The organism is Acidovorax sp. Root275, assembly GCF_001428965.1.
Taxonomy (GTDB): Bacteria; Pseudomonadota; Gammaproteobacteria; order Burkholderiales; family Burkholderiaceae_C; genus Acidovorax; species Acidovorax radicis.
In genome coordinates, this window is the sequence record NZ_LMJH01000005.1 from 173 (window position 1) to 51,671 (window position 51,499).

Genomic DNA, 51,499 nt, shown 5'->3' on the forward strand with positions numbered 1-51,499 from the left:
TGGGTGTGAGGGGTTTCAGGGGTTTCTTTTTGGCCGACCGGTGCCTATCGATGTGTTTGCGCGCGAGCACCAGCTGGGCCTGTTCGCACAGCCTGCGGTGGCCCTTCCTGAAGGGCGCAAGCCATGACCGGCCCCGGCATTCTCTGGGTCGACGGCGATACGCAGCATGCGGCGTCGGCGCGGCACCTTATCTCAGCGCGCTACCCGGACTGGCGTGTGGTGAACAGCCCCACGCCCGAGGCGGCCCGGGCGCCGCTTGCGTCGCAGGCTTGGGATGCCGTGGTGCTGTGCCTCAAGCCTTCGGTGCAGGACTTGCCCGGCGTGCTGGAGCTGTGCGCGGGCCGCCCGGTGCTGATGTGCGTCGATGCCCACCAGGAGGCGCTGGCTGCACGCGCGTTCCGTTGTGGGCTGGGGGACTACATGGTGCGCGAGGCCGACGGGGTGGCCCACCTGGTCGAGCTGCTGCACCGGCTGGCCGTGCTGCTGCAAGGCGCACAGGGGCGGGGCCAGCCCGGGCGCATGGTGGACGCCCGCGTCTGGCAAGAGGCGCTGACCCTGCTGCAGGAGCAGCGCACGGCCCTGCAGGCCACTTTGGCCAGCATGAGCCAGGGCATCTTCAAGACAGCGGCGGACGGCAGCATCACCGTCTACAACCAGCGCGTGCTGGAGCTGCTCAACCTGCCCGAATCGTTGATGGCCACGCGGCCCACACTGGCCGACCTGACGCGCATCCAGGCGGAGCGTGGAGATTTTGGCGAAGGCCATCGCCTGGTAGACCGGCGCGGGCACGACTACGTGGCGGGCGGCGCCGTGGCCCCCGCACCGACTGTGTACTGGCGCACCACGCGCGATGGCCGCACGTTCGAAGTGCGTACCACCGACCTGCCCGATGGAGGCCTGGTGCGCACCTTTGCCGACGTGAGCGACTATGTGCGTGTGGAGAATGAGCTGCGCGAAAGCGAGGCGCGCTTTCGCTCGCTGAGCGATCTGTCGTCCGACTGGTACTGGGAGCATGATGCAGAAGGCCGGTTCGTGCAGCTTGCGGGCGATCTGAGCGTCAACGGCATCCCGCTGTCGACCGTGATGGGCCGCACGCGCTGGGAGATCGGCGCGCTCAACATGACCGAGGCCGACTGGGCGGCACACCGTGCGGTGTTGCAGACCCATCAGCCGTTTCGCGACCTGGAACTGCAGCGCCAGCGGCCGGATGGCAGCATGCACTGGATCTCGGTCAGTGGCGTACCCGTGTTTGACGCGCAGGGCGCCCTGTGGGGCTACCGGGGCGTAGGCCGCGACATCACCGAACGCAAGCGGGTGGAAAGCCAGATTGAGCAGCTGGCGTTCTACGATGTACTCACCGGCTTGCCCAACCGCCGCCTGCTGGTGGACCGGTTGCAGCGCGCCACGGCTGCTGTGGTGCGTTCAGGAGCGCAAGGGGCCTTGTTGTTCATCGATCTCGACAATTTCAAGGACCTCAACGACACTCTGGGCCACGATACCGGCGACCAGCTTCTGGTGCAGGTGGCCCAGCGCCTGAAGGCCTGCGTGCGTGAGGCCGACACCGTGGCCCGCTTCGGCGGGGATGAATTCGTGGTGCTGGTGGAAGGCCTGAGTGCGGATGGCCCCCACGCCAGCGCCGAGGCCGCGCTGGTGGCCAGCCACATCGCTACCACGCTGGGCAAGCCCTATGCGCTGGGTGAGACGGGACACCACAGCACGCCGAGCATTGGCATTGCGCTGTTTGGCCAGCAGACCGTCAGCGTGGACGAACTGCTCAAACATGCCGACCTGGCCATGTACCAGGCCAAGGCTGCGGGCCGCAACACCCAGCGTTTTTTCGATCCCGACATGCAGGCCGCCGTCAGCAACCGATCGGCCCTCGAGGCCGACCTGCGCCGGGGCTTGCAGGACAAGGAGCTGGCGCTGTACTACCAGCCCATCGTGGACGGCAAGGGCCGCCTGCTGGGGGCCGAGGCGCTGGTGCGCTGGAAGCACCCACGGCGTGGCTTGGTGTCGCCGGCCGAATTCATCCCGCTGGCCGAGCAGACGGGTCTCATCCTGCCGCTGGGGCAGTGGGTGCTGGAGGCCGCCTGCGATCAACTGGTGGTGTGGTCCCGCAGCTCGCTCACAAGGCAGTTTTTCCTGTCGGTGAATGTGAGTGTGCGGCAGTTTCGCCAGCCCGATTTTGTGGAACAGGTGCTGGGTGCCCTGCAAGCCAGCGGGGCCAACCCCGAGCGCCTGAAGCTGGAACTGACCGAAAGCCTGTTGCTGGCCGATGTGGAGGATGTGATCTCGCGCATGGAATACCTGCGGCGCTATGGCGTGGGCTTCTCGCTGGACGACTTTGGCACCGGCTATTCGTCGCTGAGCTACTTGAAGCGCTTGCCGCTGGACCAGCTCAAGATCGACCAGAGTTTCGTGCGCGACCTGCAGACCGACCCCAACGACGCGGCCATCGTGCGCACCATCCTTGCGCTGGCGCACAGCCTGGACCTGGCCGTGGTGGCCGAAGGCGTGGAGACGACGGGGCAGCTTGAATTCCTGCAGCGCCACGGCTGCCAGGCGTTCCAGGGCTACCTGTTCGGCCGACCCATGCCACCGGAGATTCTGGAGCGAGCGCTGCGGCCTGCGTTGTGACAAAGCCGCTACGCCACGCAGGCGCGACAATGGGCGCATGAAGAAACAGGTTCTGGTGGCAGGGGGTGGCATCGGCGGGCTGGCGGCGGCGTTGGGCGCATCGCGCGCGGGATGGGATGTGCGGCTGTACGAGCGCGCGGCAGCGTTCAGCGAAGTGGGCGCTGGCGTGCAGATCGGGCCGAACGTGGTGCGCCGCCTGCAGGCCTGGGGCCTGCAGCAGCCGTTGCAGGCTGTGGCCGCGTTCCCCAGCCGCTTGCAGGTGCGCAACGCCGTCAGTGGCAAGGAACTGGCCGTGCTGCCGCTGGGCCCCACGGCGGTGCAGCGCTATGGCGCGGCCTACGCCACCATCCACCGCGCCGACCTGCATGGACTGCTGCTGGCCGCTGTTACCAAATACACCGACACGCAATTGAATCTGGAGCACGCCATTGACGGCTTTGTTGACGGCGATGGGGTTGTTACCGTGCGCACCAGCCGGGGCAAAGAGGTGGAAGGGGATGCGCTCATTGGCGCCGATGGCCTGTGGAGCCGCACCCGCAACCAGCTGCTGGGCGCCGTGCCGCCCCGCGTGACTGGGCACCTGGCCTACCGCGCGCTGGTGCCACAGCATGCGCTCCCCGATGCGCTGCGCACTGGCCAGGTTACCGCCTGGCTCGGCCCGCGCCTGCATGCCGTGCAGTACCCTGTGCGCCGGGGCGAGCTGCAGAACATCGTTGTCATCGTGCAGGGCCCCGCGCCGCAGGATCTGGAAAGCTGGGACCATGCAGCCAACGCGGCAGGCCTCGACCACGCCCTGCAGGGAACCTGCACCGCGCTGCAGGATGTGGTGCGCAGCGTCAGCACCGCGGGTGGCCCCGGCTGGCGGCTGTGGCCGCTGTGTGACCGCCCGCCGGTGCAACATGCGGGCGAGATGGCCCAAGGCCTGGTGGGGCTGCTGGGCGATGCCGCCCACCCCATGCGCCCTTATCTGGCCCAGGGTGCGGGCATGGCCATTGAAGACGCTGCCGAGCTGCAACGTGCGCTCGCCATGCACGACCTCGACGTGCCCCTGCGCCTCACCCGTTACGCCCTCAACCGCTGGCAGCGCAATGCGCGTGTGCAGGCCCGCTCCACCCGCAACGGCCGCATCTTTCATGCCACGGGTCCCATGCGCTGGGGGCGAGACCTTTCGCTGCGGCTGCTGGGTGAAAGGGTGCTTGATGTGCCCTGGCTGTACCGGGGCGACGGGTCGAGCGCCAGTTCGCTGTGATGCTCTTTATTTGGTAGCTCCTCACGCTGGATGGCCGGGCTCTCGCGTCCAGCGGGCTGTTGTGCCAGGGCCTCATTGGCAAGGTGCCTTGGAAACCCGGTGTGTGGTGAACTTTGCGCCGTGTGCCGTGCTCTATCCTTGTGCGTGCATGCTGCGAAAAAGCGTTGTTTGCATGGACAAATACCCTGTTCAATGGCGGGCCGTGGTGCTACAAAGGGCTAAGCCGGTAGCGATTCCCACTGCAACACCGTGGCACCACCCGAGCCCGCCGGGGGTGCCGCCACAGGAGGTCGTATGGATGCCATCAGCAGTTTCACCGCGCGCTATGCCCGCAGCCGCGAAGAGGAAATGTCGATTGACGAGTACCTCGCCGAGTGCAAGCGTGATCCCATGGTCTACGCCACGGCAGCCCAGCGCATGCTGGCCGCCATCGGCGAGCCCGAGATGGTGGATACGCGCAACGACCCCCACCTTTCGCGCCTCTTTGCCAACAAGGTGATCAAGCGCTACCCCACGTTCACCGAGTTCTACGGCATGGAAGATTCCATCGAGCAGGTGGTGAGCTTTTTCCGCCATGCCGCGCAGGGTCTGGAGGAGCGCAAGCAGATCCTTTACCTGCTGGGCCCCGTGGGCGGGGGCAAGAGTTCGGTGGCCGAGCGGCTCAAGTACCTGATGCAGAAGGTGCCGTTCTATGCGCTCAAGGGCTCGCCGGTGAACGAGTCGCCGCTGGGCCTGTTTGATGCGGTGGAGGATAGCCCGGTGCTCGAAGAGCAGTTCGGCATTCCCCGGCGCTACCTGCAGCATGTGCTTTCGCCCTGGGCGGTCAAGCGGCTGGAGGAGTTCGGCGGCGACATCCGCCAGTTCCGGGTGGTCAAGCGCTACCCCAGCATCTTGAAGCAGGTGGGCATCGCCAAGACCGAGCCGGGCGATGAGAACAACCAGGACATCTCCAGCCTGGTGGGCAAGGTGGACATCCGCAAGCTGGAGACCTTTGCGCAGGACGACACCGACGCCTACAGCTACAGCGGCGGCCTGTGCCTGGCCAACCAGGGCCTGCTGGAATTCGTCGAGATGTTCAAGGCGCCCATCAAGGTGCTGCATCCGCTGCTCACTGCCACGCAGGAAGGCAATTACAAGGGCACGGAGGGTTTTGGTGCCATCCCGTTTGACGGCGTGGTGCTGGCCCACAGCAACGAGAGTGAGTGGAAGGCGTTTCGCAACAACAAGAACAACGAGGCTTTCCTCGACCGCATCTACATCGTCAAGGTGCCGTACTGCCTGCGCGTGAGCGAGGAGACCCGCATCTACGAGAAGCTGATCCGCGAATCCTCGCTGGGTGCCGCCAAGTGCGCCCCCGGCACGCTGAAGATGATGGCCCAGTTCTCGGTGCTCACGCGCCTGAAGGAACCCGAGAACTCCAGCATCTTCAGCAAGATGCAGGTGTACGACGGCGAGAGCTTGAAGGACACCGACCCGCGCGCCAAGAGCTACCAGGAATACCGCGATTACGGCGGCGTGGACGAGGGCATGAACGGCATCTCCACGCGCTTTGCGTTCAAGATACTGTCCAAGGTGTTCAACTTTGACAGCGCCGAGGTGGCGGCCAATCCGGTGCACCTGATGTATGTGCTGGAGCAGCAGATCGAGCGTGAGCAGTTCCCGGCTGAGCTGGAAACCAAGTACACCAGCTACATCAAGGAGTTCCTCTCGCCGCGTTATGCCGAGTTCATCGGCAAGGAGATCCAGACGGCGTACCTGGAGAGCTACAGCGAATACGGGCAGAACATCTTCGACCGCTACGTCACCTACGCCGACTACTGGATCCAGGACAACGAATACCGCGACACCGACACCGGCGAGGTGTTCGACCGTGGCGCGCTCAACGCCGAGCTGGAGAAGATCGAGAAGCCCGCAGGCATTGCCAACCCCAAGGATTTCCGCAACGAGATCGTCAACTTCGTGCTGCGCGCGCGTGCCAACAACCAGGGCAAGAACCCCAGCTGGACCAGCTACGAGAAGCTGCGCCTGGTGATCGAGAAAAAGATGTTCTCGAACACCGAAGAGCTGCTGCCCGTGGTCAGCTTCAATGCCAAAGCCAGCGCCGAGGAGGCGCGTAAGCACGAAGATTTCGTCACCCGCATGGTGAACAAGGGCTACACCCCGAAACAGGTGCGGTTGCTGTGTGAGTGGTATTTGCGCGTTCGCAAGAGCAGCTAGCGCAGCGGCCAAAAAAGCTCTTGAAGGTTTTTGCCAGTGCATCCCACCGGGGCACTGGTCCACGCAGGGGAGCAAGGGGATGGCACTGCAAATCATCGACCGCAGGCTCGCAGGCAAGAACAAATCTGTGGGCAACCGCGAACGTTTTGTCCGCCGCTTCAAGGAGCAGATTGCGGACAGCGTGCGCCGTGCGGTGTCGCAGCGCGGCATCCGCGACATCGAGCAGGCCGAGAGCATCACCATTCCCAGGAAGGACATCGGCGAGCCGGTGTTCCACCATGGGCAGGGCGGCATCCGCGACGTGGTGCACCCGGGCAATGCGGACCATGTGCGCGGCGACCGCATCGAGCGGCCCAAGGGGGGCAGCGGGCGCGGCTCGCAGGCCAGCGACAGCGGGGAGGGCGAAGACGATTTCACCTTCACGCTGACCAAGGAAGAGTTCATGCAGATCTTCTTCGAGGACCTCGCGCTGCCGCGCCTGCTGCGCACGCACATAGGCGAGAACCCGCAATGGAAGTCGCGCCGCGCCGGCTATAGCCAGGACGGAATTCCCAACAACCTGGCAGTGCTGCGCACCATGCGCGGGGCCCTGGGGCGGCGCATCGCCCTGGGCAAGGCGTCGCACCGCGAGCTGATAGAGCTGCAGCTGCAGCTCGACGCCCTGCTGGCACAGGACGACGGCACCAGCGAGGCGGTGGCCGAGCTGCAGCGCCGCATCGACGGGCTTGCGGCGCGCATCGGCCGGATCCCGTACCTGGACCCCATCGATTTGCGCTTTCGGGCCCGTGTCCAGGTGCCCGTGCCCAACAGCCAGGCGGTGATGTTCTGCGTGATGGATGTCTCGGGCTCCATGGACGAGGGGCGCAAGGAGCTGGCCAAGCGCTTCTTCATCCTGCTCTACCTGTTCCTCACGCGGCACTACGAAAAGATCGACATCGTCTTCATCCGCCACCACACCCAGGCGGCCGAGGTGAGCGAGGATCAGTTCTTCCACTCCACCGAAAGTGGCGGCACGGTGGTCAGCAGCGCGCTGGTGCTGCTCGACCAGATCATTCGCGCGCGCTACCCGCAAGGTGACTGGAACGTCTATGTCGCCCAGGCCAGCGATGGCGACAATTTCCCCAATGACAGCGGCAATTGCCGCAACCTGCTGGTAGACCGGATCCTGCCGCTGGTGCGCTACTTTGCCTATGTGCAGGTGACCGAGGTAGAGCAGAACCTGTGGGAGGAATACAGCCAGTTGCTGCCGCTGTTTTCCCACTTCGCCATGCGCAAGGTGTCCGAGCCGGGCGACATCTACCCCGTGTTCCGCGACCTCTTCAAGAAAGAGGGGGTGCAGGTATGAACATGACCCAGTATCCGGTGCTGGAGCGCCGCTTGCGCGACAACCCGTGGAAGGCCGCCGCCGTGGGCGAGCGCCGCCACCGTGCCGCGCCAGAGCAGCTTCTGCCTGCCGGGGAGCGGCCCGCACAGCCGCTGCCCGATCCGAGCGACTGGACGTTCGAGCTGATCGACCGCTACCACGCCGCGATCGCCGCCACCGCCGAGCGTTTTGGCCTCGATACCTACCCCAACCAGCTGGAGGTCATCACCGCCGAGCAGATGATGGATGCCTATTCCAGCGTGGGCATGCCGGTGAACTACCGCCACTGGAGCTACGGCAAGGAGTTTCTGGCCACCGAGCGGCGCTACCGGCGCGGGCACATGGGGCTGGCCTACGAGATCGTCATCAACTCCAACCCCTGCATCAGCTACCTGATGGAGGAGAACACCACGGCCATGCAGGCACTGGTGATTGCCCATGCCGCCTATGGGCACAACAGCTTCTTCAAGGGCAACTACCTGTTCCGCATGTGGACAGATGCTTCCTCCATCATCGACTACCTTGTGTACGCCAAGGACTACGTCGCCCAGTGCGAAGAACGCTACGGCTTTGACGAAGTGGAGCAACTCGTGGATTCCTGCCACGCGCTGGCCAACTTTGGCGTGGACCGCTATCGCCGTCCCTCCAAGAAGAACCTGACGCGCGAGCGCCTGGAGCGCGAGCAGCGCGAGGCCTACGCCCAGCAGCAGGTGAACGAACTCTGGCGCACCCTGCCCACGCGCCCCGGCAAGGATGGCACGGCGCAGGAGCACAACCGCTTTCCGAAGGAGCCGCAGGAAAACATCCTGTACTTCATCGAGAAGAACGCGCCACTGCTGGAGCCCTGGCAGCGCGAGATCGTGCGCATCGTGCGCAAGATCGCGCAGTATTTCTACCCGCAGCGTCAAAGCCAGGTCATGAACGAGGGCTGGGCCACCTTCTGGCACTACACCTTGCTCACCACGCTGTACGACGAGGGCCACCTCAGCGACGGCCTGATGATCGAGTGGCTGGGCTCACACACCAACGTCATCTTCCAGCCCCCCGTGGGCCACCGCGCCTACAGCGGCATCAACCCCTATGCGCTGGGTTTTGCCATGTACCGCGACATCCAGCGCGTCTGCCAGAACCCCACCCCGGAGGACCGGCGCTGGTTCCCCGACATCGCGGGCACGCCCTGGCTGCCCGCACTCGACCATGCCATGCGCAACTTCAAGGACGAGAGCTTCATCGGCCAGTACCTCAGCCCGCACCTGATGCGCGAGATGCGCCTGTTTGCCCTGCACGACGACACCAGCCAGAGCGAGCTGGTGGTCAGCGAGATCCACGACGAGAACGGCTACCGCAGCCTGCGCCAGATCCTGTCGCAGCAATATGACCTGGGCACGCGCGAGCCCAACATCCAGGTCTGGAACGTGAACCTGCGCGGCGACCGCAGCCTGACCCTGCGCCACACCCAGTACCAGGGCCGCCCGCTGGCCGACGACACGCAGGAGGTGCTGCGGCATGTGGCCCGCCTGTGGGGCTTTGGCGTGCAGATCGAGAGCGTGGACGCCTACGGCAACAACCCCGTGCTACTGCACTCGGTGGCCGCATCTGCCGCGTGAGCCGGTATGGAAGGTGATGGCAGCGCCATGCGTGGGTGCAGGCCTGCTGGACGCCCAGGGGCCAAGTTCCAGTTCATTGCAAGGACCGATTGCTATTAAAAATATAGCTATTAGCGCTTGATGGATGAGCGCCAGGGCCTGTTTTTTGTCAAATTTTGGTGACAACCACGGGTGACGGAGCTGCTGCGCCCTTCAGGCGACCGTGGCCCCACGCAGCGGGCAATCGGTAGCCACACGCTCGGCCAGTGTCTGGCGCAGGGCTTGCAGCGCGGCGATGCGTGTGTCGATCTCCTGCAATTTGACCGCCAGCACCTGGGCCAGCGCAGGGCCTGGGTCGGCGGCGTCCCAGATGGCGGGCAGCCGGTCGCCAATTTCCGCCAGCGTAAAGCCCAGCTGCTGTGCGGTGCGGATGTACTGCACCAGCATCGCCGTTTCGGCCGGGTAGTCACGGTAGCCGTTGGCCAGGCGCCGTGAACGGATGAGGCCCTGCTGCTCATAAAAGCGCAGGGCCTCGCGGCTCAGGCCGGAGGTGGAGGCGAGTTCACCAATCAGCATGGGGATGTCCTTGTGGCGTGAAAACAAATGCCACCCCTGAAAGTGGCTTGACCCTGAAGCGTACTTCAGGGCTGAACCTCGGGGCTTCTTTCATCCCAACGTTGATCCCCATGTCCCTTTCTTCCATTTCTACTCCGCGCTACCTGCGCATCGTGCGCGCCAGCGGCTGGTACGACCTGCTGGTGACCTGGCCGTTTGCGCTGCCGTGGACCTTTGCCTGGCTGTATGCCCAGCTGGGCCTGTTGGCCGCCCAGCTGGGCCTGCCAGGCACCTTGTATCCGCTGGATACCACCCACATGCTGCTGGCCAATCTGCTGGGCTCGGTGGTCGTGGTGTGGTCTATCGCACGCATCGCTGCGCCCACCGTGTTGTTGGGGCGGCTGGATGGCGTGGCCCGGGTTCTGTTTTCGGCCTGGCAGATCTACGCCGTGGCCCACGGCGCCAATGCCATCGTGCTGGGGTTCACGCTGTTTGAGCTGCTGTTTGGCGTGCTGCAGTGGTGGCGTGTGGCGGATGCCCCGCAGGCTCCCAAGATCAGCGCGCAGGCGCTGGCAGGCACCTGAACGCCAGGGCGCCCGCCGCCAGCATGGCGGCAATGGTCAGCATCACCGCCACATACGGGTCGGCACCCTGCGCGGCGGCGATGGAGGCGGCCACGCCGGTCATCCACTGCATCAGCGCCACCCCGAGGAACAGGGCCATGGTGAACACCGCCATGGCACGCCCTGTGACGGCGGGGGCATAGGCCGAGCGCACGTCCGAATACTGCAGCACCATGTAGCCCGACAGCAGGCCCACGGCGATGGCGCCGCCCACGTCCAGCCACTCGCGGTGCAAGAAACCGATGGCCGCAAACAGCGCGGCCAGCAGCACCGTAAAGCCGGTGATCCAGCGCCTGCGCCGTGTGGCCCCCGGGTCCAGGCGGCCGAAGAAGGCTGGGCTGAACAGTGACACCAGCGATGACAGCATGGCCACGTTGCCGCTGGCCACCAGCGAATAGCCGTGCCGCTCGATCAACAGCGGCCCCAGCCACAGCCCGCGCAGTGTGAGAAAGGAGGCATACGTCGTCAGCGCCAGCAGCATGATGCCGGCGGTGTGCGGCAGCAAAAACAGCGCGCCAAACCCCCGTACCGCCTGCAGCACCGATTCGCGCGGAGGTGCATCGTGCGTCGGTTGCGGGGGCTCGTGCACCTTCCAGAAGATCAGCAGCCACGCCAGCGCGGCCAGGCCAGCCAGCACGGCAAAACCCATGCGCCAGGACGATAGCTGCACCAGCCAGGCCAGCGGCGTGCCCGTGAACAGCATGCCGAGCCCGCCCACGCCCATGGCCACCCCCGACACCATCGCAAACCGGCTGGCGGGAAAGTAGCGCGCGATGAACACCGTGCACACCAAAAATGCGGGCGCGCAGCCCACGCCGATCAACACCTGCCCCAGCAGCACCCCGCCATAGCCGGGCGCCAGCGCCGACAGCACCGAGCCCGCAATCGCCAGCGGAAACGCCGCCAGCAGCGTGCGCCGCACGCCGTACAGGTCGATGCCGATGCCCATGAACAGCTGCATGGTGCCGAAGGCAAACGCAAACGCGCCTGCAAACACGCCCAGCGCCTGCGCCGACAGGCCGAACTCCGCCTGCAACCCGGTCGCCATGATCGCCGTGATGGTGCGAAACGCCTGGCTCAGGCCAAAGCCGGAGACCAGCGCGAGCAGCATGACCCACGCGGTGCGCGCAGGCAGAAGCGGTGGTGCGAAAGGGGAAGGGGGCGCTGGCAAGTGGGGGCTCCAGAAACAGCGGCTCCCGGGCCATGTGCCGGGGACGCTCTCTCCAGCGAGGGTACCTGCAGATCGGGACGGGCGCTGTCGCCGGTGCGGGTGGCGTTTGAACGCGCGGCTTCACATCCGGCGCCCGGGTCATCTCCAACCCGTGTTCGAGGCCGTTTATGGGTCCCCGCAGCCACTTCCTAGGGTATGTCCTGATCCATTGCGGGCCGCGCACCACGCCCCCCTGCGGGGGTGCTTTCTTTGCAACAACTGCTTGCAATCTAGCAGTTGTGCGGCGGATTGTGCTGGCCTGTATTCCCAATAGGCGCAGGTCAAAAGGCTTTTTGCACCGTCATGGAGGCGCCACAGGCCGGGGGCAGACTTTAGAGGAGGCTCTCGACGTGGGGATCACCCCAATGACGGGGCAGGGGCCCTGGGGCACTCTTGTGGACACGCCTCGCCGGGTGTTGGGAAAGTTCTGAAGTCGGTGGTTTCGGTCTCTCGCAAGCAGTCTGGACAGATGCGCACAGCTCGGTGTTTTCACAAAGGCGGCGCAGGCAGGTGGTAGTGGCAAGGTTTGTGCTTGGTGGCAACCAGGGGCCTGTGTGGCCGGTGGCCCCAAGGTGTTGGATGTTGCAAGGTTTTCGGGTGTGCCGCCAAGGCCACCGCGATGTCAGGAGTGACCGATGAAGAAGATGGTTTCGCTGGGTTCGGGTGCGCTGGTGACCCTCATGCTGACGGGATGTGCAAGCCAACCCCCTGCACTGCAGGCTTTCTCCGAGCCGACAGACCGCAGCAGCATGCAGTTTGCCTGTGGCAATGGCGAAAAGGTGGAAATGCAGTTCTACCCGGATCAGGGGCGCAGCGTGCTGCGGCGCAGCGGCTGGACGGTAGACCTGCCCAAGCAGGCCGCTGAAACGGGCTATGCCTTCAGCAACGGCCCAACGACGGTGCTGGGCAAGGGCAACGAGCTGACCATCCAGATTGGTCATCTGGCACCGATCTGGTGCCGCAGCAACCGCCCCATGATGGTGGCGGGCGTGCAGTAATCCCCAATTCCTTCGCCGGTGGGCGAGCCCTGTATTTGGCAGGGCGCTGTAAAAATAATAGCTGCCAACGCTGATACATAAAGCGCTGGCGGCTATTTTTATGCCCAATGCCTCCGTTGTGCGGGCATGTGCAAGAGGCGTTCAAACCCTTAGAGGTCTGTGCGCAGCTTCCAGATCTCGGGGAACAGCACCACGTCCAGCATCTTGCGCAGGTAGCTCACGCCCCCGGTGCCGCCCGTGCCGCGCTTGAAGCCGATCACGCGCTCCACCGTCGTCACGTGCCGAAAGCGCCACAGGCGGAACGCGTCTTCCAGGTCGGTGAGTTCCTCGCCCAGCTGGTACAGGTCCCAGTGCTCCTTGGGGTTGCGGTACACCACCAGCCAGGCCTGCTCCACGCCATCGCTTTCCGCATAGGGCTGCGTCCAGTCCCGCTCCAGGTGGCTGGCGGGCACGGGGATGCCGCGGCGGGCCAGCAGGCGCAGGGCCTCGTCGTACAGCGAGGGGGCCTCGTACGCGGCCTGCACCTGGGCCAGCAGGTCGGCGCGGTGCTCGTGGGGCTTGAGCATGGCGCGGTTCTTGTTGCCCAGGGCAAACTCGATGCTGCGGTACTGGTAGCTTTGAAACCCGCTGGACTGGCCCAGGTACGGGCGCATGGCGGTGTACTCGGGCGGTGTCATGGTGGCCAGCACATCCCAGGCGTGCACCAGCTGCTCCATGATCTTGCTGACGCGTGCCAGCATCTTGAAGGCCATCTGCAGTTCGTCGTTGGCAATGTGCGCAATGGCCGCGCGCAGCTCGTGCAGCATGAGCTTCATCCACAGCTCGCTGGTCTGGTGCTGCACGATGAACAGCATCTCGTCGTGTGCGGGCGACAGCGGTTTTTGCGCGGTGAGGATGGCATCGAGCTGCAGGTAGTCGCCGTAGCTCATGGACTTGCTGAAGTCGAGCTGGGCGCGCTCCTCGTGCACGATGGATTCGGGCAGGGCGGAGGTCGGTGTTTGGCCGGTTGGGACGGTCGTTTGAGAAAAAGGGCACATCGTTGGGTCTCCGTTGCTTAGAAGGTGTGAAGGGGCCCGGCGTGTCCGAGCAGGCCGCACAAACGTGCTCCGTCTAGGCGCAAAGTGCAGCCATAGCTCAGGCTATGGCGAGTATTTGCAACGACGATGGTGTGCGTTTTTGCGGAATGAGCGGGCATGGCGGGTTCGTTCGCACCTTCTTAGGTCACTGCGTGCGTCTGGTTGAACTCGGGGCGTTGCCACTCGGCCGCCTCCAGCACCTGGCGCAGATGCTCCACCGCATTCCACACGTCTTCAAAACCGATGTACAGCGGCGTGAAGCCAAAGCGCAGGATGTCCTTGTGCGGGCCTTTGCCCCCGTCACCCTTGCGGAAGTCACCAATCACACCGCGCGCAATCAGCGCCTGCACGATGGCGTAGGCACCGCTGCCCTGGCCATTGACGCCCGCGCCTTCGTCGCGCGTCAGGCACACCTGCGAGCCACGCTGTGCATGGTCACGCGGTGTGGCCAGGCCCAGGCCGTAGCCTGCGCAGCGCTCTTCCACGAGCTTTATGAACAGGTCGGTGAGTGCCAGCGACTTGGTGCGCAGCGCGGCCATGCCGCCCAGGTTTTCTGCGGCGGTGAACACATCCAGCCCGCACTGCAATGCCGACAGGCTGATGATGGGCTGGGTGCCGCACAGGTAGCGCGTGATGCCTGGTGCGGGTGTGTAGTCGGGGGTGAAGGCAAACGGAGCCGCGTGGCCCCACCAGCCCGACAGCGGTTGCCAGAAGCGATTGGCGTGGCGTGGATTCACCCACACAAAGGCCGGAGCGCCTGGCCCGCCGTTCAGGTATTTGTAGCCACAGCCAATCGAAAAATCAGCGCCTGCGCCGTTCAAGTCCACGGGCACGGCGCCCGCGCTGTGCGCCAAATCCCACACGCACAGGATGCCCTGGGCGTGCGCGGCAGCGGTGATGGCCGCCATGTCGTGCATGGCGCCGGTGCGGTAGTTCACGTGGGTGAGCATCAACACGGCGACGTCGCTCGTCAGTGCGGCGGCGATCTCCTCGGGTTCCACCAGCACCAGCTCCAGCCCACGCTCCTTGCACAGGCCTTCGGCGATGTAGAGGTCGGTGGGGAAGTTGCTGCGCTCGCTCACGATGCGCTTGCGCGCGGGGTTGTCCTCGCGGGCGATGTTCAGCGCGGCGCTCAGCACCTTGTAGAGGTTGATGGACGTGCTATCGGTGCACACCACTTCGTCCTGGCCCGCGCCAATCAGCGGGGCCAGCTGGTTGCCCAGGCGCTGGGGCAGGTCAAACCAGCTTGCGGTGTTCCAGGATTTGATGAGGTCGGTGCCCCATTCGCGCGCCACCACATCGGCCACGCGCGCCGCAGCAGCCTTGGGCAACACGCCCAGCGAATTGCCGTCCAGGTAGATCACGCCTGCAGGCAGGCTGAAGTGGCCGCGCAGCGGGGCGAGCGGGTCTTGCGCATCGAGGGCGCGGCAGTCTTGGAGGGTTGTGGTCATGGCGGTCCAGGTCAGTTACTTCTGTTTTGATAGCTGCTTGCGCTTGTCTGGTAAGCGCTAGAGGCAAAAAATGCTTGAAATCAATGCGTCACAACGCTCTGAGCACGGCGCGCACGGGCGACGCATCCGCCGTGGTCAGCTTGAGCGGCAGGGCGATCAGCTCGTAGTCGCCCTCGGGCACGTGGTCGAGCACCAGGTTCTCCAGCACCCGCAGGCCCCGGCGGCGGATGACCTGGTGGCTGTCCAGCGTCTTGCTGTCGGCAGGGTCGATGCTGGCGGTGTCGATGCCCACCAGCAACACGCCCCGGTCGGCCAGGCGCTCGATGGTGTCGGGGGCGTAGGCGGTGAGCTGGCCGTCCCATTGCGCGGGGGCCTGGGCGTAGGTGCGGACCAGCACGCGGGCGGGCAGGGCGCCATCGACAGCGTGGGCAATGTGATCCCAGGTGATCAGCGCGCCGCAGCCGATGGCGTGAATCACGCGGCACGGGCCGAGGAAGGCATCGAGCGATACATCGCCAATGGTGGCGCCCTGTGCGTCGTAGTGCAGCGGTGCATCGGCATGGGCGCCCACATGGGGCGACAGCGTGATGGCGCTGACGTTGACCGGACAACCTGGGCCAATGGTGGCGCACCACGCCTGGCTGTAGGCCGTGTCACCCGGAAACACGGGGCTGCCGGCGTGCACGGGCGGCGAGATGTCCCACAGAGGGCGGGCGTTGGAAGGGTGGCTTGCTGGCATGGGACAAAGTTTGCATGTCCCGGAAAAACCGTGGTGTCGGTTATTTCCAACAGCTCAGCAGTTTTTGTTGAGGCTTAAACGATCTCTGGGGTCGCAGATCCGGAGATGAGACCGTCCATTTCTTCCACCACAAAGCCCACACGAAAGCGGGCGCAGCAGGTCAGGCAAGGGTGAACTTAGTCGGGCCTACAAGCGAGAAGAAACGACAGGGGAAAACGGGGTGTGCTGTGCAGGCGGAATCAGGCGCTGTGGGGGAGGGGAATGCTCACGAAAAATCCCACGCCCTGGCCGTTCAAACCTTCGCCTATCTGCACCTTCCCCCCCATGCGCAGGGCCGCCTGCCGCACGATGGCCAGGCCCAGGCCGGACCCATTGGCCGCATGGCCAAGGCCCCGGTAAAAGCGTTCGAACACCCGGCTGCGTTCGGTGAAAGGGATGCCAGGCCCATCGTCCTGCACCACCAGGTGCAGCAGGGCACCGTCTTGCCGCAGGCCCACGGCCACATTGCCGCCGGCCGTGGTGTAGCGCACAGCGTTGTCGATGAGGTTGTGCACGATGGATTCGAGCGCGGGCAGGTCCAGCCGTGTGGGCAGGGTGTCGGGTGCGTCCAGCGACAGCTCGATCTGCCGCGCCATGGCCTGGGGCACCGCCTGCGCCAGGGCGGCGCGCAGCCACTGGGCCACATCAAGGTCACGCGGCGCTGGGCGCTGGGCTTCGTCCAGCGCGGCCAGGTCCAGCAGCTGCTGCGCCAGGTGCGAGGTGCGGGCGATGGCCTGCTCCATGTGCGCCTGGGCCTGTGTACGTTCCTCTTCGATCTGCGAGCGCGCCATGACATGGGCCTGGGCCGTGATCACGGCCAGCGGTGTGCGGATCTCGTGTGCGGCGTCCTGCACAAAGGCACGTTCGCGCTCGACCTTCTGGCGCATGCGGGCCAGCAGGGTATCCAGCGACTGCTCCAGGGGTTTGAGCTCCCGGTGGCGCGCGTTGAAGCCCACGGGCTGCAGGTCGTCGGTGTTGCGGCGGGCAATGCGGCTGGCCAACTGTTGCAAGGGCTTGAGGCCGTTGCGCACCGACAGCCACACGGGCACCAGCACAAAAGGCATGGCCAGCAACAGGTAGGGCAGGATGAAGCGCCCGTTGTAGGCCAGAAAGGCGGAGTCCGTGCGTTTGGGCTCAAACACCTGCAAGGCCCAGCGGGCGTTGTGGCCGGTGTAGATGCGGTACACGGAGCCCTGTGCGCTGGCTTCGGTGATCACGCCCACCGCCTGAGGCTGCCTGGGGGGCAGATTCAGGGTCTTCAACTCGGGCGATGCAAACACCGGGTTGCCGGCTGCATCACTGAGTGCATGCAGTGTCTTGCCAGGAAAAATGCCGCTCTGGCGACGGCGGATGTAGGTCCAGGTTTCGGTAGAGGCGATGGCCGCTGCGGCGTGTGCGGGGTCGGTCAAGTCCTGCAGAGATACCAGCAGGGCGTCGCCATACTTTTGCAGGCCGGGGTCATTGGTGATGGTGTGTTTGTACGTGATGAAGATGTAGCCCAGCAGCACTGCCCACACCAGCACAAAGGCCAGCACCACCGACACCACACTGCGGCGTACCAGCGTGGGTTCGGTCAGCCTTGTCCAGGCGGTGCGCGGCGTGCGTGGGTCAGTCATGGTGCGGGTCATGCCTGCAGCAGGTAGCCCACACCACGCACGGTGCGGATCAGCTCCGCCCCGATCTTGCGGCGCAGGTTGGACACATGCACTTCGATGGCGCCAAAGTCCACGGGCTCGCCCAGTGGGTCCAGCCGCTGCGACAGCAGGCTTTTGGACACCACCACGCCAGGCTCGCGTGCCAGTTCCAGCAGCAGCTGAAATTCGCGTGGCGAAAGGTCGAGCGCCGCGCCGCCACGCTGCGCAGCGTGGCGGCGCGGCTCGATCACCAGCTCGCCCAGCACCCAGCGCTCGCTGGCCTGGCGTGCGCTGCGGCGCAGCACGGCGCGGATGCGCGACATCAGCTCGGCCGTGGCGAAGGGCTTGATCACAAAGTCATCCGCCCCGCCATCCAGCCCCGCCAGCCGGTCTTCCACGGCCGAGCGCGCAGTGATCACGATGATGGGCACCTGCCCGCCGTGCCCGCCCTGGTTGCGCCAGCGCGCGAGCAGGTCAAAACCACTGCCGTCGGGCAGCGTCAGGTCGAGCAGCACGCAGTCCACGGTGGTCGCATCCACCGTGGCGGACGCATCCATCGCACGGCGCAGCCATTCGCTGGTCAGGCCCTCCACCTTCAGCGCGGACTGCAGCGCGCGGCCCAGGTCCAGGTCGTCTTCGATGAGCAGGATGTGCATGGCGAGATTGTGGCGGGTGCGGTGCCTGCTGGGCGGGGCCAGAAGGTCCGCCTTTGGCTGGCGTTAAGGCAGCAGTTTGCACAATGGCAGCGCGCGCAGCGCAACGCGGCTTGCTCGCCGACGTTTGAGAGAGAAGAATGAATGAAAGAAACTGGGGAGGATGCCCTTGTGGGTGATGACAAATCGATGATGGGTCTATCGGCACCTTCACGGCTGGTGCTGCGGCCCTTTCTCGGCCCCTCGGACTTCCCGGGCATGGCCGAGGTGGCCAACGCCAGCTTTGATGCCGACGGGGTGCTCGCACGGCGTACACCCGAAAACCTGGCGCGCGACTACGCCGCGTTCACCCAGTGCGATCCGTATCAGGATGCGGTGATGGCCGAGCTGGACGGTGAACTGGTGGGCTATGGCCGTTGCTGGCGATTCACACAGGCCGACGGGTTGACGCTTCACTCCCAAATCGGCTTTGTGCCAGGGCGTTGGCGCGGACGCGGCATTGGCCGTCTGCTGCAGGGCTGGATCGAGCAGCGGCACCACACCGTGGCAGCGCTGCAGCCGGGCGGCCCGCATGTGCACCATGCCTATGTGCAGCAAGGCGAAGATGCGCGCGCCAGGCTGCTGCAGGCCCGCGGCTATGCGCCGATGCGGTATTTCTTCGAAATGCTGCAGACGCAGCTGCATGCTGTGCCCGAATTTCCCATGCCCGAAGGGCTGGAACTGCGGCCCGTGTTGCCCGAGCACTACCGCGCCATCTGGGATGCGCACCACACCGCGTTTGAGGACCATTGGGGGATGGTGCCGCCATTGCCACGCGACTACGACACGTGGCTGGAGAGCCTGATTTTCCAGCCCGCGCGCTGGCAGGTGGCATGGAACGGCGAAGAGGTCGCAGGCCAGGTCCGCACGTATATCAACGAGGACGAAAACCGCCATCTGTCCAGGCGACGGGGCTACACCGAGTTCATCAGCGTGGGTCGCCGCTGGCGTGGCCGTGGCCTTGCCAGAGCGCTGATTGCCCGCAGCCTGCGCCTGCTGGCGCAGGAGGGCATGTCGGAGTCTGCGTTGGTGGTGGACGGCGAAAACCTGACGGGCGCCAACCGGGTGTATGAGGACTGTGGGTTCCACACGGTCAAGCGCCACACGATCTACCGAAAACCGCTAGTGGTACCCGAGGTATAGGCGCAACGTGCGCTGGCGCCGCAATTTGCCTGTCGCAGGAATACAGCAGCTCCGCGACGCCATGGGGCCGAACGTGCTGGTCTTAGGCTGCGCTTAAGCCTTGTCCCCAGACAATCCTTGGCAGAGAGGATGTCTATGAGAAAAACACACACCCACCGCGTCGTCGTCTGGGCGGCGTGCCTGGCAGGTGGCGCCGCATGGGCCCAAGCGTCGCCCGAGGGAGCGGGGGCCGGGGCATCAACGCCGCAGCTCGATGGCGTCACGGTGACTGCGCGCCGCTCGCTGGAGCAGCGTTTTTTTGCCGCCGGTTCGCTGGTCGTGGTGGACCGCGCCGACATCGAGCAAATGGGTGCGTTCTCGGTGGCCGATGTGCTGCGCCAGTTGCCAGGCGTGCAGGTAGTGCCATCTGCCGATGGCAGTGTCGAGATCCGCATGCGCGGCATGGAGCGCGGCGCCACGCAGTTGCTGATCGACGGCCAGCGCGTGGGCAGCAAGCGTACCCAGTTGCCCATTGACCAATTGCCGCCTGAACTGATCGAACGCATCGAGGTGGTGAGAGCGCCGAGCGCAGAGTTTTCGGGTGCCACCGGGGGCACGCTCAATATCGTGCTGCGCCAGGCCACGGTGAAGCGCGAGACGGTGCTGCGCCTCACCGATAACCACGTGTGGGGGCGCAATGCGGGCCAGGCGTTCTTTTCGCGCACGGGGCCTTTGGGCGGCGCTGTGAAGCCTGCCAAGGGCGCCCAAGGCTCCGATGGCGCCGAGGAGGTGCTCGAGGCGGAGAACAGGGAGCCGTGGTCCTATTTCGTCGCGGCCTCTGCGACGGGTTTGTTGCTGGGCTCGGACACCCACCGCAGCACGCAGGTCGGCGGTGCGGAGGTCGCACAGTCCGATACCAGTGCCCGCTACAAGCGCACCGACTACGCGCTGGTGCCGCGTGTCAGCGGAAAGATCGGTGCTGCGGATCAGCTGACGCTGCGTGCCACGCTCAGCAAGGCCGATTTTGGCGGTACCGCGGACAGCGTGGGCAGCGGCGATGGTACGTATGCGGCGCGTTCGCATGAAGCGCACAACTACGACCGGCGCTATCTGCAGGCCGCAGCCGACTGGACGCACCGCTTTGCGGCCAGCAAGCTCGAAACGACGTTGTCAGCGAGCCGTGCCAGCGACACCGTGGACCGCAGGGGCGACTTGCTGCGCAACATCGGCGTTGGCGGTGCTGCAGTCACGGACAGCTATAGCTTTGTGGACGACCGGCGTGAAGACGTCTGGAACCTCAGCACCAAGCTCACGGGTACGGCCGCCGCACTGCTGTGGAGCGCCGGGGCGCAGCTGGAAGACCGCAAACTTTTTGTCAACACGACGGCGAGTGGCGACCTGCCGGTGAACTCGGGTCTGGATGCCGGCATCCGCCGGTGGGTGGCCTGGGGGCAGAACGAATGGGAGCTGCCCGCGACCACCACGCTCACGCTGGGCCTGCGCGGCGAGCGCGTGGAGCTGAGCGGCGGAAGCTCTGCCGTGACGGGCAGCAAGCAATGGAACATCCTGCAGCCATCGCTGCATACACGCACGCCCTTGTCCGAGGACCTGCAGTGGCGCGTGAATCTCGCGCGCGTCACCCAGTTGCCGCGCGTGTGGGATCTGGTGGACCGCGCCATCCCCAGCCAGGGCAGCAACAGCCTGAACAATCCTGACACCATTGGCAATCCGAACTTGCGTCCCCAGGTGGCCTGGACACTGGACACCGGTTTTGAGCGGCGTCTTGCCACTGGCCACGCGGGCGTGAACCTGTTCGTGCGCCGGATGAGCGACGTTCTTGCGCCCACAATGCAGTTGATCGGTGCACGCTGGGTGGAGCAACGTGGGAATGTGGGAGACGCCATCGTGTGGGGCCTGGAGGCCGATGCCCGCACGGGGTTGGGCTGGGTGGGCCTGGGGAGCGAATGGACGCTGTCGGCCAATGCCAGTGCGCTGCAGTCACGCATGACCAGCGGGCCCAACGAAGGACGGCGCATTCCGGGGCAGGCACGCTATGTGGCCACGCTGACAGCGGCAAAACCCATGCCGCGCAATGGCGGCTGGTATGGCGGCGCCACGCTGTCGATGACTGGGCCGGCCGACCAGGACATCAATGGGACGCTGACCGGGAAGAATCGCGCAAGCGCCATGCTGGATCTGTATGTGGGTCAGCTGGTACGCGGGCTGGGTTACTGGCGGTTGGGGGTCTACAACGTGGGTGATGCCCATTTCCGCCGGGATCGCGTCGACGCGTCGGGCGTGGTACCGGTCGTGAGCACCAGCAGCATGCAGTGGACGCCGCGCGCGTACCTCACGGTGGGGACGCAGTTTTGAAGGCGGCAGGACGCCTGGGCTGGGGCTCACGGGCTCGGTGCGTGGTCTTCATCGCATGGTCCTCGCTGGCCTCTTTGGCTTTGCCGGCGGGCGCAACCCCGATGGCACCTGCAACAGCATCCGGAGCAAGCGCTCCCGCTGAACCGGTGTTCACCCGGGCACGCCTGGTTTCGGTTCAGAAAGAGGATGGGAATCGGCTGTATGTGCGCCTGAAGCTGCTGCCAAGCTCGAAGCTCCCTTTCACGACGCAGAGGTTCAAGGTGAGCGATCGGGCGCTGCTGACGGGTATCCCGGAGGGCTCATGGGTCAAGTTCACGGCGCGCCACATGGACGGCGAGAACACCCTGACCTCAATCCAATTGACCCCGGAGTGCAAACGCTTTCAGCCCTGCGACTAACGTGGAGCGTGAATGTGGGGGTGGCGGGTGCGAGGTCTGTGCCGCCGCTGCACCCCTCAGGCGTACAGACGGCCGTCCTTCAAGGCGTGCAGCGCATGGGCCAGGTTGCTGCGGGCCTGCACCTCATAGCGTGTTTGGAACCATTTGGTGCCGTAAATGCGCGGCCGGTCGAGAAACCCCTGCAGCACCGCGCTGCGCCCCGCTACATAGCGTGGCCAGCGCACAAAGAAGTATTCGCGCCGCACATGGCGCTCGAACTGGCGGTACACCGCATCGCTTTGTCCGAGGATGGCCAGGTCGATATCCACCACCCACTGCGCATCGCCCGCGAGAGGGCCGGGGGTGTGGCAGGTATCCAGAATGTGCTGGTGCACAGTCTCTGCCAGCGTAGCTGGTAGCTTTTGGTTCAGAACGAATCGATGTGCCCAGTCGGCGCTGCGTTGTTCGTTGTGTTTGGCCCACGGCCAGTAAATGGCGTCGTGGTACCACAGGGCCAGAGCGACGGCATGGGGGTCTTGCAGTGTGCCGGGCTGCTGGTCCTGCACGGCCTGCCAATGCCGCAGGCAGGCCCACAGGTGCGTGGTGTCGTGGTACGCGCGGGGCCAGTGGGCCCAGCTCAGGATGAGGCGGCGGCCTTCGGTGCGCCACGCCGGAGAACCCCGGCCCAGCGCCTGGCCCAGGGCCTGCCAATGCGCAAGCAGTTCGGTGGCGTGGGTAGGCTGGCGGCGCCAGGGCATTGGGGGCGAGGCGCTACGCAACGCGGCCGAGCGGAAGGTACTCCATGAGTGCCTTCTGCACGTGCATGCGGTTTTGGCTGCGGCACGCAGTCTGCGACTGCTTCACGTCCGCGCTGCGGACATGAGCCTGCGCCGAAACAGTCTGCTGGCGCTGTCGCGCCCCCGCATTGCATTTCATGCAACGCGGCCGAGCAGAAGATACTCCATGAGTGCCTTCTGCACGTGCATCCTGTTTTCAGCCTCATCCCACACCACGGACTGCGGTCCGTCGATCACATCGGCCTCGACTTCCTCGCCACGGTGTGCAGGCAGGCAGTGCATGAACAATGCGTCGGGTTGGGCGGCGGCCATCATTTCGGCGTCCACACACCAGTCGGCAAACGCCTTCTTGCGCTCTTCGTTCTCGGCCTCGTAGCCCATGCTGGTCCACACGTCGGTGGTGACGAGGTCGGCGCCTTGGCAGGCTTCGAGCGGGTTGCTAAAAAATTGATAGCTGCTTGCGCTTATCCCGCCTGCGCCAACGGCCAATTTCTCATCAATTTCGTAGCCACGGGGCGTGCTCACATGCACCTTGAAGCCCAGCAGCGCAGCCGCCTGCAACCAGGTGTTGGCCATGTTGTTGCCGTCGCCCACCCATGCCACCGTCTTGCCCTGGATGGAGCCCCGGTGCTCGATGAAGGTGAAGATGTCTGCCAGGATCTGGCAGGGATGGAACTCGTTGGTCAGTCCGTTGATGACGGGCACGCGCGAGTGTTCGGCAAAGCGCACGATCTTGGTCTGCTCATAGGTGCGGATCATCACCAGATCCACCATGCGGCTGATGACCTTGGCGCTGTCTTCAATCGGTTCGGCGCGGCCCAGCTGGCTGTCGCCCGTGGTCAGGTGCACGACCGAGCCGCCCAACTGGTACATGCCGGCTTCGAAGCTCACGCGCGTGCGGGTGCTGGCTTTCTCGAAGATCATGGCCAGCGTGCGGTCCACCAGGGGGTGGTGCTTTTCGTAGGCCTTGAACTTCTTCTTGATGAGCGCGGCGCGCTCGAACAGGTAGGTGTATTCGTCGGCGGTGAGGTCGTTGAACTGCAGGTAATGTTTCAGCGTCGTCATGGCGGTGTTGCTTTGCTCTTCATTCAGCCAGTATGGCTTTGACCAGCGGGGTCAGTTTGGCGACGATCTCGTCGGCTTCGGCAGTGGTCAGGATCAGCGGGGGCACCAGGCGGATCACGCTGTCGGCTGTCACGGACAATAGCAGGCCCACTTCGGCAGCACGGCCAATCAGTGCGCCGCAGGGCTTGTTCAGCTCAATGCCGAGCATCAGGCCCTGGCCCCGGATCTCCTTCAGGCCGGGAAGGCTGCCCAGTTCGCGCTGCAGCGCGGCCCGCAGGTGGTCGCCCACCTTGGCCGCATTTTGCAGCAGGCCTTCTTCTTCCATGATGCGGATCGTCTCGACCCCTGCACGCATGGCCAGCGGGTTGCCGCCAAAGGTGGTGCCGTGGTTGCCGGGCTGCAGCACATTGGCGGCCTTGGGGCCGGCCACCACGGCGCCAATCGGCACGCCCGAGCCCAGGCCCTTGGCCAGTGGCATCACGTCGGGAACGATGCCTGCCCACTGGTGGGCAAACCACTTGCCGGTGCGGCCCACGCCACACTGCACTTCGTCGATCATCATGAGCCAGCCGCGCTCGTCGCACAGCTTGCGCAGCTGCTGCAGGTATTCGACCCGCATGGGGTTGATGCCGCCTTCGCCCTGGATCGTTTCGAAGAACACGGCCACCACATTGGGGTTGCCTTCGGTGGCCTTCTTGATCGCCTCGATATCGTTGAGCGGCACGCGCACAAAGCCTTCGACCAGTGGGCCGAAGCCGCTGTAGATCTTGGGGTTGCCGGTGGCTGACATGGTGGCAATCGACCGGCCGTGGAAGGCCTTCTCATACACCACGATCTCGGGCTTGGCGATGCCCTTGTCCACACCGAACTTGCGTGCGATCTTCAGGGCGGCCTCGTTGGCCTCCAGGCCCGAGTTGCAGAAAAACACGTTGCTCATGCCCGACAGCTCCACCAGCTTGGCCGCCAGTTGTTCCTGCAGCGGCACGTGGTAGTAGTTGGAGGTGTGGATCAGCTTGGTGATCTGGTCTTGCAGTGCGGGCACCAGCTTCGGGTGGTTGTGCCCCAGCGTGTTCACGGCGATGCCACCCAGGCCATCGAGGTATTCCTTGCCGTTCACGTCCCAGACTCGGCAGCCTTGCCCACGGGCCAGCGCAATGGGTACGCGGCCATAGGTGTTCATCACGTGGGGCGAAGCTGCCGGGGTGGTAGCGGTCATGCAGAAATCTCCAGACGGTGCGGTGATGGGTTGGCTGGTGGCCATAAACCCGGAAAAACGAAGCACGATTCTAGGGGGAGCACGGTGAACGGCTGTTGACGATTGCGCATTACTGCAATGCGGGCCAAACCCTGAATTTCGGTGCCTATCTATGGCCTGGCACGGGGATTAGGGAGCTAGCTCTTATATAAGAGTTAGAATGTCGCGCTGCGGTGCAGCATGCAGTGATCCTGTGTCTGGCGCGCTCATTACCACTCCACTCCCCGATGGTTTCCCCCTCCTCCAAAGAAGTCTTCATTCAGGGCATCACCCACGACGGGAAAACCTTTCGGCCCAGCGACTGGGCCGAGCGTCTGGCCGGGGTGATGAGCAGTTTCCGCCCGGGTGGCGCGCGCCCTGGCAGCCATCTGAGCTATTCGCCCTGGTGCATTCCCACCACGCTCAATGGCGTGAAATGTGTGGTGGTGCACCGCGACCTGCAGGGCCACGAGCCCATGGCCTGGGACTTCGTCATCAACTTCGCGCGCGACAACAACCTGCAGGTGGCCGAAGCTTGCCTTCTGCCCGATCTCCCGTCCGTCAAGCCCTGATCTGGCCTGTGACCTGGCAGCTTGTGGCTGAAGGGCGTCTTTTTCGGCCCGCGCGCTCTCTATCCTTTCTCGGATTTCAATATTGGGTGGCCTGAAGCCGTGCCCTCATATGCCCACCCCCTGCTGGCTTGGCGCTTCTTTCCCGTCCAGAAACGAAAAAACCGCCCGAAGGCGGTTTAATTCGTTTTTTGCTGGCAGCGCACCCGTTACAAACGGCGAACGGCACATACCGTTCGGGCTGTTTGCCTGCCGGGGCAGGCGGTGGGTTGGTTAGGCGGCTGCCAGTGCCAGGGCTTTCACCTTGGCAGACAGGCGGCTCTTGTCGCGAGCAGCCTTGTTCTTGTGGAAGATGCCCTTGTCAGCCACGGTGTCCACCACGGCTTGCATCTTGGCGAACAGTTCGGTCGCCTTGGTCTTGTCGCCGGACAGAACAGCCTTTTCGACGTTCTTGACAGCGGTACGGTATTTGGAGCGCAGCGAGGTGTTCGCAGCGTTGAGCTTGATGTCCTGACGGACGCGCTTGCGGCCCGACGCCAGGCGCGGGTTCTTCTTCTTTGGTTTAGCGGATGCCATGATTTAGTTCCTTGGGTCTGTGGATGATGCCAGCAAAGCCCGCGATTATAGCCCAAGGCAGTTTGTTCATCGCCGCGGTGTTCACAACCGGCGCAGCGCCATCGCGAGCGCACCCGTCGGACTGGCCCTGCCTGGCCGCTGGGCGCGTCCTCCTCCGGGGGAAGACGCGAAGCGACTCAGGGGGAATACACTCCCTGCGGTGTCACTGTTCAAAGCCGCCTCTACCGTTTCCCTTCTGACCTTTGTCTCCCGCATCACCGGGCTGGTGCGAGAGCTGCTTATGGCCTCGGTTTTCGGGGTCAGTGCGATGACGGATGCGTTCAACGTAGCGTTCCGCATCCCCAATCTGTTCCGCCGAGTCCTGGGCGAAGGCGCCTTCAGCCAGGCCTTTGTCCCGGTGCTGTCTGCCACCCGCGCCCAGGAGGGCGACGAGGGGGCCCGTGCACTGATCAACCATGTAGGCACCTTGCTCGCGTGGACGCTGGTGCTGCTGTGTATTGCCGGTGTGCTGGGCGCTCCCTGGATGGTGTGGGGCATGGCCAGCGGGCTCAAGCAGTCGCCCCAGGGCTTTGACGCTGCCGTGACCATGACGCGCTGGATGTTCCCCTACATCGGCTTCATGTCGCTGGTGGCGCTGGCGGGGGGCATTCTCAATACCTGGAAGAAGTTTGCCGTGCCGGCGGCGTCGCCCGTGCTGCTCAACATCGCGCTGATCCTGTCCATCACGGTGGGCGCACCCTGGTTTTCCCGCCATGGCATCGAGCCCATCTACGCCCAGGCGGCGGGGGTGATGCTGGGTGGCTTGCTGCAACTGGCCATCCAGGTGCCTGCGCTGGTGCGCCTGGGGCTGCTGCCGCGCATTGGGGTGCGCTGGGCGGCCATTCGTGCCGCCTGGTCGGACCCCACCACGCGCAAGGTGGCGCGCCTGATGCTGCCCGCGCTGCTGGGGGTGAGCGTGGCGCAGATATCGCTGCTGATCAATACCCAGATTGCCTCGCACCTCGCCACCGGCAGCGTGAGTTGGATCACCTACGCAGACCGTCTGATGGAGCTGCCGACCGCGCTGCTGGGCGTCGCACTGGGGGTGGTGCTGATGCCGCAGCTGGCCAGCGCCCGCGCCAGGCAGGACGACGAAAGGTACTCGGCCATGCTTGACTGGGGGCTGCGCCTGGTGGTGCTGTTGTCAGTGCCCTGCATGGTGGCCTTGCTGGTCTTTTCAGAGCCGCTGGTGGCGGTGCTGTACCACTATGGCGCGTTTGGTGACGAAGACGTGCGGAAGACCACCCTGGCCCTGACGGGTTATGGCGTGGGCCTGGTGGGCATTGTGGCCATCAAGGTGCTGGCGCCCGGTTTCTATGCCAAACATGACATGCGCACCCCCATGCTCATTGCGGTGGCGGTGCTGGTGTTGACCCAGTTGATGAACCTGGTGCTGGTGCGTTATCTGCAGCATGCCGCCCTGACATTGACCATCGGCATTGGCGCACTTATCAATGCCGGTTGGCTGTTGATCGGTCTGCTGCGGCGCGGCAGCTACCGGCCTCTGCCAGGCTGGGGCAAGTTCGCCCTGCAGGTGATCGCTGCGAGCGCCTTGCTGGCGGTGCTGCTGGTATGGGGTGCGCAGCACTTCGATTGGGTGGAAATGAAGGGGCAAACCCTTCGGCGAATAGGGTTGCTGGCGGCGCTCATGGCTGCTGCTGCCGTGGTGTACTTTGGCGCGCTGTGGGCAGCCGGGCTCAAGCTGCGCCAGCTGTTGCGGCGCTGATTCCAGCGAAGGCCGAAAGTGCCCTGTCAAGAGGGGCTTTCTGTCGCTTGACGCCATCCGGCGGGGCACTTACAACTCCACCATGTCCCTGAGCTATTCCGTACCCACCTCGCTGGAGTACTTTGCATCGCTGGTGCAAAGCGATGACCACTTCCCGCTGCTGGAGGCTGCAGCCAGCCTGGCGCAAGACGAATACCCCGAGCTCGACATGCAGCAATTGCTGGGTGATATGGACCAGCTGCTCGCGCGCATCAAGCGCCGCCTGCCTGCCGATGCCCCGGCGCTGCAGCGCTTGCGCACGCTCAACCAGTTCTTCTTCGCCGACCTGGGCTTTGGCGGCAACATCAACAATTACTACGACCCCGAAAACAGCTACCTCAACGCTGTGCTGCGCACGCGCCGGGGCATTCCGATTTCGCTGGCCGTGTTGTGGATGGAGCTGGCCCAGGGACTGGGCCTGCATGCGCGGGGCATTGCATTCCCTGGGCACTTCATGGTCAAGGTGCTGCTGCCCAAAGGACAGGTGGTGCTGGACCCGATCTCAGGCCAATCCCTCAGCCGTGAAGAGCTGGCCGAGCGGCTGGAACCCTACAAGCGCCGCAACGGCCTGGTGGACGACTACGATGTGCCGCTGGGCCTGTACCTGCAGGCCGCCACGCCGCGCGACATCATCGCGCGCATGCTGCGCAACCTGAAAGAGGTGCATCGCACGCAGCAGGACTGGCAGCGCCTGATCACCGTGCTCGACCGGCTCATCGTGCTGCTGCCTGACGCCTGGGGCGAGCGGCGTGACCGGGGACTGGCCCATGCCGAGCGCGGCAACACCCTCGAAGCGATGGCCGACCTAGAAGTCTATCTGGCCCATGCGGAAGACGGGCTGGACATCGATCTGATTGCCGACCGCCTCAACGCACTGCGCAGCTAGAACGGCGCACTGCTCGCCGGCTGGTCGGCTTGTAGCTGCGCCAGTTGCCGGCGCAGTTCGGTGTTTTCGGCGGTGAGTTCTGCCACGCGGTGGCGCAGGGCCTGCAACTCGTCGGTAGTTCCCTCGGCGCTGGTGCCCGCCTCTGCTGCGGGGCTTTCTTCGGAAGGTGCTTCGTCGCGCGGCTTGCGCTTGTTGAGTTCGCGCACGCGCTTGGCAGCCTGCTTGAGTTCGTCCTTGCCCGCAACGACGGCCGCCACCTGCTCTTCGGCGGGCAGCGTGGCCACCGCGGCGGCGGCGTTGATGGAGATGGTGCCGGACTTCACGGCCGCCACCAGTTCGGGGGCGGCCTGCTTCTGGATTTTTTCGATCATCACCACCTGGCTGCTGCTCAGGCGTGCGGCCTTGGCAATGGCCTCGCGGCTGTTCAGTGGATCGGGTGCGGGCAGGGCGGCGGTTGCCTCGGGAGCGTCAGGGGCTGCGGTGGCTGCTTCGGCCTCTGGGGACGTCGCTGCGCGGGCCTTGCGGTCGGCCATGATCTCGCGCTTGCGCAGGGCCAGTACGCCGCGCTGGAAGTCCGACACACTGCGGCGCCCCAGATGCTGGTCGATCATCCACAGGTGCACGTCTTCCATGGACTGAAAGCGCGGGTTTTGTACGGTCTGGAAGGGCAGGCTGTGCTTTTGGCAGATGCCATAGCGGTTGTGCCCATCCACCAGCACGTCGCCCCACAGCACCAGCGCGTCGCGGCAGCCTTCGGCCAGGATGCTGCGCTCCAGCGCCTCATGCTCGTCGGGGGTCAGGGGTTCGATGTAGGCTTTGAGTTCTTCGTTGACGACGATGTTCATGGCAGAGGAGGCAATCGGGAGCGGGCAAGGGGCGCGATTGTAGAGGGCTCCGTCAGCGCCCGGAGCCAGGCTCCTATGAGTCCCCCGTGCCCCGCAGCGCCAGCCAGCCCGCCACGGCCGTGAAGGCCGCCACCACGGCCACGATGATCCAGAAGCCGTGCCCGTTGTCGGCCAGCGGCACGCCGCCCACGTTCATGCCGAACAGGCCCGCCAGGATGTTGATGGGGAGGGCCAGCACGGTCACCACCGTCAGCACAAACAGGCTGCGGCTGTTGGCCTCCTGCACGCTGGCGGCGATTTCTTCCTGCAGCAGCTTGATGCGCTCCTGCAGGCCCTGCATATCGCGCAGTACCACCGAGAACTCTTCGGTCGAATCGCGCAGCTCTTGCGCATCGTCTGCGCCCATCCAAGCAGGCGGGTGCTGCAGCAGGCGGAACAGCGCCGCTGGCTCGGGCGCCAGCAGCCGCTGCAGGCGCACCAGCAGGCGCCGCAGCACGCCGAGCCGCGCGCGTTTGTGGTCCAGCCGGCCAGCCAGCAGCGCGTCCTCCACATCGTCGATGCGCTGGGTCACGCCGCGTACGATGTCCACCAAGCCCGAGGCCTGCGTGCGCATCAGCTCGGCCAGCAGGGCCACGCTGGAGCAGGGCGCGTTGCCGCTGCGCACCGCCGTGCGCAGTGCGTCCACCGAGCGCAGCGGGCGGGTGCGCCCCGTCACCATCAGGTGCGGCGCCACGCTGGTCCACAGGGTGGCGATGTCCGAAGGCTCGAACGCAAAGTCAAAGTGTGCGTCGTTGAGCACGGCGATCAGCGTGTCGTCGTCACGCTCGATGCGGGTGGACACCGATCGGTCCTTGAGCGCATCAAAAAAGGCTTCGGGCAGGTCTGCATGCCGCTCCATCCAGCGCACGGCCTGGGCGTGGCTCAGGTTGAAGTGCAGCCACAGGAAGGTGCCTTGTGGTGGCAGCGTACGGTGGCTGCTGGCCGTGCCATGGGGGTGTAGGCCCGCCAACCACTGTGCGGCCTGCACGGTATCGACTTCGTGGGGCGCAGTGCCTGCGCCCAGCAGGTAGCCGCAGATCAGCCCGGCGGCATCACCGCCGTAGTTCAGGTGGGTGTTCACGGCGGGGAAGGGGCGGACGGGAGTGGACAAACAACAGCGGGCACGGCTGCATGGTGCGGCGCGGGCGTGACAACCCCGTGACAGATCACGCCGGTGTCACAACACTGTCACCGGCCGGCCCCACGATGGCGCATCTGTCTGTCTCTTTGCCCGCTCGGATCTGTTGCCCATGTTTCACCAGAACACCCTTGATACCCAGGACTTGATGCAACGCATCGCCAACGACCTGATCGACAGCTATGACGAAGAGCTGGAGCTGGAGATCGAGGACCGCGATGTCGATGACCTCGGAGCGTTGCAGTCCACGGACAAGCTCGCCCGCCAGCAGTACTTCAAGGAGCTGTTTCGCCTGCAGGGCGAACTCGTCAAGCTGCAGGACTGGGTGCAGCACAGCCGCCAGAAGGTGGTGATCCTGTTCGAGGGGCGCGACGCCGCCGGCAAGGGTGGCGTGATCAAGCGCATCACCCAGCGCCTGAACCCCCGCGTGGCCCGCGTGGCTGCGCTGCCAGCACCCAATGACCGCGAGCGCACGCAGTGGTACTTCCAGCGCTACGTGGCGCACCTGCCCGCCGCTGGCGAGATGGTGCTGTTTGACCGCAGCTGGTACAACCGCGCGGGTGTGGAGCGCGTGATGGGCTTTTGCACCGACGACGAATACGAAGAGTTCTTCCGCACCGTGCCCGAGTTTGAAAAGATGCTCGTGCGCTCGGGCATCACACTCGTCAAATACTGGTTCTCCATCACCGATGAAGAGCAGCACCTGCGCTTTCTGGGCCGCATCCACGACCCGCTCAAGCAGTGGAAGCTCAGCCCCATGGACCTGGAAAGCCGCGTGCGCTGGGAGGCCTATACCAAGGCCAAGGAAACCATGCTGGAGCGCACCCACATCCCCGAGGCGCCCTGGTGGGTGGTGCAGGCGGTGGACAAGAAAAAGGCGCGCCTCAATTGCATCGCCCACCTGCTGTCGCAACTGCCCTACCAGGATGTGCCCCACCCGGCGGTGGTGCTGCCGGACCGGGTGCGCAACCCTGAGTATTTGCGCCAACCCGTGCCCGCGCCGATGTATGTGCCTGAGATGTACTGAGCGCACTTTGCGCAGGGTGGCTGGTGCAAGACGCCTGATGCCGCCGCCGGTGCTGCCCGCGCCACGCAGCTCAGTAGTTCCATTGCTATTTTTTGAATAGCAGGTAGCGCTTGTCCATCAAGCGCTAGCGGCCAAAAAGGCCTGAATTTCTACGTCTGGGCCGGGCCCTTGAGCATCTCGATGGTCGAGATCACCTCCCGCACCTTGAAGGGTTTGAGCAACACGCGCCGCACCTGCAACGCCTTCATCTGCACGGCGGTCGATGCATCGACCTGGGTCGTGGTCACCGCCACGGGCACTTGGGCGTCCACTGCGAACTGGGCGCTGCGCACCTGTTCGAGCAGTGCCACGGCTTCGGGAGCTTCGTCCAGCGAGACGATGACGCCCGAGAAGTCCTTGGCCGCGAGTTGCTGCTGCGCGTTGCGCACCGTGCCCACCTGGCGCACTGCAGGCAGGTTCAACTGGCGCGCCGTGGCCACGATGATGCTGCCGGTGAGCGAGCTGGGCTCCACGAGAAGAATGTCCAATGGGGATGCGCTGCTCATCGTGCGGGCTCCCCGTGGGCGCGGCGCACCAGCTCCTCCACCGCCAGGTCGCGCAGGGACGCGAGGATGGCCAGGTCGATCGCGTCCAGCTGGCGCGGTGTGCGGTCGATGAGGCACAGCGTGCCGATGTTCTCTCCGCCCGGCATCTTCAGTGGTGCGCCGGCGTAGAACTGGATGTGGGGATCGCCGGTGACCAGCGGGTTGTCGGCAAAGCGGTCGTCCAGCGCCACATCGGGCACCACCAGCGTGTCGTCCTGCAGGATGGCATGGCCACAGAACGAGATGCCACGTGTGGTCTCGCACACATCCAGCCCGACGCGGGCCTTGAACCACTGCCGTTCTGCGTCGATGAGCGACAGCAGCACGATGGGCATGTCGAACTCCTGCGCGGCAAATGCCGTGAGCCGGTCAAAACGCTCCTCGGGAGGGGTGTCCAGTATCAGCAGCTGGCGCAGGGCCTGCAGGCGGTCGTCCTCATTGGCGGGGCGAGGGGGCTCTTGCATGGCGGTATGGGGCAGTCGCGATGGACATTGATTATGGGCCGTGGGCGTGAAATGCGCGCTTGCGGACGCTCAGTGCGTGTGCCCTCGGAAGGTGCCCTGCGACGGCGTGCCGCCGCGCCCGAACTGGTGCCAGGCGCGCCGCAGCTGGGTGTCCGAGCTGAAGCCTGCCATCAGCGCCGCCTGCGTCACGTTCTGGCCAGACCGCAGCGCGGCCTCGGCCGTGGCCAGGCGGATGCGGCGCAGGTACTGCAGCGGCGCAATGCCCGCGTGCTCCAGAAACAGCCGCGTGAGGTGCCGGGGCGAAGTGTGGGCCACCTCGGCCATCTGCGGCACGCTCCAGTCGGCTTGCGGCTGCTGGCCCACGGCGTCCTGCACGCGGTGCAGGGCGGGGTGCAGGTGGTTGCGGTGGTGCAGAAAGGGGGAAAACTCGGGGTCGTTCGGTCCCCGGCGCAGCGCCACCACCATGGACTGCGCGACCTGGGCCGCCAGCGCGGGGCCGCAGGTGTCGGAGAGGCGGTGCAGCAGCAGGTCGATGCCCGTGGTAACGCCCGCGCTGCTGTATACGGCGCCATCGGCCACAAACACGCGGTTGGCCACCACGTCGCAGCGCGGGTCCACGGCAGCCAGTTCGTCCAGGTGCTGGTGGTGGGTGGTGGCGCGGCGGCCCGTCAGCAGGCCCGCATGGGCGGCCAGCACCGACCCAGCGCACACCGTGATCAGGTCCAGCTGCCCCGCCACGGGCCGCAGCCCTCGCAGCCAGTGCAGCAGGGCGCGCGCCTCTTCGCCTTCCACGTCGATGTGTTGTCCCGCCAGCCCCACCAGCACCACCCACGCGGGGGAGGGCAAGGTGGCGGGCAGCGGCTCCAGCCCTGTCAGCACGGCGCCCACCGAAGACACGGATTGGGGAGTGGGGCTCACGAAGTGCTGCACAAACCGCGCGGGCTGGCCCTGGTTGACCAGGGTCTGGTTGGCAATGCGCAGCGCCTCGGCCGGGCCCGCCCAGTCCAGCACCAGGCTGCCCGGTAGCAAAGCAAAGTACACGTGGATGGGCTGGGGCAGTGTGTTGGACATCACTTGTTCCTGTTGACCCGTCATAAAACTGGCGCAACCGAGGCCAGTGCCACCGTGGAACGGGCTTTGCCAGTCCACGGGCGGCGTCCCCCTCGGGGGGGTGACGCGCAGCGGCACAGGGGGGTCAAGGCTTGTTGTTCCACGGGGTATCCATCTGGCGGGCGGTGCGCTCGGACAGCGCGGCGCCGACGAGGCGCGTGACCAGGTGCAGGCTCATGTCGATGCCGGCGCTGATGCCCGCGGACGTGACCAGCGCACCCCGGTCCACCCAGCGCACATTCTCCCGCACGTCGAGCGCAGGAAACTGAGCGCGCAGGTCGGCAATGTCCTCCCAGTGCGTGGTGGCGGGCCCCTCGGTGAGGACACCTGCCGCCGCCAAAATAAAGGCGCCCGTGCACACCGAGGCTGTGATCTGCGCACCGCCCGCCGCCTGGGCAACCCACGCGCGGGTGCTTTGGCAGGCAGCGGCGGCATCGACCACACCACCCGGCACGATGAGCACATCGGGCGTGGCGGCGGTGGCAAAGTCCGCATCGGGCAACACGCGCAGGCCCGCGCGGGCGCGCACCGGGGCCATGCTGCGGGCCACGCACTGCACCCCAAACGGTGCGGGCGCGCCGGGGTACAGGCGCTGGTGCATGCGGCTGGCAGTGGTGAAGACTTCGTAGGGGCCGCCCAGGTCCAGGGCCTCCACTTCGTCGAAGAACAGGATGGAGATCTGCAGGGGGTGGGGTGCGGAGAAGGTGTTCATGGCCGGGCTCATGCTGCGGCCCGGTCGATGGCCTGCTGAACCGTGCTCAGGGTGGCAAACCGGCCCTGCAGCACGGTGGCGGTGCGGGTCTTGATGTCTGCGGCCGCCAGCGTCTGGCCGTCGGGTTGCTCCATGTCCCAGGTCAGGGTTGCGTCGGTGACGTAGTCCACCTCCCAGCCCAGGTCGGAGGCGTGGCGGGTGGTGGTCTCGCAGCACTGCTCGGTGCGGATGCCACTCACGATCAGGCGCTGGACGCCGTGTTGTGTCAGCCACACGTCCAGCCCCGTGCCCACCAGCGCGCTGTGGCGAGATTTGGTGAAGGTGGCGGCTGCCTCGAAGTCCACCAGGCCCTCCAGCGCCCGCACATGGCCCGACGCGACAGAGAAAGCTTTCTCGGGCACAGCCGGGCCTTCTGCATGGAACACCCGCACCACGGGCACGCCGCGTGCCACACAGCCTTCGATCAGCGCGTTCTGGGCACGCAGATAGGCCGGCAGATCCTGGGCTGTGAAATAGGGGCGGTGGCGGAAGGATTCCTGGACGTCAATCACAATCAGACAGGTTTTCATGGTGAACTCGAAGGCGGGTTGAAATGAAGGTTGAATCTTCTCAGCGCAACCAGATGGCGTCCCGTCTCCTGGAGACAAGCTTCGATCAATTTAGGCCATATTGGAGGGGGTAGTCTGCCCGCTGCCTTCGGTATGCTGGGCGGGTGGGGCATTCTTTGAGATAAAAACAATCTCTGGCGCTTATCCTGTAATGGATTATTGCTATAAATATGGTAGCAATGTGCAATTGTTCGCCATAAGCTGTTATGGTGACTAGGGTTTTCCCTTAACTCCTTGCCCGTCCTGCCCCAAACACCCATGCCCCGCCGTTCCCGTCTGTTTTCGATGTCAGCGCTGACGCGGGCGTACCAGCGCAACCTGAAGGCGTTTGCACGGGCGACGCGGGCGGTGCAGCCCGTGCGCGCCAAGGCGCCGGCAAAGCTGCGGGTGGTGGCTGCCCAAAAACCGTCCAGCACGCGAACCCCTCGCCCCGCCCGCAAGCCGGTGCCGGCCAGCGGCAAATGGCTGGCGGGCATTGCACCAGGGCCTGCGGGCGCGCGGCGGTTTCAGCTGTACACCCCGCCCGGCCTGGCGTTGGCGGTGGATGAGAAGCTGCCCCTCCTGGTCATGCTGCACGGCTGCGGCCAGACCGGACGGGACCTGGCCGCCGTGTCGCGCATGAACCGGCTCGCCGCGCGTGAGCGCTTTCTGGTGCTCTACCCCGAGCAGGAACGCATGGCCAACGCGCATGGCTGCTGGAACTGGTTCGAACGCCGCAGTGGCAAGGCCGAGGCTGAAGCCGCCACGCTGCTGGCCGCCGTGGACCAGCTCGCACGCCGCCACCCGGTGGATCTTTCTCGCGTGGCCGTGGCGGGCCTGTCGGCGGGTGGCAGCATGGCCGTGCTGATGGCGGCGCTCTACCCCGACCGGTTTTGCGCCGTGGCCATGCATTCGGGTGTGGCTCCGGGCACGGCCGAGTCCGCGGCCACCGCCATCGCCGCCATGCATGGGCGGCGTGATGCCCATCTGCCTGACGCCCTGGCGGCCGGGGCACCTGTCGAATCGGTTGCCGCTGTGGGCGGAAAAAGTCCGACGGGCAGCCTGCTGCCGCCGTTGCTGGTGCTGCATGGCGACGCGGATGGTGTGGTGTCGGTGCGCAATGCGGCCGCCACGGCACAGTTGTGGGCACAGGCGCTGGGTGCGCGGGCGGGCGCCATCCGCACCTTGCAGCGCGGGCAGCGCCACGCCATGCGGGTGACCGAGTTCCGGGCGCGTGGCCGAACGGTTGTGGCGTTGCGCGAAGTGGTCGGGCTGGCCCATGCCTGGAGCGGTGGTGCCGCGCAGCTGTCGTACAGCGATCCCCAGGGGCCCGATGCCTCGGCACTGGTCTGGGCCTTTGTAGCCCGCCAGTTCAAAGAAAAATAGCCATCAGATCAGGCACTGCCGCTTTTCTGCAGGGCATTTTCTGCTATCAAATATGCAGTAAATGGTCTGAGCGGCTCAGGTCAGCCGGGGCTGGCGCCTGTCGGCCAATGGTTCTGCGTGTGCACCCGCCTGCAGTTGAAAGGCGGCCACCACTTCCTTGAGTTGATGGGCCTGCTGCTGCAAGGCGGCGGCGGCGGCGGTGGCCTGCTCGACCAAGGCCGCGTTTTGCTGCGTGCCCTGGTCCATTTGCGAGACGGCTTCGTTGATCTGCTCGATGCCATCGGTCTGCTCGCGGCTGGCCTGGCTGATCTCCTCGATCACGGCTGACACGCGCAGCACGCTGTCCACCACGTTCTGCATGGTGGCCCCGGCCTCTTGCGCCAGCTGTGCGCCCGCCTTCACCTGCTCGGCCGAATGGCCGATAAGCGCCTTGATTTCTTTGGCCGCCTCGGACGAGCGCTGCGCGAGGCTGCGCACCTCGGTGGCCACCACCGCAAAGCCCCGCCCCTGTTCGCCGGCCCGGGCGGCTTCCACCGCCGCGTTGAGCGCGAGGATGTTGGTCTGGAACGCGATGCCCTCGATGACGCCCGTGATGTCGGACACCTTGCGCGAAGACGCGTCGATCGAGCCCATGGTCTGCACGACTTTCTCGACCACCGCGCCCCCCTTGCGAGCGACGTCCGAGGCGGTTTGGGCCAGCACGCTGGCCTGGCGGGCGTTGTCGGCGTTCTGCTTCACGTTGGAGGTCATCTCTTCCATGGACGCAGCGGTCTGCTCCAGCGCGCTGGCCTGGGATTCGGTGCGGGCAGACAGGTCGTGATTGCCCGCAGCGATCTGTTGCGACGCGCTGGCAATGTGTTCGGTGCCGTCGCGCACCCGCTGCACGATGCGGTGCAGGCTGTCGCGCATGGACTGCATGTCCAGCATGAGGCTGGAACTGTCGCCCGCACGCGTGGCGACTGCCACCGACAGATCCCCTTCAGAGATGCTGCGGGCAATGCTGCGCGCGTAGCCGGGCTCGCCGCCCAGCTGGCGCAGCAGGTTGCGCGATATGAGGGTGCCCAGCACCAGCAGGGCGGCCCCCAGCAGCAGGGCCAGCACGCCGAACCGCAGTGCCCGCTGCCAGATGGCGGTGTTGACGGTGTCGATGTAGACGCCCGAACCGATCACCCAGCCCCAGGGGGCAAAGCCTTTGACGTAGGAGGTTTTCTCCACCGGCGTGTCGCTGCCGGCCTTGGGCCACAGGTAGGGCACGAAGCCCGCGCCGCTGGCCTGCACAGTGCGCACGAACTCGACAAACAGCTGCTTGCCGTTGGGGTCCTTGTTGGCCGTGAGGTCTTGTCCGTTGAGCTCGGGGCGGATCGGGTGCATCACCATGCGGGGGTGCATGTCGTTGATCCAGACATATTCGTTGCCGCTGTAGCGCACCGCCTGAATGGCCGCCGCCGCGCGCTTGCGGGCTTCGTCATCGGGCATGCCACCCTTGGTGCTGAGGTCGTGGAAGTGTGTGGCAATGCCATGCGCGGATTCCACGACCTGGCGCACGCCCGTCTGGCGCTCCTCCAGGATCAACTGGCGCTCGGACAGCAGGAACCACGAGGTCAGGACGGCGATGCCGAGGAGGGCGCTCAGCACCAGAAGTGCCAGTTTTCGTGCAATGGTCATGGGGAGCCCCTGAAAAAAAGTGGAGACCAGGCGCTGTCGCCGTCCGTCGAGTGGGCGCGGCATCAAGAATCTGTTCAAAGAGCAGGGTAGCCCCGGAGTGCTGGCTTTCAGCATGGCGATAACCCGCACTGGCCTTGCACGGGAAAGTCCCTGCAGGGGGCATGGCGGGCATATGGCCCTCGGTGAGCCGCTGGGCTCAGAGGGGAGGGATGGGCCAGGCTGCTGCGGCTGCAGCGCCCGGCGGGGGTGGGGCCACTACACGAGCCGCGACGCCACCAGTTCCTTCTTGAGGTAGGCGTAGAACAGCGGCGCTGCCACCAGCCCGGCGGGGCCAAAGACGGCCTCTGCCACGAACATCACACTCAGAAGCTCCCACACGCCCATCTGCGTGCGGCGCCCCACCACCTTGGCGTTGATCACGTATTCGGCCTTGTGGATCAGGATCAGGAAGCCCAGGCATGCCGCAGCCGCCAGCGGCGACACTGACAGGCCGACGATCGTGATCACCACGTTGCACACCAGGTTGCCCACGATGGGCACCAGCCCCGCCACAAAGGTGAAGGTGATGAGCACAGGCGTGTAAGGCAGCTGCAGGCCCCACAGCGGCAGCACAAACAGCAGGAACAGCGCGGTCAGCAGCGTGTTGAACGCTGCAATCCAGAACTGCGCTGCCACGATCTGGCGGAACGCCTCGCCAAACAGCGTGATGCGCAGCTTGAGCTGCTGGGCCAGCGGGCCGCGCGCCAGCACTGGCGGCCGCACGGCAGCCAGGGCGCCAATCAGCAGGCCCACATAGGCAAACAGCACCCCCGCCAGCCAGGCACGCCCCGCCATGGCCAGGGCCCCCGCCTTGGCGCCCAGGTAGTTGGCGATGATGCGCTGAATATCGGCTACGCCCTCCGGCAGGTGCGAGGCCACATCGGCGGGCAGCTTCAAGCGCAGCTCCAGCACCGTGCGTGCCATGTAGGTGAGCAGTTCCTGGTATTGCTGCGGCGCACTGACCAGGTAGCCGCGCGAGTGGGTGAGGCCCGCCGCCAGCAGCGCCAGCGGCAGCAGCATCACCAGGCCCGCCGCCGTCACCTGCGCCACGCGCAGGCTGGTGGCGGAGGGGGTGGGTTGCCGCTGGATGCGGCCCAGCCCCTGGGCAAACCAGCCGGTGAGGGCGCGGGTGAGCAGGAAGCCCAGGCATACGCACAGCAGGCCGGGTAACAGGCCGCGCCACATCACCAGCAGCAGCACAGCAGCCATCAGCACGTAACTGGCTGCCACGATGCCCAGGTTCAGGGCGCGGGGCGGTAGCGTGGTGGGGTGTTGGTCAGTCACGGCGCTGCACATCACCTGCATGGCTCGACACTGGCGCGGCCGAGTCCGGCGGGAAGCCGCGAAGCGGCTCAGGGGGGTGTTGCTTCACCTCAGGCCACGACCACGGCCACACCGTCGCCGCGTGCGGCGATGGTGCCGATGGCGTACACCTGCTCGCCCGCGGCGCGCAGCGTGGCGGCCGTGGCTTCTGCGGCGGCAGCATCCACCACCACCACCATGCCGATACCGTTGTTGAAGGTGCGGTTCATCTCGATGTCGTCGATACCGGCCGTCTTCTGCAGCCAGGCGAACAGCTCGGTCTGGGGCCAGCTGCCCTTGGCCAGGTGGGCGGCGGTGCCGTCGGGCAGCACGCGGGGGATGTTCTCCAACAGGCCGCCGCCGGTGATGTGGGCCAGGGCCTTGATGCCGCCGGCATCCTGCGTATGCGGGTGGGCAGCCAGTGCGGCCAGCACGTTCTTCACGTACAGGCGGGTGGGCTCCATGATGGCCTGCTTGAAGGGCTTGCCGTCCAGCGTGGCCGGGGCGGTGGCGCCTGCACGCTCGATGCACTTGCGCACCAAGCTGAAGCCATTGGAGTGCACGCCGTGGCTGGCCAGGCCCAGCACCACGTCGCCGGGCTTCACGTCCTGGCCAGTCAGGATCTTGGCCTTTTCGACCGCACCCACGGCAAAGCCGGCCAGATCGTATTCGCCTGCGGGGTACATGCCGGGCATCTCGGCGGTTTCGCCGCCGATCAGGGCACAGCCGGACAGCTCGCAGCCCTTGGCAATGCCGCCGATCACGGCCGCCGCAGTGTCCACATCGAGCTTGCCGCAGGCGAAGTAGTCGAGGAAGAACAGAGGCTCGGCGCCCTGCACCAGCACGTCGTTCACGCTCATGGCCACCAGGTCGATGCCCACGGTGTCGTGCATGTTCCATTCGAACGCCAGCTTGAGCTTGGTGCCCACGCCATCGGTGCCAGACACCAACACGGGCTCCTTGTAGCGCTTGGGCACCTCGAACAGGGCGCCGAAGCCGCCGATGCCCGCCAGCACGCCTTCGCGCATGGTCTTCTTGGCCAGCGGCTTGATGCGCTCGATCAGCGCGTCGCCCGCGTCGATGTCAACGCCGGCGTCTTTGTAGGAGATGGGGGTGGAGGAGGCAGAGGAGCTCATGGAAGGGGCTTTGGTGCTGGTAGACCCGCCGGGCGGGCTGGAATCCGGGGATTTTAAGGGGCACCGCCCGGGCGGGCTTTCTCAGCCCTGTCTGGGCGGGGGCTTTGGAGCCGCAACCGGGGCGGGGCACCAACTCGCACACAGCGGCCATCGAATGCGGCGAGGGCTGGTCACAAGGCCGGGCGTGACATCCATGGCTGCACTTTTTATCGCTGCTCAACTAATAAGTTCACTCATCAAACTATGTCGGGTTTGCCCGGATGTGTGCACCCGTACGATCCTTTCATAATTAGTTCGTCGTCCGCACTATGTCGGGTTGAAGTCGTTGCCTGGCACCGGAAAACGCCTGCGGCGGACTGAAGCCTGCAGGGTTCAGCGAGAGGGATTGCGGCACGACAGTCAACGTCGTTCACACCAACCAAGGCCCGCACGAGGCCAATCAATGGAGACAAGAATGAAATTGAAGACAACCTTGACCGCCCTGGCAGCCCTGGTGCTGGGCCTGTCTAGCGCCAGTGCGTTCGCCCAGGTGGTGGGCGTGAGCTGGTCCAACTTCCAGGAAGAGCGCTGGAAGACCGACGAGAAAGCCATCAAGGACCAACTGGCCAAGCTGGGCGCCAGCTACATCAGCGCCGATGCGGGCGGGTCGCCCGAGAAGCAACTGTCCGACGTCGACTCCCTCATCGCCAAAGGCGCCAAGGTGCTGATCGTGCTGGCGATGGACAAGGACGCGATCCTGCCAGCCGTCAACAAGGCCGCGCAGCAGAAGATCCCGGTCGTGGCCTACGACCGCCTGATCGAGGCCCCGGGTGTGTTCTACATCACCTTTGACAACGTCGAGGTCGGCCGCATGCAAGCCCGCGCCGTGTTCGAGGCCAAGCCCAAGGGCAACTACGTGATGATCAAGGGATCGCCCACCGACCCCAACGCCAACTTCCTGCGCGGCGGGCAACAGGAGGTGATCGAGGCGGCCATCACCAAGGGCGACATCAAGATCGTCGGCGAGGAATACACCGAAGGCTGGAAGCCCGAGGTCGCGCAAAAGAACATGGAGCAGATCATCACCAAGAGCGGCGGCAAGATTGACGCCGTGGTGGCCTCCAACGACGGCACGGCCGGCGGTGTGGTGGCGGCGCTGACGGCCAAGGGCATCAAGGGCATCCCGGTGTCCGGCCAGGATGGCGACCATGCTGCACTGAACCGCGTGGCCCAGGGCTCGCAGACGGTGTCGGTCTGGAAGGACGCCCGCGACCTGGGCCGCGACGCCGCCGCAGCAGCCGTCGCGCTGGCCAAGGGCCAGAAGGTGGCGGGCGCCCAGACCTGGAACGGCGGGGAGAAAAAGGTGTCGCTGCAGGCGCAGTTCCTGAAACCCGTGCCGATCACTGCCAAGAACCTCGATCTGGTGGTGAAGGCCGGCTGGATCCAGAAGGATGCACTGTGCAAGGGCGTGGACGCTGCCAAGGCGCCCGCCGCCTGCAAGTGAGCCCGGCGCGGCGCTGCGTGCCGCCCGGCTGCTGAACAACATGTTTTGAAGCTCCCGGACCGGGAGCGGGGCATTGCCGTGCGCGGCGGGCAGGCCTGAACCCGGTCCCTTCTCATTTCTGGCGGAGTGCGCTTGTGAGTCCTGTTCCCCATGCCCTCAGGCAACTGGCCATCGACTGGCGGTTGGTGCTGATGGGCGCTGTCCTGATGGTCACCGCCATCGTGTTCAACATCCTCTCGGGCGGCTTGTTCCTGTCGCCCGAGAACCTCTACAACATTGCCCAGCAGACGGCCGTGGTCGGCATCGTGGCCACGGTGGTGGTGCTGGTGATCGTGGCGCGCCACATCGATCTCTCGGTGGGCTCGGTGATGGGTTTTGTCGGCGTGCTGATCGCCACGCTGATGTACACCGCCGGCTGGCACTGGGTGGCGGCGTCGCTGGCCGGGCTGGCGGTGGCGATCGGCGTGTCGCTCTACCAGGGCGCGCTCACGGCGATGCTGGGGGTGCCGTCCTTCGTGGTTACTCTGGGCGGGCTGATGTCGTTTCGCGGCGCGGCCTTCATGGTGGCCGACGGCAAGACCCAGCCGGTCAGCGACAGCTTTTTTCAGCGCCTGGGCGGCGGCTTCGATGGCGCCATCGGCGTGCAGGCCAGCTGGGTGCTGGCCGTGGTGCTGGTGGTGGCGCTGGGCTTGAAGACCTGGTTGCGGCGCCGGGCCAAGGCGTCGTACGGTGTGCCCAACCCCGCGCTGTGGCTCGATGCGCTGGTGGCAGCCGTGCCGGCCGTGATCGCCGTGGGCTTTGTCGCCACGATGAACGCGTACCAGATACCCACCAAGGATGCGCCGCAGGGCGTGCCCATCCCCGTGCTCATCTGGGGCGGCGTGGCGGTGGTGCTGTCGTTCATCGTGCGGCGCACGCGCTTTGGGCGCTACGTGTTCGCCATCGGCGGCAACCCGGAGGCCGCAGCCCTGGTCGGCATTCCGGTGCGGCGCGTCACGCTGATGCTGTTTGCGCTGATGGGCGTGCTCATCACGATTGCAGCCATGGTCTCGATTGCGCGGCTCAATGCAGGCACCAATTCGCTGGGTACCGGCATGGAGCTGTTCGTGATCGCGGCGGCCGTGATCGGCGGCACGGCGCTGGCAGGCGGCAGCGGCTCCATCCTGGGGTCGGTGCTGGGGGCGCTCATCATGCAGAGCATCGACAGCGGGCTCTTGCTGCTCGACATCTCGATCGGCCTGCGCTACGTGATCATCGGGCAGGTGCTGATCGCGGCCGTGGTGTTTGACGTGGTCTACCGCCGCCTGACGGGAGACACCGCATGAACGCGCCATTGGTGGAGATGCGCGGCATCCGCAAGTCGTTCGGCGGCGTGCGGGCGGTGGACGACGTCAGCCTCAACCTGTACCCGGGCGAGGTGGTGGCCCTGCTGGGGCACAACGGCGCGGGCAAGTCCACGCTGATGAAGATGCTGGCCGGCGCCTACCCCATCGACAGCGGCGAGGTGCTGGTGCAGGGGCAGAGCGCCCACATCCGCACGCCGGCCGACGCGCAGCGGCTGGGCATCGAATCCATCTACCAGACGCTGGCGCTCGCCGACAACCTGGACGCGGTGGCCAACCTGTTTCTGGGCCGCGAGCTGCTCACCCGCTGGAACACGCTGGACGACCACCGCATGGACGCCGAAGCCCGCAAGGTCTTCGAGCGCCTGAACAAGAACTTCCGCAACGTGCGCACGCCGGTGCGGCGCCTGTCGGGCGGGCAGCGCCAGGTGGTGGCCATCTCGCGCGCCATCTACTTCAACGCCCGTATCCTGATCATGGACGAGCCCACCGCCGCGCTGGGCCCCGAGGAGACCGCCATGGTGGGCCGCCTGGTGCGCCAGCTCAAGGCCGACGGCGTGGGCATCTTCCTGATCACCCACGACATGCCCGACGTGTTCGGGCTCAGCGACCGCCTGGCGGTGATGAAGAACGGGCGCATGGTGGGCGCCTACCGCACGACTGATGTCACCGAGGACGAGGTTCTGGGCATGATCATCGCAGGCAAACAACCCGAAGGAAAAGCGCAGGCCCACCGCCTTGGCGAGCCTGCGCCGACCCCCACACCCGCATGAAGACCACCGGCGACCAGCAACTTGTCAAACGCATCAACCGCAGCGTGCTGCTGCGGCTGCTGCGCCAGCGCGGAAGCCTGTCCCGCGCCCAACTGGCCAGCGAAAGCGGCCTGACCAAATCCACCGTGAGCCTGCTGGTGCGGGAGCTGATCGACGAAGGCTGGCTCGCCGAAACCGGGCTGGCCGCCGCGCAAGGCATGGGCCGCCCGTCCACACCGCTGCGCCTGGACGGCAGCCGCCGCGCCATGGTGGGCGTGGAGATCGGCGTCGAGTCGCTGCGGGTGGTGGGCGTGTCGGTCACCGGCGAGGTGCTGTGCGCGGCCGAGGCGCCCCTGGCCGACCGCGACCCCGCCGCCGTGTGCCGCCAGGTGGCGGCGCTGGTGCTGCGCACGCAGGCCGAACTGGCGGCCAGGCCGGTCACCGTGTCGGGCGTGGGCATCGGCGTGCCCGGCGCGTTCGACGAGGCCACCGGCACCATCCGCTTTGCGCCCAACCTGGGCTGGCGCGACGTGGCCTTTTTGCCGCTGATCACGCGTGCGCTGGCCGACGCGGGCAGCCCGCCGGTGGCGGTGCATGTGCAGAACGAGGCGGACACCGCCGCGCTCAGCGAGTACGAGTTTGCAGATGGTGAAGCGACGGACTCGCTGATCTTCGTGACCTGCGGCGTGGGCGTGGGGGCGGGCATCGTGCTCAACGACCGGCTGTTCACCGGGCTGCAGGGCATGGCCGGCGAAATCGGCCACAGCATTTTGCAGATCGACGGGCCACTGTGTTCGTGCGGACGCAAGGGGTGTGCCGAGACTTTCTTCGGGGCACGTGCCCTGGAGCGCGAGAGCGACCCTGCGCGCGGCGGCGTGTTTCTGGGCGTGGTGCTGCAGAACCTCTGGACCACCTTCAACCCCGGCGCCCTGGTGGTGGGCGGGCCCTCGTGCGAGCGGCACCCCGGCATCGTGCAGCAGGCCCGCGACACGCTCGATGCCTACGCAGCCAGCGCCGGCGTGGCGGCGCCCGCCGTGCGCGCAGCCCGCTACGGCCTGCTGGCCTCGGCCGTGGGCGCGGCCGCGCTGGTGCTGCACCACGAGCTGCGGCCCATGCACGCGCCGGCAGTCGCCGCGACGGGGGCCGATGACCAGGCCTTGGCCCCACCACCGGCAGGCGCCACACCGCCCGCCCTTCTTCACTGAACGCATCCATCCACCATGTACATCGGCATCGACATCGGCACCTCGGAAGTGAAAGCTTTGTTGCTCGGACCGGACCAGCGGGTGCTGGGGGCGGCGGGCGCGCCCCTGTCGGTGTCACGCCCCCACCCCGGCCACAGCGAGCAGGACCCGGCCGACTGGTGGGTCGCCACGCAGGACGCCCTGGCCAGCCTGCGGGCCGTGCACCCGGAGGAATACGCAGCCACCGAGGCCATCGGCCTGTCGGGCCAGATGCATGGCGCGGTGCTGCTCGATGCACACGACCGCGTGCTGCGCCCGGCCATCCTCTGGAACGACACGCGCAGCGCCGATGAGTGCGCGGAGATGATGCGCGAGCTGCCGGCGCTGAGCGGTCTGGGCGGCAGCCTGGCCATGCCCGGCTTTACGGCCCCCAAGCTGCGCTGGGTAGCGCGCCACGAGTCCGCGGTGTTCCGGCAGATCGCCAAGGTGCTGCTGCCCAAGGACCATGTGCGCCTGATGCTGACCGGCGAGCATGTGAGCGACCTGTCGGACGCGAGCGGCACCCTGTGGCTCGATGTGCAGCGCCGCGACTGGTCGGATGAACTGCTGGCGCTGACCGGCCTGGCGCGACAGCACATGCCGCGCCTGGTGGAAGGCAGCGCAGTGAGCGGGCGCCTGCGGGCCGACGTGGCGCAGTCGCTGGGCCTGCGGCCCGGCACCGTGGTGGCCGGTGGTGCGGGCGACAACGCCGCCAGCGCCGTGGGCATGGGCGCGGTGCAGCCCGGCCAGGGGTTCCTGTCGCTGGGCACCAGCGGCGTGCTGTTTGTGGTCACGCCGCAGTACCAGCCCAATGCCGCCAGTGCCACGCATGCGTTCTGCCACGCAGTGCCGGGCCGCTGGCACCAGATGAGCGTGATGCTGGCCGCCGCCAGCGCGCTGCAGTGGGTGGCCCACCTGCTGGGCGCTGCGGACGCGGGCGAGGTGGCCGCACGCGCCGCCGCACTGAGCGCCCAGGACCGCGAGGCAGCGCCGGTGTTTCTGCCCTACCTCAGCGGCGAGCGCACGCCCCACAACGACGCCCGGGTGCGCGGCAGCTTCCACGGGCTGGATATGGACACGGACGCCGCACGCCTGGGCTATGCGGTGATGGAGGGCGTGAGCTTTGGCTTGCGGGACGGCTTGGCTGCCTTGCATGCCGCCGGCAGCGAGGTGTCGCGCCTGTCGTTGGTGGGCGGTGGCGCCCGCAGCGCCTTCTGGGCGCAGATGCTGGCCAGCGCGCTGAACGTGGAGATCGTGACCCACGGCGGCTCGGCCGTGGGCGGCGCGCTGGGTGCCGCGCGCCTGGGCGCCCTGAGCGTCGGCACACCCCTGGAGTGGGTGTGCCTGCCGCCGCCCATCGACACCGTCTACCTGCCTGATCCTGCCGAGCGCGCCTTGCTGGCGCCGCGCCACGCCTTGTTTCGCAGCCTGTACCGCAGGCCCTGATGTCCCCGAACCCTTTCCCGAGCCTGTCCTGAGCCATGTTCCGTCCTTAGCCGAGAAAACCATGAGCACCTACTTCTCCGACATTTCCCCCATCGCCTACGAAGGCCCCGATTCCACCAACCCGCTGGCCTTCAAGTGGTACGACAAAGACCGCCTGGTGCTGGGCAAGCGCATGGAAGACCACCTGCGCTTTGCCGTGTGCTACTGGCACAGCTTCTGCTGGAACGGGTTCGACCCCTTTGGCTACGACGGCACCTTCGAGCGCCCGTGGCAGCAGGTGGCCGACCCCATGGCCGCCGCGCGCCTGAAAGCCGACGCGGCGTTCGACTTCTTCGCCCGGCTGGGCGCGCCGTACTACTGCTTTCACGACCGCGACGTGGCGCCCGAAGGCAGCACGCCCCGCGAGAGCGTGAAGTACCTGCACGAGATGGTGGAAGTGCTGCAGGCCAAGCAGGCCCAGACGGGCGTGAAGCTGCTGTGGGGCACGGCCAACCTGTTCAGCCACCGGCGCTTTATGTCGGGCGCATCGACCAATCCCGACCCCGAAATCTTTGCGCTGGCCGCACTGCAGGTGAAGGAGGCGATGGACGCGACGCTCAAGCTCGGCGGAGAGAACTACGTGCTGTGGGGCGGCCGCGAGGGGTACGAAACCCTGCTCAACACCCGCGTGGGCCACGAGCTGGACCAGATGGGGCGCTTCTTGAACATGGTGGTGGAGTACAAGCACAAGATCGGCTTCACCGGCACCATCCTCATCGAGCCCAAGCCGCGCGAGCCCTCCAAGCACCAGTACGACTTCGACACCGCCACGGTCTACGGGTTTCTGGCCCGCTATGGGCTGGACAAGGAGATCAAGGTCAACATCGAGGCCAACCACGCCACGCTGTCGGGGCACAGCTTCGAGCACGAGATCGCCACGGCCATCGACCTGGGCATCTTCGGCTCCATCGACATGAACCGCGGCGACATGCAGTGCGGCTGGGACACCGACCAGTTCCCCAACAACATCCCCGAGACCGCGCTGGCCCTGTACCTGATCCTGCAGGCCGGCGGCTTTACCACCGGGGGCCTCAACTTCGACGCCAAGGTGCGGCGCCAGTCGCTGGATGCCGAGGACATGTTCCACGGCCACATCGGCGGTATGGACGTTTCAGCCCGGGCGTTGCTGATTGCCGAGAAAATGATCACGGACGGGCGCCTGGCCCGCCATGTCGATGTCCGCTACGCGGGTTGGGGCGAGGCGTTTGGCCAGGATCTGCTGGGCGGACGGCTCGGGCTGGACCAGGTGGCGGCGCGCGCCCTGGAGCGCAACCAGGACACACGGCCAGTTTCCGGGCGGCAGGAGTTGCTCGAGAACCTGCTCAACAGCTATCTCTGATGGATCACCAGGACCGGGGGTACCCATGAAACCTGTGGTGTGGGGCGTGCTGAGCACGGCCAAGATCGGTGTCCAGCATGTGATCCCTGCGATGTTGTCCAGCCCGCTGGTCGAACTGCGCGCGATCGCCTCGCGTACCCTGCCTCCCGCGCAGGAGGCTGCGCGGTCCCTGGGCATTGCCCAGGCCTACGGCAGCTACGAAGAGCTGCTGGCCGACCCGGCTATCGAGGCCGTCTACAACCCGCTGCCCAACCATCTGCATGTGCCGCTCACCCTGCAGGCGGCGGCTGCGGGCAAGCACGTGCTGTGCGAGAAACCGGTGGCGCTCTCCGCCGCCGAGGCCGAGACACTGCAAACTGCATCGGCCCGGGTGCACATTGAAGAGGCTTTCATGGTGCGCCACCATCCCCAGTGGCGGCGAGCCCGGGAGCTTGTGCGTGCCGGGCGCATCGGCGAATTGCGGGCGGTGCAGGTGTTTTTCTCGTACTTCAATGACGATCCAGGCAACATCCGCAACCAGCCTGGTATTGGGGGCGGGGCGCTCTACGACATCGGCTGCTATGCGGTGTTGGCCGGGCGCTATCTGTTTGAAAGCGAGCCTCGGCGGGCGGTCTCGCTGGTCGACCGCGACCCGCAGTTGGGGACCGACCGGCTCACCAGCGCGTTGCTGGATTTTGGCGCCGGACGGCAGCTCAATTTCACGGTATCGACGCAAAGCGTCCGGTTTCAAAGGGTGCAGGTGGTGGGTACCCTTTGCCGCATCGAGCTGTTCATTCCATTCAATGCAGCCCGGGGCGAGCAGATGCACTTGGCGCTGGACGAGGGAGGCCTTCTGGATGGCAGCAGTGTCACTGTCGAAACCCTGCCAGCGGCCGACCAGTACCGGCTGCAGGTCGAGGCCTTTTGCCGCCGCGTCCGCGATGGTGCAAGCCCGCAGGCCGGAGGACTGGAGGATGCGGTCGCCCAGGCGCGGGTGATCGATGCCCTCTGGCTGTCCGAGCGCACAGGTCGCTGGGAGGCGATCGCTTGAAGCGGAACATCGCTGGGCTCGTTGCGGGCCTTGCAATGGCCGGGAAAAATGCGATGAAAGCTCCATCGGCAGGCTGACTCACCTCAGGGACTCCTGTGGCGGGACAGGGGCATGGGAGGGTGGATTCCCAAGGCGGGGCCGGACGGTTGGCGCAGGGCATTTGCCACAGACTAAAATCGCGCCCATTGTCGCCAAACCTCTTTGCAAGAAGAGGATGCGTTGCGACAACGCGCCCGAAGCACTTTTTTTGCGGCGCCCCGCCGCAGTCACATACGGCCAGGCGCCTTCCAATTCACCTGTGATGCAGCTGCCGATCCCCTTGTTGTCCACCGTTCCTGCTCCTGCTGCCTCGGGCCTGCCCTTGCTGCCAGGGCGCCGCGCATGATGAAGCAGCTGGCGCTGGACATTGGCCTGGCCACAGGGCCTACGCTGGCCCGGTTTCATGCGGGCCCCAATGAGGCGGCCCTACAACACCTGCGCCTGGCAGCGGGTGCGGGCAGCAGCGAGGCCACCCGGTCGCCAGTGCCCACCTACCTGTGGGGAGAGCCGGGCAGTGGCAAGACCCATCTGCTTCAGGCCGTGCGCCAGGCCGTGCGCGAGCAGGGCTCCAGCGTGGGCTGGTTGGACCCTTCGGTGGCCGAGCCCCCGGATTTCGACGAGAACTGGGCTGCCGTGGTCATGGACGATGTGCACCTGTACAGCACCGCCCAGCAGGCCACGGCCTTCAACTGGTTTGTGAACGCCATCAGCCCCGCCAGCGGCAGTCAGCGCTGGGTGCTGGCCGCTGGCAACCTGCCACCTGCCGACCTGCCCCTGCGCGACGACCTGCGCAGCCGCCTGGGCTGGGGCCATGTGTTCCAGCTGCAGCTGCTGGGCGAGGCCGAGCGCCGCGCCGTGCTGCGCCAGGAGGCCGACGCCCGCGGCGTGTTCCTGGGCGATGAGGTCATGGACTACATGCTCAACCGCTTCTCGCGCGATCTGGGCAGCCTCATGCAATTGCTCGACCAGCTCGACGCTTTTGCGCTGCGCACCCAGCGGGCCATCACGATTCCCTTGCTCAAGACGATGCTGGAATCGGAATGATGCCGGTCCATGCATTCCTTTTATTTGTGAACCCGAATGACTTCTGAACCCCGCCTGCGGCTTGCGCTGTTCGACCTCGACCACACGCTGCTCCCGCTTGACTCCGACTATGAGTGGGGCGAGTTCACCATCCGCATCGGCTGGAATGACCCCGTGGAGTTCGCGCGCCGCAACGACGAGTTCTATGCCCACTACCAGGCGGGCACACTCAACGTGCATGACTATGTGCGTTTTGCCACCGAGGCCGTGCGCCTGCGCGGCCCCGAGGCGGCGGCTGCGGCGCACCTGCAATTCATGCGGGATGTGATCGGCCCGGCCATCCAGCCCCAGGCGCTCAACCTCGTTCGCCAGCATCAGGCCGCTGGCGACGAAGTGCTGATCGTCACCGCCACCAATGAGTTTGTGACCACGCCCATCGCCCGGGCGCTGGGCGTGGAACAACTGCTGGCCGTACAGCTGGCGCGCGACGCCAGTGGCTGGTACACCGGCGAAATCGATGGCATTCCCACCATGCGCGAAGGCAAGGTGCGGCGCATGGAACAATGGCTGGCCGAGCGGCAACTGGGCTGGGGCGATGTCGAAAGCACGTTCTACAGTGATTCCATGAACGACGTGCCCCTGCTGGAGAAGGTGAACCACCCGGTCGCCACCAACCCCGACCCCCGCCTGCGCGCGCTGGCCCAGGAGCGCGGCTGGCGCATACTGGACCTGTTTGCGGCCGATGCCGAAACGCCTGCACCACCTGCTGCCTGAGAGGCTGAGAGTCTTTTACCCATGCCCGCCTTGCACGCCAAAACGCCCCGGCTCGTCGTTGCAAATGCTCGCCATAGCCCGAGCTATGGCTGTGCTTTGCGC

Annotated in this window: 45 protein-coding genes; 24 read left to right on the forward strand and 21 right to left on the reverse strand. The window is 66.0% G+C overall.

The window, feature by feature from the left end; genetic code table 11:
• Positions 1 to 123: 123 nt before the first annotated feature.
• The 5 genes from ASE52_RS08175 (at position 124) to ASE52_RS08195 (ending at position 9,073) form a co-directional block, all read left to right on the forward strand.
• Positions 124 to 2,637, forward strand: a complete 2,514-nt coding sequence (locus tag ASE52_RS08175; protein WP_057225323.1) for an EAL domain-containing protein — start codon at positions 124 to 126, stop codon at positions 2,635 to 2,637.
• Between the two features lie 37 nt (positions 2,638 to 2,674).
• Positions 2,675 to 3,886 (forward strand): FAD-dependent monooxygenase, encoded by a 1,212-nt coding sequence (locus ASE52_RS08180; protein ID WP_057225324.1) that lies wholly within the window; start codon positions 2,675 to 2,677, stop codon positions 3,884 to 3,886.
• Between the two features lie 294 nt (positions 3,887 to 4,180).
• On the forward strand, positions 4,181 to 6,103 hold the full coding sequence (locus ASE52_RS08185; RefSeq protein ID WP_010459163.1) for a PrkA family serine protein kinase: 1,923 nt from the start codon (positions 4,181 to 4,183) through the stop codon (positions 6,101 to 6,103).
• Between the two features lie 79 nt (positions 6,104 to 6,182).
• Positions 6,183 to 7,448: a YeaH/YhbH family protein gene (locus ASE52_RS08190; protein WP_057225326.1), complete on the forward strand. Its 1,266-nt coding sequence runs from the start codon at positions 6,183 to 6,185 to the stop codon at positions 7,446 to 7,448.
• Positions 7,445 to 9,073, forward strand: a complete 1,629-nt coding sequence (locus ASE52_RS08195) for a SpoVR family protein (protein ID WP_010459167.1) — start codon at positions 7,445 to 7,447, stop codon at positions 9,071 to 9,073. The genes ASE52_RS08190 and ASE52_RS08195 overlap by 4 nt, the downstream gene beginning before the upstream one ends.
• Positions 9,074 to 9,265: 192 nt before the next feature.
• Here ASE52_RS08195 and ASE52_RS08200 read toward each other — a convergent pair whose 3' ends face one another.
• Entirely contained in the window at positions 9,266 to 9,628 is a 363-nt protein-coding gene (locus ASE52_RS08200) for a MerR family DNA-binding protein (protein WP_057225561.1), read from the reverse strand.
• A 110-nt stretch (positions 9,629 to 9,738) separates the two neighbouring features.
• Here ASE52_RS08200 and ASE52_RS08205 point away from each other — a divergent pair, with 110 nt between their 5' ends.
• On the forward strand, positions 9,739 to 10,191 hold the full coding sequence (locus ASE52_RS08205; RefSeq protein WP_057225328.1) for a hypothetical protein: 453 nt from the start codon (positions 9,739 to 9,741) through the stop codon (positions 10,189 to 10,191).
• Here the strand turns inward: ASE52_RS08205 and ASE52_RS08210 are convergent.
• The gene (locus tag ASE52_RS08210; RefSeq protein WP_140426197.1) at positions 10,163 to 11,341 is read right to left on the reverse strand and encodes an MFS transporter; all 1,179 of its coding nucleotides are present in this window, start codon (positions 11,339 to 11,341) and stop codon (positions 10,163 to 10,165) included. The genes ASE52_RS08205 and ASE52_RS08210 overlap by 29 nt on opposite strands.
• Before the next feature lie 734 nt (positions 11,342 to 12,075).
• Here ASE52_RS08210 and ASE52_RS08215 point away from each other — a divergent pair.
• A complete protein-coding gene (locus ASE52_RS08215) occupies positions 12,076 to 12,438 on the forward strand; it encodes an MliC family protein (RefSeq protein WP_010459175.1) in 363 nt (120 codons plus the stop codon).
• Between the two features lie 149 nt (positions 12,439 to 12,587).
• On the opposite strand, the gene kynA is transcribed toward ASE52_RS08215, so the two are convergent.
• The 5 genes from kynA to ASE52_RS08240 all read right to left on the reverse strand — a co-directional run bounded on the left by kynA (position 12,588) and on the right by ASE52_RS08240 (position 18,033).
• A complete protein-coding gene (kynA, locus tag ASE52_RS08220; protein ID WP_057225333.1) occupies positions 12,588 to 13,475 on the reverse strand; it encodes a tryptophan 2,3-dioxygenase in 888 nt (295 codons plus the stop codon).
• Positions 13,476 to 13,654: 179 nt separating this feature from the next.
• On the reverse strand, positions 13,655 to 14,965 hold the full coding sequence (gene kynU, locus ASE52_RS08225; protein WP_057225334.1) for a kynureninase: 1,311 nt from the start codon (positions 14,963 to 14,965) through the stop codon (positions 13,655 to 13,657).
• An 88-nt stretch (positions 14,966 to 15,053) separates the two neighbouring features.
• Complete coding sequence (kynB, locus tag ASE52_RS08230) at positions 15,054 to 15,704, reverse strand: arylformamidase (protein ID WP_057225336.1); 651 nt, start codon at positions 15,702 to 15,704, stop codon at positions 15,054 to 15,056.
• A gap of 239 nt (positions 15,705 to 15,943) precedes the next feature.
• Complete coding sequence (locus ASE52_RS08235) at positions 15,944 to 17,359, reverse strand: ATP-binding protein (protein ID WP_241776958.1); 1,416 nt, start codon at positions 17,357 to 17,359, stop codon at positions 15,944 to 15,946.
• Between the two features lie 8 nt (positions 17,360 to 17,367).
• The gene (locus tag ASE52_RS08240; protein WP_057225339.1) at positions 17,368 to 18,033 is read right to left on the reverse strand and encodes a response regulator transcription factor; all 666 of its coding nucleotides are present in this window, start codon (positions 18,031 to 18,033) and stop codon (positions 17,368 to 17,370) included.
• A 141-nt stretch (positions 18,034 to 18,174) separates the two neighbouring features.
• Between ASE52_RS08240 and ASE52_RS08245 the strand changes: the two genes are divergently transcribed.
• The 3 genes from ASE52_RS08245 (at position 18,175) to ASE52_RS08255 (ending at position 21,962) form a co-directional block, all read left to right on the forward strand.
• Positions 18,175 to 19,212, forward strand: a complete 1,038-nt coding sequence (locus ASE52_RS08245; protein ID WP_057225340.1) for a GNAT family N-acetyltransferase — start codon at positions 18,175 to 18,177, stop codon at positions 19,210 to 19,212.
• 135 nt (positions 19,213 to 19,347) lie between these two features.
• Complete coding sequence (locus tag ASE52_RS08250; protein ID WP_057225342.1) at positions 19,348 to 21,564, forward strand: TonB-dependent receptor; 2,217 nt, start codon at positions 19,348 to 19,350, stop codon at positions 21,562 to 21,564.
• Positions 21,565 to 21,605: 41 nt separating this feature from the next.
• Positions 21,606 to 21,962, forward strand: a complete 357-nt coding sequence (locus ASE52_RS08255) for a copper-binding protein (protein WP_241776959.1) — start codon at positions 21,606 to 21,608, stop codon at positions 21,960 to 21,962.
• 56 nt (positions 21,963 to 22,018) lie between these two features.
• On the opposite strand, the gene ASE52_RS08260 is transcribed toward ASE52_RS08255, so the two are convergent.
• The 3 genes from ASE52_RS08260 to ASE52_RS08270 form a co-directional block, all read right to left on the reverse strand.
• Positions 22,019 to 22,699 carry a hypothetical protein gene (locus ASE52_RS08260; protein ID WP_057225344.1) on the reverse strand — a complete coding sequence of 227 codons (681 nt, stop codon included), beginning with the start codon at positions 22,697 to 22,699 and terminating at the stop codon, positions 22,019 to 22,021.
• Positions 22,700 to 22,873: 174 nt separating this feature from the next.
• Positions 22,874 to 23,803 (reverse strand): ornithine carbamoyltransferase, encoded by a 930-nt coding sequence (gene argF / locus ASE52_RS08265; RefSeq protein WP_010459197.1) that lies wholly within the window; start codon positions 23,801 to 23,803, stop codon positions 22,874 to 22,876.
• Positions 23,804 to 23,822: 19 nt separating this feature from the next.
• Positions 23,823 to 25,019, reverse strand: a complete 1,197-nt coding sequence (locus ASE52_RS08270; protein WP_057225565.1) for an aspartate aminotransferase family protein — start codon at positions 25,017 to 25,019, stop codon at positions 23,823 to 23,825.
• 266 nt (positions 25,020 to 25,285) lie between these two features.
• Between ASE52_RS08270 and ASE52_RS08275 the strand changes: the two genes are divergently transcribed.
• Positions 25,286 to 25,609, forward strand: a complete 324-nt coding sequence (locus ASE52_RS08275) for a DUF3579 domain-containing protein (protein ID WP_010459200.1) — start codon at positions 25,286 to 25,288, stop codon at positions 25,607 to 25,609.
• Between the two features lie 270 nt (positions 25,610 to 25,879).
• Here ASE52_RS08275 and rpsT read toward each other — a convergent pair whose 3' ends face one another.
• Positions 25,880 to 26,182 carry a 30S ribosomal protein S20 gene (gene rpsT / locus ASE52_RS08280; RefSeq protein WP_010459202.1) on the reverse strand — a complete coding sequence of 101 codons (303 nt, stop codon included), beginning with the start codon at positions 26,180 to 26,182 and terminating at the stop codon, positions 25,880 to 25,882.
• A gap of 199 nt (positions 26,183 to 26,381) precedes the next feature.
• On the opposite strand from rpsT, the gene murJ reads away from it, so the two are divergent.
• Together murJ and ASE52_RS08290 are read left to right on the forward strand one after the other, a co-directional pair.
• Complete coding sequence (murJ, locus tag ASE52_RS08285) at positions 26,382 to 27,947, forward strand: murein biosynthesis integral membrane protein MurJ (RefSeq protein WP_057225346.1); 1,566 nt, start codon at positions 26,382 to 26,384, stop codon at positions 27,945 to 27,947.
• Positions 27,948 to 28,029: 82 nt separating this feature from the next.
• Positions 28,030 to 28,872 carry a transglutaminase-like domain-containing protein gene (locus ASE52_RS08290; RefSeq protein WP_057225348.1) on the forward strand — a complete coding sequence of 281 codons (843 nt, stop codon included), beginning with the start codon at positions 28,030 to 28,032 and terminating at the stop codon, positions 28,870 to 28,872.
• Here ASE52_RS08290 and ASE52_RS08295 read toward each other — a convergent pair.
• Positions 28,869 to 29,717: a hypothetical protein gene (locus ASE52_RS08295; protein WP_057225352.1), complete on the reverse strand. Its 849-nt coding sequence runs from the start codon at positions 29,715 to 29,717 to the stop codon at positions 28,869 to 28,871. The genes ASE52_RS08290 and ASE52_RS08295 overlap by 4 nt on opposite strands.
• Positions 29,718 to 29,790: 73 nt before the next feature.
• Entirely contained in the window at positions 29,791 to 30,837 is a 1,047-nt protein-coding gene (locus ASE52_RS08300) for a transporter (RefSeq protein ID WP_057225354.1), read from the reverse strand.
• Positions 30,838 to 31,006: 169 nt separating this feature from the next.
• Between ASE52_RS08300 and ppk2 the strand changes: the two genes are divergently transcribed.
• Complete coding sequence (gene ppk2, locus ASE52_RS08305; protein WP_057225356.1) at positions 31,007 to 31,921, forward strand: polyphosphate kinase 2; 915 nt, start codon at positions 31,007 to 31,009, stop codon at positions 31,919 to 31,921.
• 149 nt (positions 31,922 to 32,070) lie between these two features.
• On the opposite strand, the gene ASE52_RS08310 is transcribed toward ppk2, so the two are convergent.
• From ASE52_RS08310 to ASE52_RS08330, 5 genes are all read right to left on the reverse strand, one after another.
• Positions 32,071 to 32,466 carry a histidine kinase gene (locus tag ASE52_RS08310; protein WP_057225358.1) on the reverse strand — a complete coding sequence of 132 codons (396 nt, stop codon included), beginning with the start codon at positions 32,464 to 32,466 and terminating at the stop codon, positions 32,071 to 32,073.
• Positions 32,463 to 32,969 carry a GAF domain-containing protein gene (locus tag ASE52_RS08315; protein ID WP_057225360.1) on the reverse strand — a complete coding sequence of 169 codons (507 nt, stop codon included), beginning with the start codon at positions 32,967 to 32,969 and terminating at the stop codon, positions 32,463 to 32,465. Before ASE52_RS08315 ends, ASE52_RS08310 begins: the two co-directional genes overlap by 4 nt.
• A gap of 69 nt (positions 32,970 to 33,038) precedes the next feature.
• Positions 33,039 to 34,040 carry a helix-turn-helix domain-containing protein gene (locus ASE52_RS08320; RefSeq protein WP_010459217.1) on the reverse strand — a complete coding sequence of 334 codons (1,002 nt, stop codon included), beginning with the start codon at positions 34,038 to 34,040 and terminating at the stop codon, positions 33,039 to 33,041.
• Positions 34,041 to 34,164: 124 nt separating this feature from the next.
• Complete coding sequence (locus tag ASE52_RS08325) at positions 34,165 to 34,791, reverse strand: DJ-1/PfpI family protein (RefSeq protein WP_241776960.1); 627 nt, start codon at positions 34,789 to 34,791, stop codon at positions 34,165 to 34,167.
• Positions 34,792 to 34,799: 8 nt separating this feature from the next.
• Positions 34,800 to 35,360, reverse strand: a complete 561-nt coding sequence (locus tag ASE52_RS08330) for an isochorismatase family protein (protein WP_057225363.1) — start codon at positions 35,358 to 35,360, stop codon at positions 34,800 to 34,802.
• Positions 35,361 to 35,657: 297 nt separating this feature from the next.
• Between ASE52_RS08330 and ASE52_RS08335 the strand changes: the two genes are divergently transcribed.
• Positions 35,658 to 36,764 carry a PHB depolymerase family esterase gene (locus tag ASE52_RS08335; protein WP_057225364.1) on the forward strand — a complete coding sequence of 369 codons (1,107 nt, stop codon included), beginning with the start codon at positions 35,658 to 35,660 and terminating at the stop codon, positions 36,762 to 36,764.
• A 75-nt stretch (positions 36,765 to 36,839) separates the two neighbouring features.
• Here the strand turns inward: ASE52_RS08335 and ASE52_RS08340 are convergent, their stop codons facing one another.
• The 3 genes from ASE52_RS08340 to purM all read right to left on the reverse strand — a co-directional run bounded on the left by ASE52_RS08340 (position 36,840) and on the right by purM (position 40,906).
• Positions 36,840 to 38,429: a methyl-accepting chemotaxis protein gene (locus ASE52_RS08340; RefSeq protein ID WP_057225365.1), complete on the reverse strand. Its 1,590-nt coding sequence runs from the start codon at positions 38,427 to 38,429 to the stop codon at positions 36,840 to 36,842.
• Between the two features lie 255 nt (positions 38,430 to 38,684).
• A complete protein-coding gene (locus ASE52_RS08345; protein ID WP_010459228.1) occupies positions 38,685 to 39,764 on the reverse strand; it encodes an AI-2E family transporter in 1,080 nt (359 codons plus the stop codon).
• 77 nt (positions 39,765 to 39,841) lie between these two features.
• A complete protein-coding gene (gene purM / locus ASE52_RS08350) occupies positions 39,842 to 40,906 on the reverse strand; it encodes a phosphoribosylformylglycinamidine cyclo-ligase (protein WP_057225366.1) in 1,065 nt (354 codons plus the stop codon).
• Positions 40,907 to 41,360: 454 nt separating this feature from the next.
• On the opposite strand from purM, the gene xylF reads away from it, so the two are divergent.
• From xylF to ASE52_RS08395, 9 genes are all read left to right on the forward strand, one after another.
• Positions 41,361 to 42,389: a D-xylose ABC transporter substrate-binding protein gene (xylF, locus tag ASE52_RS08355; RefSeq protein ID WP_057225367.1), complete on the forward strand. Its 1,029-nt coding sequence runs from the start codon at positions 41,361 to 41,363 to the stop codon at positions 42,387 to 42,389.
• A 134-nt stretch (positions 42,390 to 42,523) separates the two neighbouring features.
• Complete coding sequence (locus ASE52_RS08360; protein ID WP_035197422.1) at positions 42,524 to 43,714, forward strand: ABC transporter permease; 1,191 nt, start codon at positions 42,524 to 42,526, stop codon at positions 43,712 to 43,714.
• Positions 43,711 to 44,505, forward strand: coding sequence for an ATP-binding cassette domain-containing protein (locus ASE52_RS08365; RefSeq protein ID WP_057225369.1), 795 nt, complete (start codon positions 43,711 to 43,713; stop codon positions 44,503 to 44,505). Before ASE52_RS08360 ends, ASE52_RS08365 begins: the two co-directional genes overlap by 4 nt.
• Positions 44,502 to 45,689 carry an ROK family transcriptional regulator gene (locus ASE52_RS08370; RefSeq protein ID WP_057225371.1) on the forward strand — a complete coding sequence of 396 codons (1,188 nt, stop codon included), beginning with the start codon at positions 44,502 to 44,504 and terminating at the stop codon, positions 45,687 to 45,689. Before ASE52_RS08365 ends, ASE52_RS08370 begins: the two co-directional genes overlap by 4 nt.
• 15 nt (positions 45,690 to 45,704) lie before the next feature.
• The gene (xylB, locus tag ASE52_RS08375; protein WP_057225372.1) at positions 45,705 to 47,153 is read left to right on the forward strand and encodes a xylulokinase; all 1,449 of its coding nucleotides are present in this window, start codon (positions 45,705 to 45,707) and stop codon (positions 47,151 to 47,153) included.
• Between the two features lie 61 nt (positions 47,154 to 47,214).
• Positions 47,215 to 48,531 (forward strand): xylose isomerase, encoded by a 1,317-nt coding sequence (gene xylA, locus ASE52_RS08380; protein WP_057225373.1) that lies wholly within the window; start codon positions 47,215 to 47,217, stop codon positions 48,529 to 48,531.
• Positions 48,532 to 48,556: 25 nt separating this feature from the next.
• Positions 48,557 to 49,561, forward strand: coding sequence for a Gfo/Idh/MocA family oxidoreductase (locus ASE52_RS08385; protein WP_057225374.1), 1,005 nt, complete (start codon positions 48,557 to 48,559; stop codon positions 49,559 to 49,561).
• Between the two features lie 384 nt (positions 49,562 to 49,945).
• On the forward strand, positions 49,946 to 50,644 hold the full coding sequence (gene hda / locus ASE52_RS08390; protein ID WP_010459245.1) for a DnaA regulatory inactivator Hda: 699 nt from the start codon (positions 49,946 to 49,948) through the stop codon (positions 50,642 to 50,644).
• A gap of 36 nt (positions 50,645 to 50,680) precedes the next feature.
• A complete protein-coding gene (locus ASE52_RS08395) occupies positions 50,681 to 51,397 on the forward strand; it encodes an HAD family hydrolase (RefSeq protein WP_057225377.1) in 717 nt (238 codons plus the stop codon).
• The last annotated feature ends 102 nt before the right edge of the window (positions 51,398 to 51,499 follow it).

Bases quoted from the DNA above. Each gene is read 5' to 3' on its own strand.
- ASE52_RS08335 (WP_057225364.1), top strand. From the start codon at position 35,658: ATGCCCCGCCGTTCCCGTCTGTTTTCGATGTCAGCGCTGACGCGGGCG.
- ppk2 (WP_057225356.1), top strand. From the start codon at position 31,007: ATGTTTCACCAGAACACCCTTGATACCCAGGACTTGATGCAACGCATC.
- argF (WP_010459197.1), bottom strand. From the start codon at position 23,803: ATGACGACGCTGAAACATTACCTGCAGTTCAACGACCTCACCGCCGAC.
- kynA (WP_057225333.1), bottom strand. From the start codon at position 13,475: ATGTGCCCTTTTTCTCAAACGACCGTCCCAACCGGCCAAACACCGACC.
- ASE52_RS08365 (WP_057225369.1), top strand. From the start codon at position 43,711: ATGAACGCGCCATTGGTGGAGATGCGCGGCATCCGCAAGTCGTTCGGC.
- ASE52_RS08235 (WP_241776958.1), bottom strand. From the start codon at position 17,359: ATGACTGACCCACGCACGCCGCGCACCGCCTGGACAAGGCTGACCGAA.
- ASE52_RS08175 (WP_057225323.1), top strand. From the start codon at position 124: ATGACCGGCCCCGGCATTCTCTGGGTCGACGGCGATACGCAGCATGCG.
- ASE52_RS08385 (WP_057225374.1), top strand. From the start codon at position 48,557: ATGAAACCTGTGGTGTGGGGCGTGCTGAGCACGGCCAAGATCGGTGTC.
- ASE52_RS08245 (WP_057225340.1), top strand. From the start codon at position 18,175: ATGAAAGAAACTGGGGAGGATGCCCTTGTGGGTGATGACAAATCGATG.
- ASE52_RS08215 (WP_010459175.1), top strand. From the start codon at position 12,076: ATGAAGAAGATGGTTTCGCTGGGTTCGGGTGCGCTGGTGACCCTCATG.
- ASE52_RS08260 (WP_057225344.1), bottom strand. From the start codon at position 22,699: ATGCCCTGGCGCCGCCAGCCTACCCACGCCACCGAACTGCTTGCGCAT.
- ASE52_RS08210 (WP_140426197.1), bottom strand. From the start codon at position 11,341: ATGCTGCTCGCGCTGGTCTCCGGCTTTGGCCTGAGCCAGGCGTTTCGC.
- ASE52_RS08370 (WP_057225371.1), top strand. From the start codon at position 44,502: ATGAAGACCACCGGCGACCAGCAACTTGTCAAACGCATCAACCGCAGC.
- ASE52_RS08325 (WP_241776960.1), bottom strand. From the start codon at position 34,791: ATGAACACCTTCTCCGCACCCCACCCCCTGCAGATCTCCATCCTGTTC.
- ASE52_RS08330 (WP_057225363.1), bottom strand. From the start codon at position 35,360: ATGAAAACCTGTCTGATTGTGATTGACGTCCAGGAATCCTTCCGCCAC.
- ASE52_RS08180 (WP_057225324.1), top strand. From the start codon at position 2,675: ATGAAGAAACAGGTTCTGGTGGCAGGGGGTGGCATCGGCGGGCTGGCG.
- ASE52_RS08295 (WP_057225352.1), bottom strand. From the start codon at position 29,717: ATGAACATCGTCGTCAACGAAGAACTCAAAGCCTACATCGAACCCCTG.
- ASE52_RS08205 (WP_057225328.1), top strand. From the start codon at position 9,739: ATGTCCCTTTCTTCCATTTCTACTCCGCGCTACCTGCGCATCGTGCGC.
- ASE52_RS08200 (WP_057225561.1), bottom strand. From the start codon at position 9,628: ATGCTGATTGGTGAACTCGCCTCCACCTCCGGCCTGAGCCGCGAGGCC.
- xylB (WP_057225372.1), top strand. From the start codon at position 45,705: ATGTACATCGGCATCGACATCGGCACCTCGGAAGTGAAAGCTTTGTTG.
- ASE52_RS08270 (WP_057225565.1), bottom strand. From the start codon at position 25,019: ATGACCGCTACCACCCCGGCAGCTTCGCCCCACGTGATGAACACCTAT.
- purM (WP_057225366.1), bottom strand. From the start codon at position 40,906: ATGAGCTCCTCTGCCTCCTCCACCCCCATCTCCTACAAAGACGCCGGC.
- ASE52_RS08345 (WP_010459228.1), bottom strand. From the start codon at position 39,764: ATGTGCAGCGCCGTGACTGACCAACACCCCACCACGCTACCGCCCCGC.
- xylF (WP_057225367.1), top strand. From the start codon at position 41,361: ATGAAATTGAAGACAACCTTGACCGCCCTGGCAGCCCTGGTGCTGGGC.
- ASE52_RS08320 (WP_010459217.1), bottom strand. From the start codon at position 34,040: ATGTCCAACACACTGCCCCAGCCCATCCACGTGTACTTTGCTTTGCTA.
- kynB (WP_057225336.1), bottom strand. From the start codon at position 15,704: ATGCCAGCAAGCCACCCTTCCAACGCCCGCCCTCTGTGGGACATCTCG.
- xylA (WP_057225373.1), top strand. From the start codon at position 47,215: ATGAGCACCTACTTCTCCGACATTTCCCCCATCGCCTACGAAGGCCCC.
- ASE52_RS08310 (WP_057225358.1), bottom strand. From the start codon at position 32,466: ATGAGCAGCGCATCCCCATTGGACATTCTTCTCGTGGAGCCCAGCTCG.
- ASE52_RS08340 (WP_057225365.1), bottom strand. From the start codon at position 38,429: ATGACCATTGCACGAAAACTGGCACTTCTGGTGCTGAGCGCCCTCCTC.
- ASE52_RS08240 (WP_057225339.1), bottom strand. From the start codon at position 18,033: ATGCACATCCTGCTCATCGAAGACGACCTGGACCTGGGCCGCGCGCTG.
- ASE52_RS08275 (WP_010459200.1), top strand. From the start codon at position 25,286: ATGGTTTCCCCCTCCTCCAAAGAAGTCTTCATTCAGGGCATCACCCAC.
- kynU (WP_057225334.1), bottom strand. From the start codon at position 14,965: ATGACCACAACCCTCCAAGACTGCCGCGCCCTCGATGCGCAAGACCCG.
- rpsT (WP_010459202.1), bottom strand. From the start codon at position 26,182: ATGGCATCCGCTAAACCAAAGAAGAAGAACCCGCGCCTGGCGTCGGGC.
- hda (WP_010459245.1), top strand. From the start codon at position 49,946: ATGAAGCAGCTGGCGCTGGACATTGGCCTGGCCACAGGGCCTACGCTG.
- ASE52_RS08190 (WP_057225326.1), top strand. From the start codon at position 6,183: ATGGCACTGCAAATCATCGACCGCAGGCTCGCAGGCAAGAACAAATCT.
- ASE52_RS08290 (WP_057225348.1), top strand. From the start codon at position 28,030: ATGTCCCTGAGCTATTCCGTACCCACCTCGCTGGAGTACTTTGCATCG.
- ASE52_RS08315 (WP_057225360.1), bottom strand. From the start codon at position 32,969: ATGCAAGAGCCCCCTCGCCCCGCCAATGAGGACGACCGCCTGCAGGCC.
- ASE52_RS08185 (WP_010459163.1), top strand. From the start codon at position 4,181: ATGGATGCCATCAGCAGTTTCACCGCGCGCTATGCCCGCAGCCGCGAA.
- ASE52_RS08250 (WP_057225342.1), top strand. From the start codon at position 19,348: ATGAGAAAAACACACACCCACCGCGTCGTCGTCTGGGCGGCGTGCCTG.
- ASE52_RS08395 (WP_057225377.1), top strand. From the start codon at position 50,681: ATGACTTCTGAACCCCGCCTGCGGCTTGCGCTGTTCGACCTCGACCAC.
- ASE52_RS08195 (WP_010459167.1), top strand. From the start codon at position 7,445: ATGAACATGACCCAGTATCCGGTGCTGGAGCGCCGCTTGCGCGACAAC.